We start from the raw sequence: 55855 nt of genomic DNA on the forward strand, positions 1-55855 counted from the left end.
ACACGAGATGGCGAACGCGCTGGACGGGGCGACCGTCTTCGGCCGGGTCACTCCGCAGCAGAAGCGGGAGATGGTCGGCGCGCTCCAGTCGAAGGGGCATTCGGTCGCGATGACCGGCGACGGCGTGAACGACGTACTGGCGCTGAAGGACGCCGACATCGGTGTGTCGATGGGATCGGGCTCGGAGGCCACCCGCGCGGTCGCGCAGATCGTGCTGCTGGACAACAGCTTCGCCACGCTGCCGTCGGTGGTCGCCGAGGGCCGGCGGGTCATCGGGAACATCACCCGGGTGGCGACCCTGTTCCTGGTCAAGACGGTCTACTCGGTGCTGCTGGCCGTCCTGGTGGTGTGCTGGGGCGTCCAGTACCCCTTCCTCCCGCGGCACCTGACGCTGCTGTCGACCCTCACCATCGGCATCCCGGCCTTCTTCCTCGCCCTCGCGCCCAACAGGGAACGCGCCCGCCCGCACTTCGTACGGCGCGTGATGCGGTACGCGGTGCCGGGCGGGCTGGTGACCGGGGTGGCGACGTTCGTGATGTATCTCGTCGCCCGGCACTACTACACCGGCGACGGATCCCTGGAGGCGGAGACGAGCGCGGCCACCCTGACCCTCTTCCTGATCTCCATGTGGGTCCTGGCGATCATCGCCCGCCCCTACACCTGGTGGCGGGTGGTCCTGGTGGCCTCGATGGGCGTGGCGTTCGTGTGCGTCCTCGCCGTGCCCGCCCTTCAGGGTTTCTTCGCCCTGAAGCTGGTGGGCGTCGCGATGCCGTGGACGGCGGTGGCCGTCGCCGCGGTGGCGGCGGTCGCCCTGGAGTTCCTGTGGAAGTGGGTCGACCGCCGCTTTCCGGTGTGAGCGTCACACGGCGGGCCACATGATCTTGCCGGGTGCGAGGCCTCAGAGCGGTCTGCGCGGCCGTGCGGGCGCCGTCCTGTTCCTTGTCGTCCCGGGCGCGTTCGATGCCGGCGTTGGTGCGGCTCTTCAGTTCCTCGGCCTCCGCCTGGCGGGCGAGCGTGCAGGAGAAGGCAACACGTCGAGTTCCGACGAAGTCCTGCGGGAATTGGGGCACGGTCTGCTCGTCACCTCGCTCGTCCTGCTGGATCGCCCCCACTGCCCGGGGGCCGCCCTCCAGGGCGGCCCCCGGGTCTCAATTACGGCGGAGGGTCACTGCACGTCGACGTAGTCACCCGTGGCGCTGACGGCCGGGGTGGTCGTGGTGCCCGCGAAGGAGAGGCGCCAGTAGCCGTCGTACTGCGCGGTGGCGGTGGCCTTCACATTGCCGGACGAGTCCGAGTACACCGTCTTGACGGTGGTGTACGTGGTCGTGCCCGCCTTGCGGAACTGGAGCTTGACCGGCTGGCTGGTGTAGCCGTGGTACAGGCCGTCCTCCCAGTTGGCGCGGGACAGCTTGCCCGTGGTGGTGAGGGTCTTGCCCTTGGCCACCGGCTCCGGGCCCGCGTTGGCCGTGAGCTTGGAGTAGCGCTGCACGTTGGTGGTGGCGAGGCTGCCCTGGTCCTTGAAGCCGACCTTGCTCAGGTCGGGGTTGTCCGGGTCCTGGCCGTTGAAGGCGTAGGCCTCGGCGGCGACGGTCCAGCTGCCGGCGTCGGCGTTCTTGAGCTCGCCCTCGCCCGGGTGGATGTCGACGGTGCCCGTGCAGGTGGCGGTGGTCGACGAGGTGACCGTGCAGGTGGCGAAGTCGTCGCCCTCCAGCGTCTTGCTCGGGGCGTCCAGGGTGCCGCGGTAGAGGTAGGCGTCGCTGTAGAAGTCGGACGCGGTGACGTCCACGTCGGCGCCGTGGGTCAGCGTGTACGAGTACGTGGTGCTGACCTCGTTGGTGGTGCCGACCTTGATCGCCGAGGCGATCTTGAGGTTGGAGAAGCTGACGTCCATCGTGTACGGCGTACCGCTGGACCCGGTGGCGTGCGCCGCCGGAACGGCGAGGGCGGAGAGGGCCAGGGCGCCGGAGACGGCTGCCACGGTGGCACGAATGCGCATTGCGTTCCCCATGTGGGAGAAGTGATCGGGGAGTCTGTTGACTCGACAGCTCTGATCAGTGGCGCATGCGGCTGGTTGTACGCCGACGGCCGGATCCGGCCAGTCTTTGTGTGGTCATTGCAAGCAGATGACCGAAAACAGAGGGAGGGGAAACGTTTCGGCCCCAGGAGGCCGGCTGCGTCCTGGGGCCGAACGGTCCTGCCTGCTGCTTACTGCACGTCGACGAAGTCACCCGTGGCGCTGACCGCCGGGGTGGTCGAGGTGCCCGCGAAGCTGTAGCGGAAGTAGCCGTCGACCGACGCGGTGGTCGTGGTCTTCAGGTTGCCGGTGGAGTCCGACTTGATGGTCTTCAGCGTGGTGTAGGTGCTGGAGCCCTTCTTGCGGAACTGGAGCTTGACGGACTGGTTGGTGTAGCCGTGGTACAGGCCGTCCTCCCAGTTGGCGCGGGACAGCTTGCCCGTGACCGTGATGGTCTTGCCCTTCTTCACCGGCTCCGGCGAGGCGTTGACCGTCAGCTTGGAGTAGCGCTGCACCAGGGTGGTGCCGAGGCCGAACTGAACGGCGCTGTCCTCGGTGCTGTAGTTGAGGGCCAGCGCGCCGCCGTGCCAGGTGCCGGCGTCCGAGTTGTACAGCTCGTCGTCGTAGCTGGGGTAGATGTCGATGTCGCCCTTGCAGCTGGCGGTGGTCGCCGAGGTGGCGGTGCAGGTCGCCGGGGCGTCGCCGAACAGCATGTTGTCCGGGTTGTCCTCGGAGCCCTTGTAGATGAACGGGCCGCTGGCGAAGTCGTCGGAGGTGATGTCGACGTCGGAGCCGTGGGTCAGCGTGTAGGTGACCGTGGTGGCGACGTGGTTGGTGGTGCCGACCTTGATCGCCGAGGCGATCTTGAAGTTCGAGAAGGTGACGTCCAGGTCCGCGGCCGTGGTGGCGGTGAACGCCGTCTTGCCGGAAGCGGCGTGCGAGACGGCCTGCGCGGCGTCGGCGCGGTACGACGAGGCGTCGGCCTGCGCGGCCGGCACGGCGAACGCGGAGAGGGCCAGGGCGCCGGAGACGGCGGCCACGGTGGCACGAATGCGCATGTGTTCCCCTGATGGAGAAGGGTGGGCACGGGGCCCAAATGATCGGGGAGTCTGTTGACTCAGGTGATCAGATCCGCCATCAGGGGCAATGGTTGTACGCGATTGAAGAATTTGTGCGGAAGACTTCGAAAGCTCAACCATCCCCCGCCCAGGGGCCCTGGCTCCCGGCCCCTCCTCAGTCGAACCAGCGGTCCCGCGCCAGCTCCTCCGTGCGTGACGGGTCCTCCAGCAGTGCCGCGACCTCGAAGCGGCGCGGCCACTGGCCGGCGGCCCAGGCGAGGCCGGCGGCGACGCCCTCGAGGGTGGCGGCGTGCAGGACGCCGTCGCCGGTCAGGCGCCAGTCGATCTCCACGCCGTCGACCACGAGTTCGTCGTGCTCGACGTAGGTGTCCGGGGTGCGCGGGCCCAGCAGCACGTGTACCGACTCGGGTACGTCGTGCTCGGCGCCCTCGGAGTCCACCTCCCCGGTCACGGATTCGCTCAGCCGCCGCACCTGGAACAGCTCGGCCAACTCTGCGGCCCGGGTGGGGCGGACCGGCAGCAGCGGGACCCCGGACGTGAACGGCAGCAGGTCGGGCGAGTCGACGACGACGGCGCCGCCGGCGTCCACCACTTCCACCCGCCCGTCGACGACGGCCCGCAGCTCGTCCGGCAGGGTGACCTGCTCCGGGTCGAGGTCGGCCAGCGCGGTGTACAGGCCGTGCAGCTGGGCGGGCGTGACCGGGCGCCCCGGGTCGGCGAGGCGGTCCAGCAGTTCCGCGGCGCCGCCCGGCTCGTCGAGCAGGGCGGCGACGGACGTGCGTACCCCGAGGGCCTTGAGGACCTGCTCGTCCTCGAAGCCGGTGGCGTCCGCCTCGTCGTACAGGCCGCGCAGCAGCGGGTCGCCGCCGGCCGCGAGGAGACCCGCCGGGCGGCGGCCGTCGAGGACCGGGTGCCCGCGCAGCCACCACGCCGTGTACGGCCGTACGACCTCGTGGGTGCCGTCCGGCAGCAGGATCCGCACCGGCTGGGTGAGCGCGTCACGCAGCGGCGGGCGGGCGAGCAGCGCGAGGGCCTGCGGCCAGTGGTCGTCGTCGACGAGGTCGAGGTCGCGGACGGCGACGAGTTCGGTGGCGACCGGGGGTACGGGGGTGTCGGGGAAGCGGTCGAGGATGTCCTCGCACCACACGTCCACGGCGTCCAGCAGGCCGGCGTCGTCCGGTTCGGCGAAGTCGCCCTCGCGGGGCTCCAGTTCGTCCGGGTCGAGGACGACGTCCGTGGCCCGTACGAGGGCGAAGTCGGCCAGCACACCACAGGCGGCCAGCGGCTGCTCGCCCCACTTCTCGGCCAACTCGGCGTCCACGGCCGCAAGTTCATCCTCGCGGATGACCTGGGCGAAGGGGCTGCCGGAAAGGACGAGTTCACCGGCGGGGGCGAGTTCGCCGTCCTCGTCGGGCAGGGCGAGGGCGCCCAGCCACGGCTCGTCGCCCGGCTCCAGACCCGCGTCGCGGACCAGGGCGAGGACGGCGTCGGCCAGCTCCTCGGCGTCGAGGCCGTCCTCCTCCCAGGCCACCGCGCCCTCGTCGTCCAGCGAGGCGGCGATGGCGGCCCGTACCTGCGGGGTGGTCAGGACGGCACGCGGGGTCGCGGGCAGCGCGCCGAGCTTCTCCAGGAGCGGGTGCGCGGCGTCCGGGTGGGCGACCTTCAGGCCGAGCCGGCCGAGCACCTCCGGGTCGACGGCGGCCGCGTCCGGGGTGGGCAGCAGGACCTGGCGGGGCCCGATCGTCGTACGTCCGTCGGCCAGCGGCACCGGCAGTCCGGAGAGCCGGTCGGGGTCGACGCCGGCGAGGCTGTCGTACAGCCGCCACCACCAGTCGGGGGACTTCTCCAGACCGGCCAGCCGGTCGACGGCGTCGGCGAGCGGGAGGCGGGCGACGCCCAGCGTGCGCAGCTCGACGCGGCGTTCCAGGCCGGCGGGGAGCAGGGTGGGCAGGACCTCGGCGAGGACCCGGACGGTGTCGGTGCCGGCTCCCTCGGCGATCTCCGCGTCCCGGGGACGCAGGGACTCCGGGAGTTCGGCGGCGACCTCGTGATCCGGGCTGCCCGCGCCCTCGGCGGAGTGCTTCGGGGGCGCGGCCGGGGGCAGGAAGGCCGTGCGCGGGAGGCGGTCGAGGATCGCCTGGCGCAGGGCGCCGTCGAGTTCGCCCTTGCCGAGCGGGCCGGGTACGAGGTCGATGATGCCCTCGGTCACCGGGCGCCAGTCGGCGAGGAGTTCGACGTACGCCTCCGCCGCGCGCTGCACCAGGAAGTCGGTCAGCGGGCCGGGCGCCGCGTGCCGGCGGGTGGTGTCCAGCGGGAAGGAGGCGATGAGCAGGGCGGGGACGCCGAGGGGCTCGTCGCTCGGGGTGGGGGCGTGCACGACGGGCGTGGTGCGGGGGCGGGCCGGGGTGCCGTCGGGGTCGGGCACGGCCCAGGTGACCGACCAGTGCGGGCGCAGCCGCTCCTCGACCGGGCGGTCGGCGAGCAGGTCCGGGGTGAGGGGGCCGTGCGCGGAGACCGTGCGCCAGCGGGTCGTGCCGTCGCGGGAGTCCGTGACGACCGTGTGGGCGCCCTCGGTGCGTCGGCGCAGGGTGCGGGGCGCGTCGTCATTGATCTCGACGACCACTTCCTCCAGGCCGGGCAGGGCGAGGAGGAGGGCGTCGTCGACGGCGCGCAGGAGGCGTTCGGCGAGGTCGGCGGCGGCCGTGTCGCGCAGCGGGAGGATGACGGCGGTGTCGTACGGGTCCGGGGCGCTGCCCTCGGCGGCGAACGGCAGGCGCAGCAGCGGTACGTGTCCGTCGCGGCGGCGGATCTCGTCGCCCAGGCCGGGGCTGTGGCGGGCGGTGTCGACGGCGAGCTCGCGGGCCTCGGCGAGGGACCAGCGGACGCCGCCGTGCCGGCCGACGACCGCGGGCTCGTCGGTGACGGCGAGTACGGCGGCGAAGCCCACGCCGAAGCGGCCCACTGTGGGCCGGCTTTCGTCCGCCTCGCGCTTGGCGGACGCGCGGAGGGTGGAGAGCGACTCGACGCCGGCCGCGTCCAGGGGGGCGCCGGTGTTGGCGGCGACCAGGACGCCGTCGCGGAGGGTGAGGCGGAGCCGGCCGGGTACGTGGGCGCGGGCCGCGGCGTCGGCGGCGTTCTGGGCCAGCTCGACGACGAGGCGGTCCCGGTAGCCGCCGAGGACCAGGTCCTCCTCGGCGTTGGCGTCCTCGCGGAAGCGGGCGGGGCTGGTGGCCCAGGCGTCGAGCACCCCGCGGCGGAGGCGGGCGGTACCGAAGGGGTCGGCGCCCTCGGTCGCCGGGCGCACGTACTTGCTCACGTTCACTCTCCTCGTCGGCTGACCACGAAGGTACCGCGCCGCGCCGCTGCCGCTGGGCTCCGCCCCAGACCCCGGGCCGCCCCGGACCCCGGGGATTTCCCACCCACCCACCCGTGACGGCCTGGGAGGTTGCCGCGCCCTGGGGCTCCGCCCCAGACCCCGGGGGTTTCCCACCCACCCACCCATGACACCCAACTGGGAAGTCGCCGCTCCCTGGGGCTCCGCCCCAGACCCCGGCGGGGACTGCGTCCCCTGCACCCCGGCCGGCAGCATCCAGCCCGTCCGGCGTTTGAGGACGAGGCCGTTCAGGCCGGTAGCGGGGGCCTGGGGGCGGCAGCCCCCAGCTACGAGTGGCCCAGCTCCGCCGACTCCTCGTCCCCCACCGCCGGTACCGACCCGGAATCCGGCGCCGGTCGCAGCGGGAAGGGGTCCACCCTGGTCTCGTCGATCACCGGAGCCGCCGGCTGGGGCGGCTTGGGCATGACCGCGGCCTCGGAGTGGCCGCCGCAGCCGTACGCCAGGGACACCACGCGGCCGTCGGCCGGGGAGAACTCGTTGGCGCAGACGCCGAAGGCCTGGCCGAGGGAGCCGCCCATGCGGACCAGGAAGCCGCAGCTGGCGCAGGTGGCGGGGGCCGCCTGGGCCATGGGCGTCTTGGCGCCGAAGGCGTCGTCCCAGCGGTCGGCGGCGGTGTGGAGGCCGTAGCGGGACAGGACACGGGCGCGGCGCAGGCCTAGTTCCTCCGCCACCGCGGCGATCGTGCCGCGGGCGGGGGTCACCGGCTGTGCGGCGGGGGCACCGGGGGTGACCTCCGCGTCCTCCGCCTCCGCCAGTTCCGCCATCTCGTGCGAGACCGGGGAGTTCGGCAGCGGCTCTTCCTCGCCGGTGTAGCCGGGCTCCAGGCGGAGGTCATCGGCGTCGGTGGGCAGCAGGTCGCCGGGGCCCATGTCGCCGGGGCGGAGGCGTTCGCTCCACGGCACCCACTCGGGGGCGAGGAGGGCGTCGGGGCCGGGGAGCAGGACCACCTCGTCGAGCGTCACGAACTTCGCGCGGGACGCGCGGGCCACCGTGGCCGCCCAGCGCCAGCCCCGGTACCCGAGCTCCTTGCACTCGAAGAAATGCGTGACGACACGGTCTCCCTCGGCGACCAGGCCCACATGCTCGCCGACGACGCCTGGCGCGGCCGCCTCCTCGGCGGCGGCACGGGCTAGGTCGACGGCCTCGGCGCACAGGCGGTCGGGGGTGCGGCTTCGCGTGGTCGCTGCGCTCACAGGTATCGCTTCTCTCCTACGCCGTCTCACGGGTGCGCCGGCCGGAAGGCGGTGGAACGGACGGAGCGGACCTGTGGGCCGCATCGACGTCCGCGTCCGATCGCGCTCGGGCGCACCTCTGCCATCCATTCTGCGGGATGGCTGAGATACGCACGCTACCCGGTCACCGGCGCTCGGCCTACACCGACGGAGTTGTTCGCCGGTTCACGGTGGTGTTTCCGGCCCGGCCGTTCGACTCGCTTGGCTGCAAACCGCACTATCAACGCCCCTCTCGGGGCACTATGAACGTCGTGGCAGCCACGAGGCCGCCCCAGGGTGCCACCGGAACCGGTGGGACCGGGGGGAGTAGTCGAGGTGGCGGTGCGGGTCCGGTGCGCGGGGCCGTCCGCGCGATCGGTCGTGCCCTGCACTTCCCGGTGACCGGGACCGCACGCGGCATCCGCAAGGCGACGCACGCGCACGGCGCCGGCGAGTCCGGGCTCGGCAAGCTGATCGAGCTGCACGCGGTCAACGGCGCGGGCGATGTCATGATCACCGTGGCGCTGGCCTCGACGGTGTTCTTCTCGGTGCCCACCGACGAGGCCCGGGGGCGTGTCGCGCTCTACCTGGCCATCACGATGGCCCCGTTCACGGTCCTCGCGCCGGTGATCGGCCCGCTCCTCGACAAGCTGCCGCACGGCCGCCGGGCCGCGATGGCCGGAACGATGCTCGCCCGCGCCCTGCTCGCGCTGATCATCTCGGGGGCCGCGGCCAGCGGCAGCCTGGAGCTGTATCCGGCGGCGCTGGGGGTGCTGGTCGCGTCCAAGGCGTACGGGGTCGTACGCAGTGCCGTGGTGCCCCGGCTGCTGCCGCCCCGGTTCTCGCTGGTGAAGGCGAACTCGCGGGTGACCCTGGGCGGGCTGCTGGCCACGGGGGTCGCCGCGCCCATCGGGGCGGGGCTCCAGTCGATCGGCTCCCCCTGGCCGCTCTACGGCGCCTTCGTGATCTTCATGGCCGGAGCGTTCCTGTCCTTCACCCTGCCCGCGAAGGTCGACTCGGCGAAGGGCGAGGACATCGCGCTGCTCGCCGCCGACGAGCGGCATCTGCACGGCCAGCACCGCACGGAGCAGCTGAAACGGCCGGGGCTGCGCACGGTCGGGCCCGCCGTCACGAACGCGCTCGGCGCCAACGCCGCCCTGCGCTGCCTGTCCGGCTTCCTGATCTTCTTCCTCGCCTTCCTGCTGCGCGAGCACCCGCTGACCGGCGAGAGCGCGGCGGTGTCGATGGGGATAGTGGGCGTGGCCGCCGGCGCGGGCAACGCGCTGGGTACGGCGGTCGGGGCGTGGCTCAGGTCCCGGGCACCGGAGATCATCATCGTGACGGTGGTGGCGGTGGTGCTGGGGGCGGCGATCGTCGCGGCGGTGTTCTTCGGCGCGTTCCTGGTGGCGTGCCTGGCCGCGGTCGCCGGGTTCGCGCAGGCGCTGGCCAAGCTGTGTCTGGACGCGCTGATCCAGCGGGACGTGCCGGAGCTGGTGCGGACGTCGGCGTTCGCCCGGTCGGAGACGTTGTTGCAGATGGCCTGGGTGTTCGGCGGCGCGGTGGGCATCGTGATGCCGCTCAACGGCACGCTGGGCCTGGCGGTGGGCGGCGCCTTCGTCGCCGTGGGCTGGCTGACCACGGCGCGCGGTCTGCTGGGCTCGGCGCGGCACGGCGGCCGGGCGCGACCGCGAGTGGCGTAACGAACCGGGCACGCCGCACCCCGCGTGGGGAACGGCCGGGACACGCCAGATAGCCTTCGGACATGACCACGCTGCCCCGCGGCGAAGCCGCTGATGTACAACGCGTTGTTGTGCGACGCCGCCGCGCCGTCGCCGCCGCCGGCGCCGTTTCCGCCGGACTGCTTCTGCTGTCGGCCTGCGACAAGCCGACACCGATGTCGACGGTCACCGTCGGCACGAGCTCGGTCAACTCCGAGGCCACTTGTTACAACGACGGCAACGCCCTCGACACGGCGTCGCTGACGAAGTGCCTGAAGGACACCGACATCAAGTCCATCAAGGTGGACCCGGACGAGACCGTGCGCTTCGGGGTGGACCCGAAGATCGCGGACAACGGCTGGACGATCCTGATGAACGGCCAGCCCCTGACCGACTCCAGCAAGAAGACGTACCGGACCATCCCGGGCAGCGTGTTCTTCAACGCCCAGTACGGCGCCCAGGGCAACTCGACCCTGGTGTCCATCAAGGAGGGCGAGAAGACGGTCACGGGTCTGTGGTCCTTCAAGCTGAAGAAGGACTCCTGACCACGTCGTCCGTAGCCGGCTTCCGGGTTCTGGTGGCCACCGCGGTACCCGCCGAACGGGACGCGGTGGCTCGGGCGTTTCCCGGTGCCGACGTGGTCGCCGCCGGGGTGGGCCCCGCCCTCGCCGCCGCCTCCACCGCGACCGCCCTCACCACCGCCGCGCTGAGCGGCACCCCCTACGGGCTGGTCGTCTCCGCCGGGATCGCCGGCGGCTTCCTGCCCGAGGCGCCCCTCGGCTCCCTCGTCGTCGCCGACGAGATCACCGTCGCCGACCTGGGCGCCGCGACACCGGAGGGGTTCGTTCCGGTCACTGAGCTGGGCTTCGGGACCGTCACCCACCGTCCGCCGGAATCACTCGTACGAGAGGTGACCGCGGCGACCGGCGCGCTCGCCGGCACCGTCCTCACCGTCTCGACCGTGACCGGAACCGCGGCCCGCGCCGCCGAGCTGCGCGGGCGCCACCCCCGTGCCCTCGCAGAGGCCATGGAGGGCTTCGGGGTCGCCGAGGCGGCCGCCGCGCACGGCACGCCCGTGCTGGAGATCCGCGCGGTCTCCAACCCCGTCGGCCCGCGCGACCGCGCCGCCTGGCGCATCGGCGACGCCCTCGCGGCCCTCACCGAGGGCTTCGGGAAGCTGACGCCCGTACTGGAGAGTTGGAAACAGGTATGACTGCCCACGGTGAGCACGAGTCGCTGCGGATCGCGTACTCGCCCTGCCCCAACGACACCTTCGTCTTCGACGCCCTCGCCCATGGCCGGGTCCCGGGCGCGCCCGCCCTCGACGTCACCTTCGCGGACATCGACATCACCAACGGCATGGCCGAGCGCGGTGAGTTCGACGTGCTGAAGGTGTCGTACGCGGTGCTGCCGTACGTCCTCGGCGAGTACGCGCTGCTGCCGTGCGGCGGCGCGCTGGGCCGGGGCTGCGGGCCGCTGGTGCTGACGCGGGAGCCCGAGGCCGACCTGACGGGCCGTACGGTCGCGGTGCCGAGCGAGAAGTCGACCGCCTACCTGCTGTTCCGCCTCTGGGCGGCGGACACGCTGCCCGGTGGGGTCGGCGAGATCGTGGTCATGCCGTTCCACGAGATCATGCCGGCCGTGCGGGACGGGAAGGTCGACGCGGGGCTCGTCATCCACGAGGCGCGCTTCACGTACCAGAACTACGGGCTGCACAAGCTCGCCGACATGGGCGAGCACTGGGAGGACACCACCGGGCTGCCGATCCCGCTGGGCGCGATCGTCGCCAAGCGGTCACTGGGCACGGACGCGCTGCGGGGGCTCGCCGAGTCGATCCGTACGTCCGTCCACGCGGCCTGGGACGACCCCGAGGCCTCCCGCCCGTACGTCATGGAACACGCCCAGGAGATGGACCCGTCCGTCGCCGACCAGCACATCGGCCTGTACGTCAACGAGTTCACCTCGGAACTCGGCGAGGACGGCTATGCGGCCGTACGGGGGCTGCTCACGCGCGCGGCGGCCGAGGGGCTGGTGCCGCCCCTCGGGCCCGAGGCCCTCTCATTTCCCTGAACCCGCGTACACCACAACAGCCCGCGAAGTGGCGCAAGGACGGCAGAAGCAGGCGCCGGGGCCTGCTCACGCGCGCGGCGGCCGAGGGGCTGGTGCCGCCCCTCGGCCTGACGCGCTCACGTTTCCCCGAGCGGGCGGGTCACACGTCCAGTTGGTCGGCGACCGCCCGCAGCAGGCCGGCGATCTTCTTGCCGGAGGTCTTCTCGGGGTAGCGGCCCTTCTCGAGCATCGGGGTGATGTTCTCCAGGAGGGTCGTCAGGTCCTGCACGATGGAGGCCAGCTCGTCCGGCTTCTTGCGCTGCGCGGCCGCGACCGAGGGTGTGGGGTCCAGTACGACGACCGACAGGGCCTGGTCGCCGCGCTGGCCGGCGACCACGCCGAACTCCACCCGCTGTCCCGGCTTGAGCGCGTCGACGCCGGCGGGGAGGACCGAGGAATGGACGAAGACGTCACCGCCGTCGTCGCGGGAGAGGAAGCCGAAGCCCTTCTCGCTGTTGAACCACTTGACCTTGCCGGTAGGCACGTCTGTCCTCGTCCTCGTACTCGTCGGAAAACTGCTTCGGAAAACAGCTCTGGAACGGCTCTTGATAGCACTGGGGCGGGTCGACCATGACCCGCCGGTCCAAGGCTAATGGTCTTGGGGCGGCTGACAAGACGTCGCCCGGTTGTTCCTTCGCGCTGGGAACTACCCTGGTCCGGTGCGTGACAAAACCCAAACGAATTCCGCCGCACCCGGTGACGGACTGATCCGCGCCGGTGCCGTCGTGTTCTTCATCGGTGCCGTGGCCACTCTCGTCACCGTGGCCCCGCTCTTCCTCGGCGCGAAACCATTTCCGGCGTTCATGTACGGCCTGTGCATGCTGATGGGCGTCGGCTTCCTCGTCGCGGGCGCCGGCGTGCTGCGCTCGGTCGCGGCGGGGCGGCGAGCGGCGCGGGAAGCTGCTCCGCGTTAGGCGGCCTGGCGGTACTCCGTGAGCCAGGCCGGGAGTTCGGTCAGGTCGTCAAGGACCACGTCCGCGCCCGCCGCGCGCAGCTCCTCCGCGTCGCACGGACCGGTCGCCACGGCCACGGACAGGGCGCCCGCCGTGCGTGCCCCGCGCACGTCACCCACGTGGTCGCCGACGTAGACGCCCGCGCCGTGCTCGCGCAGCGCCCGCGCCTTCTGCTCGGCCCACAGGTCGCCGACGACCGCGTGGGGCTCGATGCCGAGGTGGGCGAGGTGCAGCTTGGCGTTCGGCTCGTACTTGGCGGTGACGACGATCGTCCGTCCGCCGGCCTCCCGCACCGCGTCGATCGCCTCGCGGGCGCCCGGCAGCGCGGGCGTCGCGGCGATGGCGATCGTGGGGTACATCTCCCGGTACAGCTCGCTCATCGGCGCCACCTGCTCGGCCGGGAACCAGTTGATCAGCTCATCGGCCAGCGGCGGTCCCAGCCGGGTCACCGCCAGGTCGGCGTCGATGTACGTCCCCGTCCGCTCCGACAGTGCCTGGTAGCAGGCTCGGATGCCGGGGCGGGAGTCGATCAGGGTCATGTCGAGGTCGAAGCCGACGGTCAGCGGGCGTGAGGTCATATGGGCCATTGTGCCCAGGCGGCACGGCACCCAGGCCCGCCGGGACTGTGAACTGGGCAACCGTCACCGTCTCTGCGAGCGCCAGACCAGGAACAGCGCCGAGGCCACGGCCGCGCCGCGCACCACCCACGGCCAGGTCTCGGCCAGGGCGTCGTTCATGTGGCCCTGGACGATGGGGGTGCCCCAGCGGCCGTTGTCGCGGCCCCAGAGCCAGACCACGCCGGCCGCGAGCGCCAGGCCCGGCATGCCCATCACGGCCCATTTGGTCTCCGCCGGGGTGAGCCGACGGGAGCCGTACGCGATGAGCCAGCCCAGGATCAGCACGAACGGGTTGCCCATGACCGCCCCGGCCACCAGGGCAGCGGCGGACAGCAGCAGGAGCGGGTTGGTCCAGCCGGCGGCGGGTCGGGGCAGTGGGAGCCTGCGGCGCCGGGCGGGGGCGGCGGGGTCCGCGGCGGCCACTGTGCCCCCGGCGGCTTCGACGGCCCCGGCGGCCGCCGGCGCGGGCTCTGTCTCCTTCGCCGGTTCCTTCTCCAGGCTCGGCGGCTGCTTGAGCAGCTCGGGGATCTCCACCCCGCCGACGAAACCCGGCACGCTGTCGCCGACCCCGAAGGGGCCGCTGTCCAACCGCCACCAGTCGGGCTGCGCGGCGCTGTCGCCGAGTTCGTCCGCGCCCGCCAGGTGCGGCGGGGACGGGGCACAGGAGGGCGGGGCGGGGTCCGGCTCGGCCGGGCGCGGGCGCGGTACGACCCGGCGCAGCCCCTTCGGCCGCGCGCCCTCCTCGCCGTCCCGCTGTACGGGCACCGCGGCGGGCGGCGCCTCGGGAGCCCCGGCGGTGCCGCCCGCCGCCGTGACGACCTCGTCCGGGGTGCCGAGGCGGTCCAGGATGCGGCGGACCGCGGCGGGACTGTCCACCGTGGTCTTCGCCCGGTGCCGGTCGATCTCGTTGCGCAGCTCCGTCACGAGGCGCATCCGTGCGGATGACGGCAGCTGGCGTTGCTGGGCCACGTCGCCGACGCGGCTCAGGTATTCGTAGACGACCTGGTCGCTCTCAATCCCCACGAAGTCCCTCCGGGGGTTCGGCCGTTATTTCCCCGGGTCCGAAGGTACCGCGTGCCGGCAGGTGCCGGTGCTGGTGCGGGCGTCTGCTGGGGGCTGCCGCCCCCAGACCCCCGCTTGGCCTGAACGGCCTCGTCCTCAAACGCCGGACGGGCTGAGTAATGCGGACCGGGGTCACCGTCGTACCCACCCGCTAACGTGGGGCAGATGAGCACCGAGGACCGCCCGGCGCCCCGCTCCCTCGCGGAAGCGCTCCGCGCGCGTGACGACGCCTCCCTGGCCGGGCTGCTGCGCGCCCGGCCGGACCTCATCACGCCCGTGCCCACCGACCTCACGCAGCTGGCGACCCGTGCGGGGACGCGGGCCTCGGTGTTGCGGGCGCTGGAGCGGCTGGACCGGTTCGCGTTGCAGACGGCGGAGGCGCTGGCCGTGGCGGCGGACCCGGCGACGTACGACGAGGTGCTGGGGCTGATGGCGGGGGACGCCGGGGATCCGGTGGTCGCGGCGGCGTTGCCCCGTGCCGTGGGGGCCCTGCGCGAGCAGGCCCTCGCGTGGGGCGCCGACGACCGGCTGCGGCTGGTGCGGACCGCCCGTGAGCTGCTGGCGCCGTCCGCGCAGCATCCGTCGCCGACGGGGCTGGGGCCGACCGTGCAGGAGACGACGTCGGGGATGTCGCCGGGCCGGATCCAGGAGATCGTCACCACGGCCGGGCTGCCGTCCACCCATGACTCGGTGTCCGCGGCGGCCGCGCTGAGCGACCTGTTCACGGACCGGGAGCGGATGGCGGCGCTGCTCGACCAGGCGCCCGCGGAGTCGCTGGAAGTCCTGGACCGGCTGGTGTGGGGGCCGCCGTACGGGCAGGTCACCGCCGATCCGGCGGCCCGGCTGCGCTGGCTGCTCGATCGCGGTCTGCTGCTGCCGACGGCGCCCGGCACGGTCGTACTGCCCCGGGAGGTCGCCCTGCATCTGCGGGCGGGCCGCGCCCACCGGGAGCCGGAGCCGGTGCCGCCCACCGTGGAGCCGGCCTCGGCGCACCGGCCCGAGATGGTGGACGCGACGGCGGCGGGGCAGGCGTACACCGCGCTGGCCACCGTCGAGGAGCTGCTGAAGGAGTGGGACGAGGGCGGGCCCGCGGTGCTGCGGGCCGGGGGCCTGAGCGTGCGGGATCTGAAGCGGACGGCCGTCGCCCTGGACGTGGCCGAGCCGGTCGCCGCGTTCTGGGTCGAGCTGGCCTACGCGGCGGGGCTGCTGGCCTCCGACGGTGAGGCGGACGAGCGGTACGCGCCGACCCCGGCGTACGACGAGTGGCTGGAGCAGCCCGCGGCGCAGCGCTGGGCGCGGCTGGCCGAGGCGTGGCTGACGGTGACGCGGACGCCGGGGGTGATCGGCGGGCGGGACGCGAAGGACCGTACGTTGTCGGCGCTGGGTCCGGGTCTTGACCGGTCCGCGGCGCCCGAGGTGCGGCACCGGGTGCTCTGGCTGCTGGCGGGGCTGCCGGCGGGCGGGGCGCCGTCCGCCGAGGCCGTGCTGGAGCGGCTGCGCTGGGAGCGGCCGTTGCGCGGGCCGCAGCGGGACGACGATCTGCGGTCCCGGCTGGCCTCGTGGACGCTGTCGGAGGCGGAGCTGCTCGGGGTGACGGGCCGGGGCGCGCTGTCCGGGCACGGGCGTGCCCTGATCGGGGCGCCGGCTCCGCATACGGCCGGGAAGGCGCCCGCCGGACCGGGTGACAAGCTGCCCGTCCATCACCGTCATCACCAGCCGGCCGTCCGCGAGCCCCTGTCCGCGGCCGAGCAGGCCGTCGCCACGTCCGCCGCCGCCCGGGTGCTCGCCCCGCTGCTCCCGGAGCCCCTGGACCACGTGCTGCTCCAGGCCGATCTGACGGCGGTGGCGCCGGGCCCGCTGAAGCGGCCGCTCGCCGACATGCTGGGGGTGCTCGCGGACGTGGAGTCCAAGGGGGGTGCCACCGTGTACCGGTTCACGCCCGCCTCGGTGCGGCGTGCCCTGGACGCCGGGCGTACCGCGTCGGACCTGCATTCCTTCCTCACCGCCCACTCCCGTACGCCGGTGCCGCAGCCGCTGGCGTATCTGATCGACGATGTGGCCCGTAAGCACGGGCATCTGCGGGTGGGTGCCGCGTCGGCCTATGTGCGCTGCGACGACGACGCGCTGCTGAGCGAGATCCTCGCCGACCGGCGGGCGGCGGCGCTGCGGCTGCGCCGGCTGGCGCCGACGGTGCTGGCGGCCCAGGCCGATCCGGCGACGCTGCTGGAGGGCCTGCGCGGGATGGGGTTCGCCCCGGCCGCCGAGTCCGCCGAGGGTGATGTGCTGATCACCCGCGCCCATGCTCACCGCACCCCGCCGCGCACCGCCCCGGAGCCGGTTCCGGACGGCCCGCCGCCGCCCGACGGCACTCTGCTGTCGGCCGCGATCCGGGCGATCCGCGCGGGCGATCTCGCCGCCACCGCCCCCCGCAAGCCCGCCGTCGGCACTCCGGTCTCCGACGGCGACCTGCCCCGCACCAGCTCCGCCGAGACCCTCGCCACCATGCAGGCCGCCGTCCTCACCGGCGAGGCCCTCTGGATCGGCTATGTGAACGCCGAGGGCACCGCCAGCCAGCGGGTCATCGCCCCGATCCGGGTCGAGGGCGGTTTCGTGACGGCGTACGACCACACGGCGGACGAGGTGCGGACGTATCCGCTGCACCGGGTGACGGGCGTGGCGGAGCTGGCGGACGACTGAGCGTCGCCGGTCTCGGCAGCCGATCTCAGCAGTCCCCGACGGGCGCGTCCGCGGCCAGGCCGAAGTGGGTGCGGGCCGCGGCGGCCAGGGCGTCGGACGGCATACGGTCGTCGAGCGAGGCGAAGACACCGAGGTGTGCCCTGGTCCACTGGGCGTTCTCCGCGCCGTCGGGGGCCTCCTCCCGTGACACGACCCGGTAGCCGCCGTCCGTGCCCCGCGCCAGCCGCACCACCTGCGGGACCTGTCCGGCGCTGCACTCGACCAGGGTGTGGCCGTGCACGCCGTACTCGACGCACAACGTGTCGACGCCCGCCCGGACGACGTCCCCGTGTTCCTCCAGGCCGATCGGCTCCGCCCGGCAGAACCAGCGCGCGTCGAGCCCGGGCACGGTCTCGCCGTAGCCGCTGCCGTGCGCCTCCGTCACGAGCCGGGCCTCGATCACCGGCCGTATCCGGCCCCACAGCCGCGTGTCGACGTCCGCCGGCCGCGTGTCGACGTCCGCCGGCCGCATCGCCCAGGTGCCCGTGGCGGCCAGCACCACGACGGCGCCCACGCCGGTTGCCCATCTGCGTCCCGACATACCGCGAACTCCTCACCGCGCCCGCGCACACCGCGCCGCCGCTCATGTGGTGAGACATCCGAACAGTGCGTGGAGTTGCCCGGGAGCGGCCCGGGAAGGAGCGGGCCCCCGTTTCGGGGCGTGGTGCGGCACACTGGAGGTTTGGTCCATGCGGAAGGAATGACGTACGTGAATGGTCCGCTGATCGTCCAGTCCGACAAGACCCTGCTCCTGGAAGTCGACCACGAGCGGGCCGGCGACTGCCGTCGGGCCATCGCGCCGTTCGCCGAGCTGGAGCGTGCGCCGGAGCACATCCACACCTACCGGGTGACGCCGCTGGGGCTGTGGAACGCGCGGGCGGCGGGACACGACGCCGAGCAGGTGGTGGACGCGCTCGTGCAGTACAGCCGGTATCCGGTGCCGCACGCGCTGCTCGTCGACATCGCCGAGACGATGGACCGGTACGGGCGGCTGACGCTGACCAAGCACCCGGCGCACGGGCTGGTGCTCTCCACCACGGACCGGCCGGTGCTGGAGGAGGTGCTGAAGTCCAAGCGGATCGCTCCGCTGGTCGGCGCCCGGATCGACCCGGACACCGTCGTCGTGCACCCCTCCGAGCGCGGGCAGATCAAGCAGACGCTGCTGAAGCTGGGCTGGCCGGCGGAGGACCTCGCCGGGTACGTGGACGGTGAGGCGCACCCGATCGAGCTGGCCGAGGACGGGTGGGCGCTGCGGCCCTACCAGAAGCAGGCCGTGGAGAACTTCTGGCACGGCGGCAGCGGTGTCGTCGTGCTGCCCTGCGGCGCCGGGAAGACGCTGGTCGGGGCCGGGGCGATGTCGGAGGCCAAGTCGACGACGCTGATCCTCGTCACGAACACCGTCTCCGCCCGGCAGTGGAAGCACGAGCTGGTGAAGCGGACCTCGCTGACCGAGGACGAGATCGGCGAGTACAGCGGTACCCGCAAGGAGATCCGTCCGGTCACCATCGCGACCTACCAGGTGCTGACCACGAAGCGGAAGGGCGTCTACCCGCATCTGGAGCTGTTCGACTCCCGGGACTGGGGGCTGATCGTCTACGACGAGGTGCACCTGCTGCCCGCGCCGGTCTTCAAGTTCACCGCCGACCTTCAGGCACGGCGGCGGCTCGGGCTGACGGCGACGCTCGTGCGGGAGGACGGGCGCGAGTCGGACGTCTTCTCGCTGATCGGGCCGAAGCGGTTCGACGCGCCGTGGAAGGAGATCGAGGCGCAGGGGTACATCGCGCCCGCCGACTGCGTCGAGGTCCGGGTCAATCTGACGGACACCGAGCGGCTGGCGTACGCGACCGCCGAGACGGAGGAGAAGTACCGCTTCTGTGCGACGACGGAGACCAAGCGGAAGGTCACCGAGGCGATCGTGCGGCGGTTCGCCGGGCAGCAGATCCTCGTCATCGGGCAGTACATCGACCAGCTCGACGAGCTGGGCGAGCACCTGAACGCGCCGGTGATCAAGGGTGAGACCTCGAACGCGCAGCGCGAGAAGCTGTTCGACGCCTTCCGGGAGGGCGAGATCAGCGTGCTGGTGGTGTCGAAGGTGGCGAACTTCTCCATCGACCTGCCGGAGGCGACCGTCGCCATCCAGGTGTCGGGGACGTTCGGCTCCCGGCAGGAGGAGGCCCAGCGCCTGGGGCGGGTGCTCCGCCCGAAGGCCGACGGTCACCAGGCGCACTTCTACTCCGTCGTCGCCCGCGACACCCTCGACCAGGACTTCGCCGCCCACCGCCAGCGCTTCCTGGCGGAGCAGGGCTACGCGTACCGGATCATGGACGCGGACGAGATCCTGGCCGGAGGCTGAGCCCGTCAGGGCGCGGGCAGCGTGAAGACCAGGAACAGCACGGCCAGCGGCGGCACCAGCACGGCGACGGCCGACCAGAGGCGGAGTACGCGCCAGCGGCGCTTCCAGGGCAGCACCCATGCGGTGACCAGCGCCGCGCAGCTGACCCAGCCGCCGAAGAAGAGGATCGCGTAGATCAAGGACAGCGAGGCGGTCAGGGCCTGGGAGCAGTCGTCGGGGCCGCAGCTGTCCGTGGCCATCGCGGACAGCCCGCCGAGGATGAGGGCGAACGGGCCCAGCAGGGCGAGCATGACGGTCGCGGTGAGCGGTGCCACCCAGGCCCGGCGGTCCCGCCCGGCCGGATCCGCGGTGGCGTCGGCCGCGCTGATGTGCTGTGTCGTCATACGGCCAGTCAAACCCCGCGGGGGGCGCCGGTGCGTGTGTGCGCGTACTCATCCACCGGGGTCGTGGTACTCAACTGGGCGCACAGCGCGAGCAGGGCCAGGCCCAGCAGTGGGTACGGCGCCGCCGGTGGCTGCTGCCACCAGGGAAGCCGGAGGTCCAGGGATCCCTGGTGCGGTACCAGCCACATCGTGCGGGCCGTGAACACCACCGTCGTCACCGCAGCGAGGCGGGTGCGGCCCTCCGCCAGGAGTACGGCGATGAGCGGCACGCACCACACCCAGTGGTGGGACCAGCTGATGGGGCAGACGAGCAGGGTGGTGAAGGCCGTCAGCAGGATTCCCCAGCGGTCCTCGTGGGCGCGGGCCGCCAGCCACAGACCGAGCACGCCGAGGGCTGTCGCCGGGAGCAGCCAGGCGGGTCCGGGGGCCGGGTCCCGCAGCATCCGCGCGATCAGGCCTTGCAGGGACTGGTTGTCGATGATCCAGGGTTTGCCGACGCGGGCGGTCTCGTAGAGGCGGCGGGTGAAGAAGTCGACGCCGGCGGTGGGCAGCACGAGGGTGCCGAGCAGGACGGTCGCGGTCAGTGCCGCTGTCGCCGTGGCGGCCTCCCGGTGGCGGTGGCGCAGCAGCAGGTAGGCGATGAACACGGCGGGTACGAGTTTGATCCCGGCCGCGATGCCCACGGCGGCCCCCTTGGCCCGGGCGCCGGGTGGCCGGGTGAGGTCCCACAGGGTCAGGCAGATGATCGCCAGGTTGATCTGGCCGAACACGAGGGTCTGGAAGACCGGTTCGAGCCAGAGGGCGAGTGCCGTGGCGGTGCGGAGGGCGGGCGGGGACAGGGTGCGCCCCGCGAGGCGGGCGGAGAGGGTGACGAGGCAGGCGAGCAGGAGCGCGTTGCCCGCGAGGAAGGTGAGCTTGAGGGCCGGGACGGGGATCCAGGTCGTCGGGACGAACAGGACCGCCGCGAAGGGCGGATACGTCGCCGGAAGACGCCATTCGGTGACTGTGAGGCCGTAGAGGTCGCCGCCGTGGGCGACGGCCTCGCCCTCGGCCCGGTAGACCAGCGCGTCGGCCATCGGGACGCGCTGCCAGAGGCAGAGGACGGCGAGGGAGGAGAGGGAGACGACGAGGAGGACACAGGACATCACCGACCGTTTTGGCACGGCGATGAACTTATGCGGTCACCTGTGGTGTATGCCCGCTTCCTCGCCGTACTCGCCGAGGACGACGACGCTGAACGCCGCGCTCACGAAGACTTTGACGGCACGGAGTGCGTCGCCCAGACGGTGGTGGGGGACGCCGTCGACGGCGGTGGCTCCGGCCGGGCGGGCGGGGGCTGGGTGGATGGTTGCTGCGCTCATGTCTCCATGGTGGAACCCGGACACAGGGATCGCATCGGCCCCAAGGCCCAATCCCGGGCATATTTCGGTCCACCCACGGTCGGACCCTCCCCTAGGCCGGAGGTACGAGCCCCCTAAGGGTCCCTAGGGGGCGGAAAAGGATTGGCTACCGCCGACCCTGCCTCACTAGAATCTTCGCTCTTGCCCGCCTCCCTCAAGGAGTGCCGCCCGCCCGCCTCCCACCGCCACCCTCAATCGAGGCCCTACGGGCCGCCCCTAGTTTTGCCGGCCGGAAACCGGTCGGCACCCACCACCGCACGCGCCCACCAGGCCCCCCGGAGGCACCCCCTTGTCCACGCCCGCCCACGACCCCCTCGCCCGGGAACGCTCCCACCTCGCCGCCTCCCGCGCCGCCCTGCGCGCCATGCGCGAGGACGTGGAGTCGCTCGACATCAAGGACGTCACCGCGAACTGGGTGAACGCGGAGGTGCTCGCCCGCCAGATCGACGAGCGCATCAAGGCGCTGGCCGACCTCAGCGGCACCCCGCTGTTCTTCGGCCGCCTCGACTATCTGCACGCACCCGGAGCCGAACAGGCCGAGGGCGCCGAGGGAGAGCAGTTCTACATCGGGCGGCGGCATGTGCACGACGCCGACGGCGACCCGATGGTCATCGACTGGCGCGCACCGGTCTCGCAGCCGTTCTACCGGGCGTCCAAGAAGGACCCGATGGACATCGGGCTGCGGCGCCGCTTCGGATACACCGGCGGCGACCTCACGGCGTACGAGGACGAGCACCTCTCCGACCCCGCCGAGGCGGCCGCGACGAGCAAGCTGCTCCAGCAGGAGATCGAGCGCCCGCGTGTCGGCCCGATGCGCGACATCGTCGCCACCATCCAGCCGGAGCAGGACGAGATCGTCCGCAGCGGGCTCGGCGGCACGGTCTGCGTGCAGGGAGGTCCGGGGACCGGGAAGACGGCCGTGGGCCTGCACCGGGTCGCATACCTGCTGTACGCCCACCGGGAGCGGCTCGCCCGGACCGGCACGCTGGTCATCGGGCCGAACCGGTCCTTCCTGCACTACATCGAGCAAGTGCTCCCGGCGCTGGGCGAGTTGGCCGTCCGGCAGGCCACCGTCGACGACCTCGTGGGCCAGGTCGAGGTGCGCGGCACCGACGACGCGGCGGCGGCGCTCGTCAAGGGTGACGCGCGGATGGCGGAGGTGCTCAGAAGGGCCCTCTACTCGCACGTCACCATGCCCACCGAACCCGTGGTCGTGGTGCGCGGCTCCCGGCGCTGGCGCGTCCCGGCGTACGAACTCGAGGGCTTGGTGCGCGAGTTGCTGGACCGCGACATCCGCTACGGTGCCGCCCGCGAGGCCCTGCCGCAGCGCGTCGCGCACGCGGTGCTGGTGCAGATGGAGCGCTCGGGCGAGGCCCCGGACGACCGGGTGCAGGACGCGGTGGCCCGCAACAGCGCGGTGAAGGCGGCGGTGAAGGAGGTCTGGCCGGCGGTCGAACCGGCGAAGCTCGTCCTGCGTCTGCTGACCGACGCCGACTTCCTCGCCACGCACGCCGACGGGATCCTCGACGAGGAGGAGCAGAAGACGATCCTGTGGGCGAAGCCGGTGCGCAGCGTGAAGTCGGCCAGGTGGTCGGCGGCGGACGCGGTGCTGATCGACGAGGCGACGGACCTCGTGCAGCGCACGCACTCGCTCGGGCACGTCGTCCTCGACGAGGCGCAGGACCTGTCCCCCATGCAGTACCGGGCCGTCGGCCGCCGCTGCACCACCGGCTCCGCGACCGTCCTCGGCGACCTGGCGCAGGGCACCACCCCGTGGGCGACCCGGAGCTGGGACGAGGCCCTCGGCCACCTGGGGAAGACGGACGGGGTGGTGGAGGAGCTGACCGCCGGTTTCCGCGTCCCGACGGACGTCATCACCTATGCCTCGCGGCTGCTGCCGCACATCGCACCGGGCCTCACCCCGGTCGCCTCGGTCCGGGAGAACCCGGGCTTCTTCGAGGTCCGCGGCATCGACGGCACCGCCGAGGTCGTCGCCGCGTGCGAGGAGCTGCTCCGCAACGAGGGTTCGACCGGTCTGATCGCCGCCGACGCCCGGATCCCCGCCCTCGCCGAGGCGCTCACCGCGGCCGGGATCACGTATCTGGCCCCGGGTGAGGAGACGACCGCCCAGACCCGGCTGACCCTGGTCCCGGCGTCGCTCGCCAAAGGGCTTGAGTACGACTATGTCGTCCTTGACGAGCCCCGAGCCGTGGTCGACGGAGAGCCGGACGAACGGACTGGCCTGCGCCGCCTGTACGTGGCGCTGACCCGAGCGGTGTCGGGCCTGATCGTCACCCACGCGGCCGCACTGCCGGAGCAGCTGGCGTAGGCCCGCGTCAGCCCCGGGGCGCGTCCAGCGCGTCCCGCCACTGGGCCACCGCCGCCGCCGAAACGGGCTCGCCCCAGCCTCCCGGCCTCGCCGCCCCGCCGATGTGGAAGCCGTCGATGCCCGCGGCGAGCAGGGGCGGCACGTGGTCGAGGCGCAGGCCGCCCCCGACGAGGAGGCGCTGCTCGTAGCCGGGCTCGCCGCGCCGGCCGGCCTCGGCGAGCAGGGTGGGCAGGCCGTCGTCGACGCCGGTGGCGGCGCCGGCGGTGAGGTAGCAGTCCAGGCCGGGCAGGTCGGCCAGCTGTTTGCGCAGGGCGGCGCGGTCGGCGGCGCGGTCGATCGCCCGGTGGAAGGTCCAGCGGCAGCCGTCCAGTTCGGCGACGACCCGCTCCACGGCGTCGAGGTCCACCCCGCCGTCGGGGCCGAGGAAGCCGAGCACGAACTGGTCGGCCCCGCCCGCGCGCAGCTCGCGCGCGACCCCGACCAGCTCGTCGACCTCCCCCGCCGCGAACCCGTCGGCGAGCCGCAGCATCACGCGCAGGTCGAGGTCGACGGCGGCACGGATCCCGGCGAAGGTCCGGGCCGGCGGGGTGAGCCCGTCGGCGGCCATGTCGGTGACCAGCTCGAGACGGTCCGCGCCTCCGGCCTGGGCGGCGATCGCGTCCTCGGGGTCGAGGGCGATCACCTCCAGGACCGCACGCGTGCTCATGCTCATTGGACCCCTTCCGTCGGTGTGCCCTGGAGCGGCTACAGGTCTAGTCCAATCTCAGGGTACGTCGGAAAGCCACCGGCCCGCGAGAGCGCCCCCACGGGCCGCAGCCCGAGCGCGTACGGCAGCCCGCCACCGGAGCACACCGCCCCCGCCTCGCGGACACCACCCGCGTCCACCCACTCCCCCCAGCACCGCGGCCCCCGGCGGGTGCGGGGGCACGGCCCCCCGAGGGGTGCAGCCCCGCAGAGGTGCAGGGGCGCGGCCCCGCGGGGGTGCAGGGAAGCGCGGCCCCGCGGGGTGGCAGGGGCGCAGCCCCGGCGGGGTGGCAGGGGCGCAGCCCCGCGAGGGGTGCAGGGGGGCGCAGCCCCGGCGGGGTCGAAGGGGCGGAGCCCCTGGGGACGGGAGAGGGTAGGGGCGGCGGGGGCGATACCCCCAGGGCCCGGACAGGCGTTCGCCCCGGCACCCGTCCCCACGGCCCCGAGGGCCGACGCGGGAGAATGAGTCCATGGCCGATCTCGACGTCCTGCGTGCCCGTTTCGCCCGTGCCCTGGAGGGAGCCCGCGGATCCGGCGGCGGCCCCGAGCCGGTGCCGTACGCCGACAACCTGCTGGCCCGCTGGCAGGAGCCGCAACGCCACTACCACACGCTCACGCACCTCACCGCGGTCCTCGACCACGTCGACGTACTGGAGGAGTACGCGGGCGACCCGGACGTCGTACGCCTGGCCGCCTGGTTCCACGACGCCGTCTACCTCCCCGACCGCTCCGAGAACGAGGAGCGGTCGGCCCGGCTCGCCGAGCGCGCGCTCCCCGAGGCCGGAGTCCCGGAGGGGAAGACCGCCGAGGTCGCCCGGCTGGTCCGGCTCACCGTCACGCACGACCCCGGCGACGACGACCGCGACGGCCAGGTGCTGTGCGACGCCGACCTGGCGGTCCTCGCCGCGCCGCCCTCCGCGTACGCCGCGTACACCGCCGCCGTCCGCGAGGAGTACCACTTCGTGCCGAACGACGCCTTCCGCACGGGGCGGGCCGCGATCCTGCGCCACCTCCTGGAACTGCCCCGGCTGTTCAGGACGCCGTACGGGCAGGAGAAGTGGGAGGCGACGGCCCGCTACAACCTCGCCGGCGAGCTGGAAATGCTGTCGACCTGAGCGGCCCGGCCCGCCTAGTGTGCGGCCCATGCGTGCCATAGGTGGGGATCAGGTGGAAGAGGCCGTCGCGGGCTGCGTGGCGGCGTTGCGGCCGGCGGTGGAGCGGGACTGGGAAGGCGTGAAGGCCGCGGGGCTGGAGTGGAGCTGCCGTCAGACGGCGGTCCACGTCGCCGACGACCTCGTCGCGTACGCCGCCAACCTGGCGGGGCGCGCCCAGGACGCCTACGTACCCTTCGAGCTGACCCTCGACGAGGGCACCGACAACGCGGGCCTGCTCCACGTCATCGAGACGACCGGAGCCCTGCTCGCCGCCGCCGTCGGTACCGCCCCGCGCGAAGTCCGCGGCTTCCACCCCTACCCCTTCGGCAGCGCCGACCGCGAGGGCTTCGCCGCGATGGGCATCGCCGAGGTGCTGCTGCACACGCATGACATCACCCAGGGCCTGGGGCTCGCTTACGAGCCGTCCGAGGAGCTGGCCGAGTCCGTCCTGACCTGGCTCTTCCCGCACGTCCAGCCCGGCCCGTCCGCCTGGCCGACCCTGCTGTGGGCCACCGGCCGGGGCGAGCTGCCCGGCCGCGCCCCGGTCACCGAATGGCGCTGGCGCAACAACCTGGTCATCCCCACCGAACGCCTCACCCTGGTCGGCGTCCGGCCCGCCGCCGCCCGCGACCTGCGGCTGGGCGGCGACGGCGGCTTCGAGTGGCTGGACGGCGGACCGTTCCAGGGCACGCGAGAGGCCGCCGGGATGGTGGTCAAGGCGTACGAATCGGGCGTGCACCGGCCGGAGTTCGGGCTCTTCGCGCTCGTCCGCCGGGAGGACGGCCGCGCGGTCGGCGGCATGGGTTTCCACGGCGCCCCGGACGAGGAGGGCCGCGCGGAGGTCGGGTACGACCTCGTCGAGGCCGCCCGCGGCCAGGGCTACGCCACCGAAGCCCTGCGCGCCCTGTCGGAGTGGGCGCTCGCCCGGGACGACGTACGGCTGCTGATGGCCACCGTCGACGGGGACAACCTCCCCTCCCAGGCCGTGGTCACCCGGTCCGGTTACGACCGGGCGACCGTGGAGGAGGAGCGGACGGCCCGCGAGCGGGACGACATGGACAGCGTGCTCCAGCTGTATCTCCGCCGGGCCTAGGCCCGGTCCCCGGCCGCCTACGCCTGGCGGTACTTGCGCCTGCGCAGCCCGGACTTGTGCAGCAGCCGCACCACCTCGCGGCTGCCGACCTCCACCGCTCCGGCCCGTACGGCGTCCGCGTACCGGTGGGAGGGGATGTCGTAGTGGTCGCGCTCGAAGGCCCGCCGGGGCACACCCAGTTCCGCGGCGAAGGTGTGCAGCTCGTCGTACGAGACGTCGCTCACCAGGTGCGACCACATGCGCCCGTGCCCGGGCCAGGTCGGCGGGTCGATGTAGACCGTCACGGGAGCCTCACGAGGGCGTCTCCCCGCCCGTCGCCGATCCCAGCGCCCCCACCGCGGCGACCTTCACGCCCGCCTTGTGGCACACCCAGTGCGGGTCCGGCCCCAGCGCCGGCTCGATGTCCAGCGCGTGCGGGTCGCCGTGGCCGCACACCGGGCACAGCGGCCAGCGCCCGTACCGGTCCAGGAGCGCGTCCTGCACGTCCTGCGCGACCAGCCCGGCCACGTAGCTCGCCCCCTCCGGCCACTGTTCGACCCACCATCGCCGCTGCACGACGGACTCCTCGACCAGCGAGACGACGTCCGCCTCGGCCACGTCACCGGCGACCAGGTCGGCCAGCACGAGGGCGCGGGCGGCATGCAGGGCCTGCTCCAGGGGGCTGATGGGGTCCATGAACCCATTGTGCGCACTCTTGACCGGGACACCGAGCCGAAAATATCTTTCATGGGTGACCCAGGACGTGAAGGAAATTTTCGGGGGAGCCCTGGCCGCCAAGGTCCGCACGCTCGCCCCGTCGATGACCCGCTCCATGCAGCGCGTCGCCGAGGCCGTCGCGAGCGACCCGGCGGGCTGCGCGGCCCTCACGGTCACCGGCCTCGCCGAGCTCACCGGCACCAGCGAGGCCACGGTCGTACGTACTGCCCGTCTGCTCGGCTATCCGGGTTACCGCGACCTGCGCCTCGCGCTGGCCGGCCTCGCCGCCCAGCAGCAGTCCGGGCGCGCGCCCGCCATCACCACCGACATCGCGGTCGACGACCCGATCGCCGACGTCGTGGCCAAGCTCGCCTACGACGAGCAGCAGACCCTCGCCGACACCGCCGCCGGACTCGACACCGTGCAGCTGGGCGCTGCCGTGACCGCGCTCGCCGGGGCCCGGCGGACCGATGTGTACGGGATAGGCGCGTCGGGGCTCGTCGCGCAGGACCTCACCCAGAAGCTGCTGCGGATAGGGCTCATAGCCCACGCGCACAGCGATCCCCATCTCGCCGTGACCAACGCCGTGCAGCTGCGGGCGGGGGACGTGGCGATCGCGATCACGCACTCCGGTTCGACGGGCGACGTCATAGAGCCGCTGCGGGTCGCGTTCGAACGCGGGGCGACCACCGTCGCCGTCACCGGACGCCCGGACAGCGCGGTCACCCAGTACGCCGACCACGTGCTGACCACGTCGACCGCGCGGGAGAGCGAACTGCGGCCGGCGGCCATGTCGTCCCGGACCGGTCAGCTCCTCGTGGTGGACTGTCTGTTCGTCGGTGTCGCCCAGCGGACCTACGAGACGGCGGCGCCGGCGCTGGCCGCTTCGTACGAGGCGCTGGCTCACAGGCACCGGAGTGGATCACGATAGACCCAGGGAAGCTGCACTGACCCGCACTGGAAAGAGCTGCCCTCATGACCTCCACCTCCCGCCCCCATGACCTGCGCGCCCAGTTGGCGTCCCTGACCACCGAGGCCTTCCGCCCGGAGCTCGCCGAGATCGACCGACTGCCCACCCTCGAGATCGCCCGCCTGATGAACGGCGAGGACACCGCCGTGCCCACCGCCGTCGCCGAGCAGCTCCCGCGGATCGCGGCCGCGATCGACGCCGTCGCCGAGCGCATGCGGCGCGGCGGCCGGCTGGTGTACGCGGGCGCGGGCACCGCCGGACGGCTCGGCGTGCTGGACGCCTCCGAGTGCCCGCCGACCTTCAACACCGACCCCGACCGGGTCGTCGGCCTGATCGCGGGCGGCCCGGACGCCATGGTGACCTCCGTGGAGGGCGCGGAGGACTCCGAGGAGCTGGCGCACCGGGACCTGGACGCGCTCAAGCTGACCCCCGAGGACACGGTGGTCGGCGTCTCCGCCTCCGGCCGCACCCCGTACGCGATCGGTGCCGTGGAACACGCCCGCGCCCAGGGCGCGCTGACCATCGGTCTGTCCTGCAACCGGGACAGCGCGCTCGCGGCGGCCGCCGACCACGGCATCGAGGTCGTCGTCGGCCCCGAGCTGATCACCGGCTCCACGCGCCTGAAGGCGGGCACCGCCCAGAAGCTGGTCCTGAACATGCTGTCGACGATCACGATGATCCGGCTGGGCAAGACGTACGGGAACCTGATGGTCGACGTACGGGCCTCGAACGACAAGCTGCGGGCCCGCTCACGCCGTATCGTCGCGCTGGCGACGGGGGCGGCGGACGAGGAGATCGAGAAGGCGCTCACGCAGACCGGCGGCGAGGTGAAGAACGCGATCCTGGTCCTCCTGGCCGGCGTCGACGGCCCGACGGCCGCCCGCCTTCTGGAGGAGTCCGGCGGCCATCTGCGCGCCGCGCTGGCGACGGCGGCCGGCTGACCGCACGCTCGGGGTGTGCAGACCTCGAACGAGACCGCCGTCGCCCTCCTCCCCCTGGTCGGCGGCCCCGCGAACGTCACCTCCGTCGCCCACTGCGTGACCCGGCTGCGGCTGGGGCTGGCCGACCGGTCGCTGGTGGACGAGGAGGCGTTGCGGGCGCTGCCCGGCGTCCTCGGTGTGGTGGACGACGACACGTACCAGATCGTGCTGGGCCCGGGAGCCGTGACGGAGGTCGCGGCGCGGTTCGAGGCGCTGCTGGCACCCCGCACGACCGCCGAGGAACTGGCCCTGCTGGGAGCCGGGTTGCGGGAGCGGCGACGGCAGCGCAACGCGACCCCGGCCAAGGCCGCCCTGCGCCGGATCGCGAACGTCTTCGTCCCGCTCATCCCGGCGCTGATCGGCTGCGGAGTCCTCGCCGGTCTGGTCGGACTGCTGACGAACGCCGGCTGGCTGCCGGGCCTGACCCCCGCCCTCGCCGCCATCGCCTCCGCGTTCATGGCGCTCATCGCGGTGTTCGTCGGCTACCAGACGGCGAAGGAGTTCGGGGGCACGCCGGTCCTCGGCGGTGCGGTGGCGGCAGTGGTGGTGTACCCGGGGGTGGCGAAGGTGACCGCGTTCGGTGTGCACCTGGCACCCGGTCAGGGCGGGGTGCTCGGCGCGCTGGCGGCGGCGCTGCTGGCGACGTATGTGGAGAGGTGGTGCCGGGGACGGGTGCCGGGCGCCCTCGACGTGCTGCTGACCCCGACCGTGACCGTGCTGGTCGCCGGACTGGTGACGCTCTACGGGCTCATGTACGCGGCCGGCGCCGTGTCGTCGGCGATCGGCACGGCGGCCGACTGGCTGCTGACGACGACCGGCGCGTTCGCCGGGCTGGTCCTCGGCGGTCTGTTCCTGCCCCTCGTGATGCTCGGCCTGCACCAGGCCCTGATCCCCATCCACACCACCCTCATCGAACAGCAGGGCTACACGGTCCTGCTGCCCATCCTCGCCATGGCGGGCGCCGGGCAGGTGGGCGCGGCCCTGGCGGTGTACGTCCGCCTGCGCCACGACACCTCGCTGCGCACGACGATCAGATCGGCGCTCCCGGCGGGCCTGCTGGGCGTCGGCGAACCCCTCATCTACGGCGTCTCGCTCCCCCTGGGCCGGCCGTTCCTGACCGCCTGCGTGGGCGGGGCGGCGGGCGGGGGCTTCGTCGGGTTCTTCGCGATGCTGGGCGACCGGGTCGGGGCGACGGCGATCGGGCCGTCGGGCTGGGCCCTGTTCCCGCTGCTCGCGGGGAACAGGAGCCCGGCCCTGACGGCGGCGATCTACGCGGGCGGTCTGCTGACCGGGTACGCGGTGGGTTTCCTGGCGACGTACGTGGCCGTCAGGCCGGCCGGTGACCGGAGGTTCCTATAGTCGGCGGTGGCCGTCGGCGTCCGCCGCGCGGTCGAGCCGATGGAGAGGCGTACCCATGAACCACGCCCAGCTCACCGCCCTCGGCCGTGCCCTGCGGGTGCTCGGCGAGCACGGGGAGGCGCTGACCACCGACACGCCGGACGCCAGGCTGCACGAGGTGAAGGCCGATCTGCGGCGGGCGCTGGATCTGCTGGAGGAGAGCGTCACGGGCGCCGCCACGACCACGCGGTGCGCCGAGCACCCCGCCGGCCCCGTCGACGAGAGCGCCCCGGATCTGTGTCTGCTGTGCGAGACCCGGCGGCGGGCCGCCCGGCGGTCCGAGTTCGGCGGCGGCCGGCCGCAGCCTGCGGACGCGGCCTCCCCGGCCTCCTCCCGTTACGGGGTGCGCGCCGACCGTCCACAGCCCCAGCAGCGCTGGCTGCCGGAGCTGTGGAACGGCAGGGAGTGGCAGCTGTGCGGTACGCCGAGGCGGGACCGGCGCGAGGCCGAGCTCTACCTCGCCGCCGCGCGGCGCGGCTCCCGGCCCGCGATGGCGTACCGGCTCGTGCACGAGTTCACCGACTACGAGGTGCTGCGGGTGTGGGGCACCCCGGTGCAGGTGGACATCGAGCCCCTGGGCAATTTGTAGCCCGCCCGCCCCGCCTCAGCCGGGCAGCGGCAGCTCGGCGAACTCGTACCCCTCCCAGATCCGGCGGCTCGCCTCCTCCGGGTACGACGTCACCGCCGGCTCGGCGTCCAGGACCTGCACCAGGCGCCGCTCGTCGTCGTACTCCGGCCAGCCCGGGTCACCCGTCCGCGCGAACGCCGTCCACGACCGGCGGATCCGGGCCGACAGGGCCAGCGCCTCCGGCGGGACGTCCGCGCCGGCGAAGAGCAGGATGCCGAGGTCGGCCTTGAAATTGCCGAACAGCAGGGGGACGTCCAGGTAGTGGCAGGCGCCCAGGGCGCCGCCGTCGGCCGGGGCCGAGTAGGTGAGTTCGTAGAAGTACGACCGGCCGCCGCCCGCCCGCTGGGCCTCGGCCAGGCGGAGGGACGGGATGGCGAACAGCCAGTCGGTCTGGACGCGTTCGTACAGCTCGGAGGGTGCGGCCTGGGGGAAGGCCGAGCGGTAGGCGCGTTCGCCCGTCTCGCCGCCCGGTGCGTACAGGCGCAGCGCGGAGGTCGCCCCGTCGCCGGTGATCCGGCCGGTCGCGCCGCCGAGGGCGAGGAAGAGGCGGAACTCGTCTCGGTTGTGGCCGGTGACCAGGTCGACGTCCCGGGCCGCTCCGGACGCCAGCGCCTGCCAGGGCGTGGTCGGCAGCACCTCGCCGTCGACCACCGGCGCGAAGGGGGTCATCGTGGGTGCGGCCTGGCCCCAGCGGTCCAGGTACTGGTTCATCTTCGCGCCCAGCTCGCGCCCCGCGTACGTCAGTTCGTGCGGGTCGGCCGTCGACAGGTCGGCGGCCGTGGGGCGCAGGCCCGCCTCCGCCGCGAGGGCGGTGCCGATGTCGCGCGCGAGGGCGTCGGAGAAGTACGTGCCGGGCAGGCTCTGTGCGATCGCCCGCCGGAAGAGTCCCTTCGCCCTCGGCATCGCCAGCAGCGCCGCCACGGAGCCGGCCCCGGCGGACTCGCCCATGACGGTGACCTGGCCGGGGTCGCCGCCGAACGCCGTGATGTTCTCCCGTACCCACTCCAGGGCCGCCACCTGGTCGAGGAGGCCCCGGTTGGCGGGGGCGCCGTCCAGCAGCGCGAAGCCCTCCATCCCCAGGCGGTAGTTGAAGGTGACCACGACCACGTCGCCGTCGCGCGCGATGCGCTGGGCGTCGTAGCCGGGGCTGCCCGCGTGGCCCAGTTTGTAGGCGCCGCCGTAGATCCACACCATGACCGGGCGGGCGGCGGCCGGATCGGCCTCGGGGGTCCAGACGTTGACGGTCAGCCAGTCGTCGCCCTGGGGTGCGCCGGGGACGACGGTACGGCCCTGGAACCCCGGCTCCTGCGGAGGCGGCGGCCCGAACGCGTACGCCTCACGGGTTCCGTCCCAGGGCTTCGGCGGGCGCGGCGCCGCGAATCGCGCCCCGCCCACCGGGGGTTCGGCGAACGGGATACCCCGGAAGACCGCCAGTCCCTGCTCATGGCGCCCGCGCACGGCACCGGCGGTGGTGCGTACGACGGGCCCGGCCGTGGCAGGGGGCGTCACCTCGCGGGACTCAGTGGTCGTCATCCTCGCTCCTCACTGGTCCGCGGACCGGTCTGTGGCGGCGTGCCGGTCGATGAAGTCTCGCATCTGCTGCTCGTCCAGTTGGTACACCGTCTCGTGCGCCCGGGGGTCGCGTGCGTGGAAGGTGTGGAACATCGGGCTCGCCGGTCCGCCGAGTTCCACCAGCGAGGCCGACGCGCCGCGCACCGCCCGTTCGGTGCCGGGGGCGGTCGTCAGGTCGACGCGGTTGACGACGCCGGGGGTGACCCAGACCGGTGTCCGCTCCAGGAAGCCGAAGAGCTGGAGGTGGAAGTGGCCGGTGAGAATCACCCGGACGTCCGTGTCCCGGACGGCGTCGGCCAGACCGGCCGGGTCGAGCAGACCGAAGGCTCGCATCGCCGGCTCGTCCAGGGAGATCGGCGGATGGTGGAAGGCCAGCACCGTGCCCCGCTCGGCGGGCGTCCGCAGGACCTCGCGGAGCCAGTCGAGCTGGGCGGCGCCGAGCCTGCCGTAGACCTTGCCGGGGACCAGGGAGTCCAGCGTGACGAAGCGGTGGCCGCCGACGGTGCTCACGGCCGCCCGTTCCCCTTCCGTGGACTCCAGCACAGACTCGGCCCGGTCGGTGCCGTCCGCCGTCAGGTGCCCGCTGCCGAGCACCTTGGCGAACGCCTCGCGCTCGTCGTGGTTGCCGGTGGTGTGGAAGACCGGCGCGTTCCAGATCCGGGCGAACTCGCCCAGCAGCTCCCGTACGGTCGTGTACGCCTCCACCGCACCGTCGTCGGCGAGGTCTCCGCTGACGACGATCGCGTCGATGTCCCGCTGGTGGCGCAGTTCGGCGAGCATCAGCCGCAGGGACTCGGTGGCGGGCACGCCGTGGGCGTTGGGGGCATCGGTGCGCTCCAGATGGGTGTCCGAGAGATGAAGGATCCTCATCTCCCGGACGTTACAGGCGAGTTGGCGATCAGCTCAGCGTCTTGAGTGCGGCCGCGTCGTACGGCTTGAGCTCGTCGAAGCGGCCCGCGAGGACCTTCGCCGCCCACTCGGGGTCCTGGAGCAGCGCACGGCCGATGGCGACCATGTCGAACTCGTCGGCCTCGATGCGGTCGAGGAGGTCGTCGATGCCCTTGACCGCGGAGCCCTCGCCCTGGAAGGCCTTGATGAAGTCGCCGTCGAGGCCGACCGAGCCGACGCTGATGACCTGCTTGCCGGTGAGCTTCTTCGTCCAGCCCGCGAGGTTGAGGTCCGAGCCCTCGAACTCCGGGAGCCAGTAGCGACGGGTGGAGGCGTGGAAGGCGTCCACGCCGGCCGCGGCGAGCGGGGTGAGGATGGCCTCCAGCTCCTCGGGGGTCTCGGCGAGCCGGGCGTCGTAGGCCTCCTGCTTCCACTGCGAGTAGCGGAAGATGACGGGGAAGTCCGGGGAGACCTTCTCGCGGACGGCGGCGACGATCTCGGCCGCGAACTTCGTGCGGGCCACGGGGTCGCCGCCGTAGGCGTCGGTGCGGCGGTTGGTGCCCGCCCACAGGAACTGGTCGACGAGGTAGCCGTGGGCGCCGTGGATCTCCACGCCGTCGAAGCCGATGCGCTCGGCGTCGGCGGCGGCCTGGGCGAAGGCGCCGATGACGTCGTCCACGTCCCGCTGAGTCATGGTCGTGGCGTCGGCGGTGCCGTTGACGCGCAGACCGGAGGGGCCGAGGGAGGGGGCGTCCGGGTAGGGCTGGTCGCCCTGGTTGCGGACCGTGCCGATGTGCCACAGCTGCGGGACGATGGTGCCGCCCGCCTCGTGCACCGCCTCGGCCACCTTCTGCCAGCCCGTGAGCTGCTCCTCGCCGTGGAACCGGGGGACGCGGTCGCTGCTGCCCGCCGACTCGTGGCCGACGTACGTCCCCTCGGTGACGATCAGACCCACCCCGGCGGCGGCGCGGCGGGCGTAGTACGACAGCACGTCCTCGCCGGGGACGCCGCCCGGGGAGAACATGCGGGTCATCGGCGCCATCGCGATGCGGTTCGGGACGGTCAGGCCGTTGATCGTCGTCGGCCGGGAGAGGATCTGGGCCGCGCGGGAGGCGGGGGGCGTGACGGTCACGTGGGGAACTCCTCGTGAGTTGCGGGGTAAACCGGCAGGTATGTGCACACGCATTGTTGCACTGCCTTAAAGAACTCTCCGCTCCGTGTCACGCATTCCTCCCAACCGGCGCGCCACCATGTGATCCAGCACACGCCCGGGCGTCAGGACAGCTCGACCTGTGCGCGGGAGCGGGCATCCCGGTTCAGCCGCCGCACCCGCTCCCGCAGCACATCGGCCGGCGCCGCCTCCGCCAGTTCGTCGGGCGGGCAGTCCCACTCGCGCCCACCGCCCACCAGCCGCAGCTGCACGTACCCACCCACCCGGCCCATCACTTCACCGATCCGGCCGTCCCGCCCGTCCACGGCGTACGCGGGCGTACGGCTCACGCGTCGGCGCTCCGCACGCGCAGGGCGGCGGCCAGCCGAGAGGCCACACCCAGGTTGCACCGGCCGAGGTCGACCAGCGCGTACGGGTCGCCGTGGGCGCCGGTCACCGGGTCGATCCGCAGCGACGGCAGGATGATGCCCACCTCGTGCAGGGCGGCACGCAGCCGCTCGACAGCCTCCTCGGCGGACCGGGCGGGCCGTTCGTCCGCCGTCGTTTCCTTCGTCTCCATTGCGCCGATCCCTCCACGCTGAGTGTTCACGTTCACCACACAGCGTGGTCGCTGTCGCTCTAGCCTGGCCAGACACGGCGCTCCAACAACCTCGTCTGTAGGACCAGGAGGCACCATGCCGGGACCTAAAGACCTCGACCCGTCGTCGTCGCCGCGAGCCTTACTGGGGGCCGAGTTACGCCATCTTCGCGAACGGAAGGGGCTGAGCCAGGAGCAGTTGGGCCACCAGCTGTTCGTGAGCGGGGCGTTCATCGGGCAGTTGGAGGCGGGGACGCGGCGGATTCGGCCGGAGTTCGCGCGGATGCTGGACGAGGCGTTGGGGACGGGCGACTTCTTCCAGCGGAACTGCGGGGCGGCGAACAAGTCCCGCTATCCCGAACACTTCGCCGAGGCGGCGGAGGCGGAAGCGCTGTCCACAGCGATCCGCCAGTACGCGCCGATGCTGATCCCCGGCCTGGTCCAGACGCCCGCGTACGCACGGGCTGTGAACCGCGCGTACGACCCGACTGCGCCGGAGGAAACCATCGACGAGTGGGTAGAGGGCCGGATGGCGCGAACCCGTCTGCTGAACCACCCAACAAAGCCCTTGTTGTGGCTGGTGCTTGACGAGGCGGTGTTGCGCCGGGAGACCGGTGGCCGGGCGGTGATGGCGGAGGTGCTGCGCCACGTCGCAGGCCTGGCCCGCCGGAGTCGGGTCATCGTGCAGGTCCTGCCGTTCAGCGCAGGAGCGCACAAAGCGATGGAGGGCTCGATGAGACTGATGGACTTCGAGGACGCTCCTCCGCTGGTCTACTTCGAGGGGCCCAGCACCGGACGACTGGAGGACGACCCGGCCACCGTCGCCAAGCTGAGGTTCACCTTTGACCTCCTCACGGCCTCGGCGCTCTCTCCGGAGAAGTCCCTAGCCCTGATCGAGGCGGTGGCGCAGGATTACGCCCATGAGGAACACCCCTGACCACGACCTGAGCACGGCCTCCTGGCGCAAGTCGAGCTACAGCGGCGGAGGTGGCAACGAGTGCCTCGAAGTCGCGGACGGCCACCCCACCGCCATCCCCGTCCGCGACTCCAAGAACCCCCTCGGCCCGAAGCTCGTGTTCCGGGCGGAGTCATGGTCGGCGTTCGTCGAAAACCTCAAGGACACCAGGCCCTGAGCTTCGGGCGCCGAGCCCCGAGCCCTCTTTGTTCGGAATGGGTGGCGGGTCTCAACCCGCCCTCCCACCTACAGGGAACCCAAGGACGGCCGCTACCAGCAGATCGGCTCCTCCCCGTGGGGAACCACCGTCGTTCTCCCCTCCCCCGTGGACGTCACCCTCGACACTGAGGAACTCAAGGACTACGCCGACTGACAGTCAGCCTCGACCCACCGAAGCGACAGCAAAATGGACATAGCGCACGCACCCGCCGGTCTGCGTAGTTTCCCGGGAAGACCGCCGGGAAGCCGCTTCGTGACCTACACGGTGGTGTGGGAACACCACGCCCTGAGAGTCGGCCGCAGTACCTGAACGCGGACACCGCTCCCCGCCGGGGCGGGCCTCTGACACGCCCGAGGGCGGTACCCCCCGCGTCAGCAGGAGATACCGCCCTCGGTAAGGACGCAGATCAACCGGAACCGGCCGATCAGAAGTCCATGTCACCGCCCGGCATACCGCCACCGGCGGGCGCGGCGGCCTTCTCCGGCTTGTCGGCGATGACGGCCTCGGTGGTGAGGAACAGCGCGGCGATGGAGGCGGCGTTCTGAAGAGCCGAACGGGTCACCTTCGCCGGGTCGATGATGCCTTCCTTGACCAGGTCGACGTACTCGCCGGTCGCGGCGTTCAGGCCGTGGCCCGGGGTCAGGTTGCGCACCTTCTCCACCACGACACCGCCCTCGAGGCCGGCGTTGACGGCGATCTGCTTCAGCGGGGCCTCCAGCGCGAGCTTCACGGCGTTGGCGCCGGTCGCCTCGTCACCCTCGAGCTCCAGCTTCTCGAAGACCTGGGAGGCCTGGAGCAGGGCCACGCCACCACCGGCGACGATGCCCTCCTCGACGGCCGCCTTGGCGTTGCGGACGGCGTCCTCGATGCGGTGCTTGCGCTCCTTGAGCTCGACCTCGGTGGCGGCACCGGCCTTGATGACGGCCACGCCGCCCGCGAGCTTGGCCAGGCGCTCCTGGAGCTTCTCGCGGTCGTAGTCGGAGTCGCTGTTCTCGATCTCGGCGCGGATCTGGTTGACGCGGCCGTTGACCTGGTCGGAGGAGCCGGCGCCGTCGACGATGGTGGTCTCGTCCTTGGTGATGACCACCTTGCGGGCCTTGCCCAGCAGGTCGAGGGTGGCGTTCTCCAGCTTGAGCCCGACCTCCTCGGAGATGACCTCGCCGCCCGTGAGGATGGCGATGTCGCCGAGCATGGCCTTGCGGCGGTCGCCGAAGCCCGGGGCCTTGACGGCGACGGACTTGAAGGTGCCGCGGATCTTGTTGACGACCAGGGTCGACAGGGCCTCGCCCTCGACGTCCTCGGCGATGATCAGCAGCGGCTTGCCCGACTGCATGACCTTCTCCAGGAGCGGGAGCAGGTCCTTGACCGAGGAGATCTTGGAGTTGGCGATCAGGATGTACGGGTCGTCGAGGACGGCCTCCATACGCTCCATGTCGGTGGCGAAGTACGCCGAGATGTAGCCCTTGTCGAAGCGCATACCCTCGGTGAGTTCCAGCTCCAGACCGAAGGTCTGGGACTCCTCGACGGTGATGACGCCTTCCTTGCCGACCTTGTCCATGGCCTCGGCGATGAGCTCGCCGATCTGGGTGTCGGCGGCGGAGATGGAGGCCGTGGAAGCGATCTGCTCCTTGGTCTCGACGTCCTTCGCCTGCTCCAGCAGGGCGGCGGAGACGGCCTCGACGGCCTTCTCGATACCGCGCTTGAGGGCCATCGGGTTGGCGCCGGCGGCTACGTTGCGCAGGCCCTCCTTGACCAGGGCCTGGGCGAGAACGGTCGCGGTGGTCGTACCGTCACCGGCGACGTCGTCCGTCTTCTTGGCGACTTCCTTGACCAGCTCGGCGCCGATCTTCTCGTACGGGTCCTCGAGCTCGATCTCCTTGGCGATGGAGACACCATCGTTGGTGATCGTGGGGGCGCCCCACTTCTTCTCGAGGACGACGTTGCGGCCCTTGGGGCCGAGCGTCACCTTCACGGCGTCCGCGAGCTGGTTCATGCCGCGCTCGAGGCCGCGCCGCGCCTCCTCGTCGAACGCGATGATCTTGGCCATGTGAAGTGGTCCCTCCAGGACTGGGGGTGATTCCTTCGGACCGCGCCCGCGCCCGCGACGGACGGCTCGCGGACCCCGTGGTTCCTTGCCCCACTTGGCCTGCGGGCCTCACCGACCCGGTCCTTCGTTGTCACTCTCACCTTCAGAGTGCTAACGCCAATGATTAGCACTCGCCCATGCCGAGTGCAAGCGGCTCGAGCGGATCCCCAGGTGAACAGCGGGCCGCCACGGCGTCCGGGCAGGCCGAAGGGCTCGTACCCCGGGGGGTACGAGCCCTTCGAAGATGTACAGAAGAACGTCGCTGTCAGTCGGCGCGTGCTTCAGCTGGTCGCGAGCCGAACCATGTCCGCCTGCGGCCCCTTCTGGCCCTGCGAGATCTCGAAATCGACCCGCTGACCCTCTTCCAGGGTGCGGTAACCGTCCATCTGGATCGCGCTGTAGTGGACGAAAACATCCGCACCACCGTCGACCGCGATGAAGCCGTACCCCTTCTCCGCGTTGAACCACTTGACGGTGCCCTGAGCCATGCCTAACTCCCCTATTACTGGCCCTTGCACAGATCCACACCTCGCGGATCCGGGTCAGACCTCACCCCCCAAGGATTGGGGGCGTGCGCCGGAACGCGTCGACCGCGGCTGAATGTATCTGTCCAACTGCCGTCTGCAACAGGTCAATCGGACGAGAAATCTGGACGGGTGCGGTCGGGAATCTGCCAAAAATTCGGCTGAATTCAGGGCAAGTCGGACCCCATAAAAGGCTCATAAGGCTCAAAAGGCACGCACAGTTTGGCTACTTCTTGTCGGGTGTGCGGTGCGAATCCGGGGTTCTCGACCCGGGGTTCTGGAGCGCGTTCCCCAACTGTACCGCGCTCAATCACACTGAATTGCCCCCTCCGCTTCTCTCACGGAGGGGGCAATTCGATGAACACTCGGTAACCGGTGTTACCGACGGTAATGATCTGTCATTCTGTCAGCCGCGCCGACCGCGTCAGCCGCCGGCGACGGCCGGAATGATGGAGACGCCCGCGCCGTCCGGGGTCGCCGTTTCCAGACCCTGCTCAAAACGCACGTCGTCGTCGTTGACGTACACATTGACGAAGCGGCGCAGCTTGCCCTGGTCGTCCAGGACGCGGGCGGCGATACCGGTGTGGTTCTTCTCCAGGTCGGAGATGACGTCGGCGAGGGTCGCACCCTCGGCCTTGACCTCGGCCTGGCCGCCCGTGTAGGTGCGCAGGATGGTCGGGATGCGGACGGTGACGCTCATGCGGTGTGACCTCCGGTCGGGTAAGCGGGGCTGGGCGCGCGGGGCTGTTCTGAGACGCGGCTGCCGCCGCGAGGGCGCGGCCGGCCCTCGCCGGCCCGCAGTCAGAACGTCTACGCGAGGCCGGCCTGTCGGAACGAATCGAGGTTAGGACGGATCGTGGCGGTCAGGCCGGTGCCTGCCACCGCGTCCAGGGTCTTGAGGCCGTCGCCCGTGTTGAGGACGACGGTCGTCTTGGTCGGGTCGAGGACGCCGCCCTTGATCAGCTTCTGCGTGACGCCCACCGTCACGCCGCCCGCGGTCTCCGCGAAGATGCCCTCCGTGCGGGCCAGCAGCTTGATGGCGTCCACCACCTGCTCGTCCGTCACGTCCTCCACCGCGCCGCCCGTGCGGCGCGCGATGTCGAGGACGTACGGCCCGTCCGCCGGGTTGCCGATGGCGAGGGACTTGGCGATGGTGTTCGGCTTCTGCGGGCGTACGACGTCGTGACCGGCCTTGTACGCGGTGGACACCGGCGAGCAGCCCTCGGCCTGGGCGCCGAAGATCTTGTACGGCTTGTCCTCGACGAGACCGAGCTTGATCAGCTCCTGGAGACCCTTGTCGATCTTGGTGAGCTGGGAGCCGGAGGCGATCGGCACGACGATCTGGTCCGGCAGCCGCCAGCCGAGCTGCTCGCAGATCTCGTACGCCAGGGTCTTGGACCCCTCCGCGTAGTACGGCCGCAGGTTGACGTTGACGAAGCCCCAGCCCTCGCCCGCCGGATCGCCGATCAGCTCGGAGCAGAAGCGGTTCACGTCGTCGTAGTTGCCCTCGATGCCGACGAGCTCGCCGCCGTAGACCGCGGCCATGACGACCTTGCCCTGCTCCAGGTCGTGCGGGATGAACACGCAGGAACGGAAGCCGGCGCGGGCCGCCGCGGCGCCCACCGCGCCGGCCAGGTTGCCGGTGGAGGAGCAGGAGAGGGTGGTGAAACCGAAGGCGCGCGCCGCCTCCAGCGCCTGGGCGACCACGCGGTCCTTGAAGGAGTGCGTCGGGTTGCCGGAGTCGTCCTTGACATAGAGACCGCCGGTCACGCCCAGCTCACGGGCGAGGTTGTCGGCCTTGACGAGCGCGGTCCAGCCGGGGTTGATGTTCGGCTTCTCCGCCACGTCGGCCGGGACCGGCAGCAGCGGGGCGTAGCGCCAGATGTTCGCGGGGCCCGCCTCGATACGCCTGCGGAGCTCCTCGGTGTCGTAGGACGAGAAGTCGTAGGCGATCTCGAGCGGGCCGAAACACTCCTCGCAGGCGAAGACCGGTCCGAGCGGCACCCGGTGGCCGCACTCGCGACAGCTCAGAGCCGCGGCGGGGCCAAGGTCTACGGTGGAGTCAGTGGTGCTTGCAACAGTCTGCACAGCCATGTGAGGCGAGGCCCTTTCTCCTCATCTTCCTCACGACGCATCTCGCCGTGAGACGGATTTGGCACCTTCCCTAGCCGGGAGCCTCGCGGAACGATCAACACTGATCTACGAGAACCGACTGGAGGGTTGCCGGGGCTTCATCGGGCCGTGTCCCTCTGCCCCTCTGGATGAGCGGTATGCGGTTGTGAACGACAGTGACCTCGGACATGCGATGGTCATCCGCGTTGTTCAAGACTGTAACCGAAGGCCGGGACAGTTGAGATAGTCGTCCGAACCGCGAGACAAACTGTGAGGAGCCGCCCACCGTGCTGGAAGAAGTCGAGCGCTGGCTGAGCACCCGCTCCTGGTCCGTGACCGATCGTCCGCTCCACCAGATCCTGGCTGCCAAGCAGCGCACGGGCCAGTCGGTCAGTGTCGTACTGCCCGCGCTCAACGAGGAGGAGACGGTCGGCGACATCGTCGCGATCATCCGCCACGACCTGATGCAGCAGGTCCCGCTCGTCGACGAGATCGTCGTCGTCGACTCGGGGTCCACCGACCGCACCTCCGAGGTGGCAGCCGCCGCGGGCGCCCGGGTCGTCCACCGCGACGCCGTCCTGCCGCGGATCCCGGCCGTGCCCGGCAAGGGCGAGGTCCTGTGGCGCTCGCTGCTGGTCACGGGCGGGGACATCGTCTGTTTCATCGACGCCGACCTGAGGGAGTTCTCCTCGGACTTCGTCTCGGGGATCGTCGGTCCGCTGCTGACCGACCCGGGCGTGGACCTGGTCAAGGGCATGTACGACCGTCCGCTCGGCACTGAGTTGAATTCGCTCGCCTCCGGCAGGGCCGCGGGCCAGGGCGGCCGGGTCACCGAGCTGATGGCGCGCCCGCTGCTGAACATGCACTGGCCGCAGCTGGCCGGCTTCGTGCAGCCGCTCGGCGGTGAGTACGCGGCCCGCCGCTCGCTGCTGGAGCAGCTGCCCTTCCCGGTCGGGTACGGGGTGGAGCTGGGCATGCTGGTCGACGCGCTGCATCTGGTGGGCCTGGACGCCCTCGCCCAGGTGGACGTGGGGGTACGCAAGCACCGCCACCAGGACGGGCAGGCGCTGGGCCGGATGGCGGCCGCCATCTACCGCACCGCCCAGCTCCGGCTGGCCCGCGGGCATCTGATCCGGCCCTCCCTCACCCAGTTCGAGCGGGGCGAGGACGGCTTCGAGCCGCGCACGTTCTCCGTGGACACGGAGGAGCGGCCGCCGATGGTGGAGATCGCGGAGTACGCCGAGCGGCGGGTGGCCTGACTCCGGCCGTATCCCGTCCGTATCCCGTCCGTATCTCGCCCCTGTCACCCCGCAAGGGAGGGAACGTACGTTTGAGCGTTTCCGGGCCGGGCTAGGTTGAGACCCATGGCTTCCACGCACGGTGCTGAGGTGCTGGTCGCGTCCAACCGCGGCCCGGTTTCGTACGAGCTACGCGAGGACGGCTCGCTGCACGCCAAACGGGGTGGTGGCGGGCTGGTCTCCGGGCTGTCGGCCATCGGGCCGAACGCGAACGCGATGTGGGTGTGCGCCGCGCTGAGCGACGCCGACCGGGAGGCCGTGCGCCGCTCCCACGGCGGCCGGCGGCTGTCCGTGGACGCGACCGGCGGGCAGCACGTGCGGATGCTCGACATCGACGCGACGGTCTTCTCCGACGCCTACAACGGCATCGCGAACTCGGTGCTGTGGTTCGTCCACCACATGCTGTACCAGACGCCACTGGAGCCGGTCTTCGACGCGGAGTTCCGGCGGCAGTGGGCGTCGTACGAGGCCTACAACCGGGCGTTCGCGGAAGCCCTGGCCGAGGAGGCGGCGCAGGGCGCGGCGGTGGTCGTCCAGGACTACCACCTGGCCCTGGCCCCCCGGATGCTCCGGCAGCTCCGCCCCGACCTGCGCATCGGCCACTTCTCGCACACCCCCTGGGCCCCGCCGGACTACTTCCGCCTCCTGCCCGACGACATCGCGGCCGAGCTGCTCGGCGGGATCCTGGGCGCGGACCGGGCGGCATTCCTCACCCAGCGCTGGGCGGACGCGTTCACCGCCTGCTGTCACTCGGTCCTCGGCCCCGGCATTCCCTCCGGTACGCGCATCGGGGTGCACGGTCTCGGCGCGGACGCGGACTTCCTGCGCGAGCGGGCGCACCGGCCGGACGTGGCCGAGCGGATGGCGGCGCTGCGGACGGAGATCGGTTCGGCTCCGGGCGGAGGGGCGCGGAAGGCGATCGTCCGGGTCGACCGCACCGAGCTGTCCAAGAACATCGTGCGCGGGCTGCTGGCCTACCGGCAGCTCCTCGAGGACCACCCGGAGTGGCGTGAGCGGGTGGTGCACGTGGCCTTCGCCTACCCCTCGCGGCAGGACCTCGCGGTGTACCGCGACTACACGGCCGAGGTGCAGCGGGTGGCGGAGGAGATCAACTCCGCGTACGGCACGCCGGGCTGGACCCCGGTCGTCCTCCACGTCAAGGACGACTTCGCCCGTTCCCTGGCCGCGTACCGGCTGGCCGACGTGGCCCTGGTCAACCCCATCCGGGACGGCATGAACCTGGTCGCCAAGGAGATCCCGGTCGTCTCCGACGCGGGCTGCGTGCTGGTGCTGTCGCGGGAGGCGGGCGCGTACGAGGAACTGGGCGAGGACGCGCTCACCGTGAACCCGTACGACATCACGGGCACGGCCCAGGCCCTCCACCAGGCGCTCACCCTGCCGGACGGCGAACGCGCGGAACGCACCAAGCGGCTCGCCGCCGCGGCCACGGCGCTGCCGCCGGCCCAGTGGTTCCTGGACCAGCTGCACGCACTGGAGGCGTGACGGGCGCCTGCGGCGCCTTGGCCGACGGATGGGCGGCGGTCGCCACTGCCGACCGCGCCGCCTCGTCAAGGACGTGGTCGGCGACGTAGAGCACGACGTCGCCGCGGTCGCTCATGAGAAGCAGGCGCGACCGCCACCCCTCCGTCGCCCTCGCTCAGTCCAGCGCCGCCGCGAGCCCCCGCAGCAGTGCAACTACTCCCTCCGGGCCGTCCACCACCAGGTCCGCGCGTTCGGCGAGTTCTGTCACCTCCGTGCTGCCGCTGCACACCAGGAGGCCGGGGACGCCGTCGGAACGGAGTTTGTCGACGGCGGCGAAGGCGGGAAGGTCGCCGAGGTCGTCGCCGGCATACATGACGGACTCGGCACCGGCCTCACGGACGTACTCCAGGAGGGCGACGCCCTTGTCCATGCCGGGCGGGCGGAGTTCGAGGACCATGCGGCCGGGCTCGACGATCAGGCCGTGGCGGGCGGCGAGGTCGGTGAGGGGTTCGCGCAGGGCCTCGAAGGCGGCCTGCGGGTCGTCGGCGCGGCGGGTGTGCACGGCGACGGCCCGGCCCTTCTCCTCGATCCAGGTGCCGCGCCAGGCGCCGATGCGGTCGAGGAAGCCCGGCAGTTCGGCGCGGACGGCGGTCACGCCGGGGTGCGGGGCGGGGGCGTTGACGGTGCCGGTGACGGCGTCCCAGCGTTCAGCGCCGTAGTGGCCGAGGACGACGAGGTGCTCCAGGCCGGGTACGCCCGCGAAGCCGCCGTACCGCACCGCGACGCCGGCCGGGCGGCCGGTGACCACGGCGATGGCGGCCACCTTCGGGGCGAGGGCGGCGAGCGCGGGGACGGCCTCCGGGTGGGCGCGGGCCTGGTCGGGGTCCGCGACGATCGGGGCCAGCGTCCCGTCGAAGTCGAGGCCGATCACCGCGGAGCGGGGCCGGCCGAGCAGCGCGCGCAGCCCGTCCCGCCCCGCTTGGGTGACGGGGGTCGGCAGTGAGCCCATGGGGTTGTCCGGGTCCGTGGAGTCCGTCATGTCGATGCCCATAGACCGACCCTATCCACGCAGCCCCAGATGCACTCCTGGAGCGCTACGCACGCCGGCCCCGTCGGGGTCCGGGGCGGAGCCCCGCAGGGGTGCAGGGGACGCAGTCCCCGCCCCGGGGTCCGGGGCGGAGCCCCGGGGGCGCAACCTCTCAGTTGGCCGTCATGGGTGGGTGGGTGGGAAACGCCGGGGTCCAGGGGCGCAGCCCATGGCGGGGTCTGGGGCGGAGCCCCAGGGCAGGGTCACTGGTTGCCGAGCTCCCGGCCAAGCCCCGCGCAGCGGCTACCGTTCCGTCCGGCGGGACTCCCGTACGCGGCGCAGGCGGTTGATCGTTATCGGGTCGTGGGCCAGGGCCCGTTCGTCGTCGAGGAGGGCGTTGAGGAGCTGGTAGTAGCGGACGGGGGCGAGGCCCAGTTCCTCGCGTATCGCCCGTTCCTTGGCGCCGGGGCCCGCGAAGCCCCGGCGTTCCAGCGCGAGGATGCCCTGTTCGCGTCGGCCCAGCTGGTCCCGTTCCATGTCCCGAACGGTAACGCGGGGCACCGACATCGCCTCAGTTCACGGCGCTGCTGTCCGCGGAGGTGGCCGTCGCCTGGAGGCGGCTGAGGATCGCGACCGGGCTGCCGTCGGGGGCGACCGCCTGGCCGATGTCCTTCTTGATGCCGGCGGCGACCGCCGCCCAGGAGGTCTTGCCGACGGGGTAGAGCTCGGAGGTGGGGAGTTCCGTGAGGAAGGGCCGCAGGGCCTTGTCCCGGGACGACTCGGCCATCACGTTCGACGCGGAGGTGGTGACGGGCAGCAGCCCGTAGCGGCGGGAGAAGTCGAGGACGTTCTTCTCGCCGTAGACGAAGTCGAGGAAGTCGCCCACCTGCTCGGCGTGGCCGTTCTGCTTGAAGGCCATCATCCAGTCGGCGACGCCCATGGACGCCTTGGTCTGCGACGTCCGCCCCGGCATCGGCACCGTGCCGAACTTCACGCCCTTCTTCTCGGCCTGCTGGATCAGCGTCGGGTGGCCGTCGATCATGCCGACCTGCCCGTCGGCGAAGGCGGCGAACGCGTCGGCCCGGTTGAGCTTGGCCGGGGCGACCGGACCGGTCAGGCCCTTGCCGACGAGGTCGTCCTTGAGCCAGGTGAGGGTGTCGACGTTCTGTGTGGAGGCGAGGGAGTAGCCGCCGATGTCGTCGGTGTAGCCGCCGCCCCCGCTGAGCAGCCACTGCATGGTCTCGGCCTGCGCCTCCTCGGGGCCGAGGGGCAGCGCGTAGGGGTACTTCACGCCCATCGCCTTGAGCTTCCCGGCGTCGGACGCGAGGTCGCTCCAGGTGGTGGGCGGGGTGAGGCCGGCCTTGCTGAAGAGGGTCTTGTTGTAGAAGAGCACGCGCGTGGACGCGGCGAAGGGGATGCCGTACTGCGTGTGCTTCCACTGGCCGGCGTCGGCGAGCTGGGAGACGAAGTCGGCCTGGACGGGGATGGAGAGCAGGTCGGAGACGTCGTACAACTTGCCCGCGGCGGCGTAGTCGGCGTAGGCGCCGATCTGCGCGAGGTCGGGCGCCTTGCCGGCGGCGACCATCTCCTTGACCTTGCGGTCGACGTCGTTCCAGGAGTACACGGTGACGTCGATCTTCACGCCGGAGTGCTTGGCCTCGTACTCCTTGGCCAGTTCGTCCCAGTACTTCTTGGAGCTGCTGGCCGCCGAGTCGCCGTAGTCGGCGGCGACAAGTCTCAGGGTGACGTCGGACGATCCGGTGCTCCCGCAGCCACCGAGGACCGCGGTCATGCCCAGCGCGGCGACCGCCGCGATCGTTCCTGCCGTACGACGACCCACTGCTCTTGCCCCAAACCCTGCTGTCTCGTCATTCAATATGTGGACCCCATAAGGTCTACACCACGCGAGTGGACTAGACCTCTTGCGGGTCCGCGGGCCACACTGTCCCCGTGAGACATGTCATCGCCCTCGACGTCGGCGGTACCGGGATGAAGGCCGCCCTGATCGGGCCGGACGGCGAGCTGCTGCACCAGGACCGCCGCGCCACGGGCCGCGAGCGCGGGCCCGACGCGGTGGTCGAGGCCATCCTCGGCTTCGCCGCCGACCTGCGCGCCCGCGGCGAGGAGCGCTACGGCGAACCGGCCGCCGCGGCCGGCCTCGCCGTACCCGGAATCGTCGACGAGGTCCGCGGTACCGCCGTCTACGCGGCCAACCTCGGCTGGCGCGACGTGCCCCTGCGCGATCTGCTCGCCGACCGGCTCGGCGTCCCGGTCGCCCTCGGCCACGACGTGCGCACCGGCGGCCTCGCCGAGGGCCGCACCGGCGCGGGCAAGGGCACCGACCGGTTCCTGTTCGTGGCGCTGGGCACCGGGATCGCCGGCGCCATCGGCCTCGACGGCCGGGTGGAGTCGGGCGCGCACGGCTTCGCGGGCGAGATCGGCCACATCATCGTACGGCCCGGCGGCATCCCCTGCCCGTGCGGGCAGCACGGCTGCCTGGAGCGGTACGCGTCCGCCGCCGCGGTCAGCGAGGCCTGGTCGGCGGCCTCCGGCAACCCGGAAGCGGACGCCGCCGACTGCGCGAAGGCCGTCGTGTCCGGTGACCCGAACGCCGTCCGGGTCTGGCAGGAGGCCGTGGACGCGCTGGCCGACGGCCTGGTCACCGCGCTCACCCTGCTGGACCCGCGCACGCTGATCATCGGTGGCGGGCTCGCCGAGGCCGGGGAAACCTTGTTCACACCGCTCAGGGAGGCCGTCCGGCGGCGCGTCACCTTCCAGAAACTGCCGTCCGTCGTCCCCGCGGCCCTGGGGGACACCGCCGGGTGCCTGGGCGCGGGGCTGCTCGCCCGGGATCTCCTCGAATCCACTGACCCCTCGGTCCCCTCGGAGGTAACCGCCTGATGCCCCCCACCAAGGTTCTCGCCGGCGCTTCTGTGGTGCTGCCCACCGGAACCGTGCCGGACGGGCGTGTGATCGTCGAGGGTACGACGATCACGGCCGGCGCACGCCCGGACGCGGAGGTCATCGACGTCAGCGGCCACTGGCTGGTCCCCGGCTTCGTCGACCTGCACAACCACGGCGGCGGCGGAGCCTCGTTCTCCGGATCGGTGGACGACGCGCTGAAAGCCGTCCGCACCCACCGCCGGCACGGCACGACCACCCTCGTCGCCTCCACCGTCACCGGCGAGATGGACTTCCTGGCCCGGCAGGCGGGTCTCCTGAGCGAGCTGGCCGAGCAGGGCGACATCGCCGGCATCCACTTCGAGGGCCCGTTCATCTCGCCGTGCCGCAAGGGCGCGCACTCCGCTCAGCTACTGCGCGACCCGGACCCGGCGGAGGTGCGCAAGCTCGTCGACGCGGCGCGCGGGCAGGCGAAGATGGTCACCCTGGCCACCGAACTGCCGGGCGGCATCGACTCCGTACGGCTGCTGGCCGAGCACGGCGTGATCGCGGCGGTCGGGCACACGGACGCGACGTACGAGCAGACGGTCGAGGCGATCGACGCGGGCGCCACGGTCGCCACCCATCTCTTCAACGCGATGCCCGTCCTCGGCCACCGCTCCCCCGGCCCGATCGCCGCCCTGCTTCAGGACGAGCGGGTAACGGTCGAGCTGATCAACGACGGCACGCATCTGCACCCGGCCGCCCTGGAACTGGCGTTCCGTCACGCGGGTGCCGCCCGGGTGGCGTTCATCACGGACGCGATGGACGCGGCCGGCGTCGGCGACGGCCGCTACATGCTGGGCCCGCTGGAGGTCGAGGTCCGCGAGGGCGTGGCCCGGCTGGTGGAGGGCGGCTCCATCGCGGGCTCGACGCTGACCCTGGACCGTGCCTTCAAGCGGGCGGTGACGATCGACCGGCTGCCGGTGCAGGACGTGGTGGCCGCGCTGTCCGCCAACCCGGCCCGGCTGCTGGGCATCGACGACCGCGCCGGCTCCCTGGAACCCGGCAGGTACGCCGACCTGGTGCTGCTGGACGAGGAGTTCGACCTCAAGGGCGTGATGCGCCGGGGTGAATGGGTGGTCGATCCCCAACTGGGCTGATCCGTCCCCGAGTCGGGAGGCGGTGGCCGGTTCCGCGGGCTGGGCCGGTCGCCGTCTCTTTGGCATGATCTGGCTTCCGGAAACGGAAGACACGTGTCACGCCCGAGGGGAGGCCGGCCCGAGTGATCCTCACGGTCACACTGAACACCGCTCTCGACATCACCTATCGCGTACGGTCCCTGCGGCCGCACGCCTCCCACCGCGTCCAGGAGGTCGTCGAACGGCCGGGCGGCAAAGGCGTGAACGTGGCACGGGTGCTCGCGGCCCTCGGGCACGAGGTGACGGCCACCGGATTCGCGGGCGGCGACACGGGGCGGGCCGTGCGGGACCGGCTGGCCGGCACACCGGGTGTGCGGGACGCGCTGGTGCCGGTCTGCGGGGCGACCCGGCGCACCGTCGCCGTCGTCGACGAGCTGACCGGCGACACCACCCAGCTGAATGAGCCCGGCCCGCAGATCACCCCGGCCGAGTGGGCCGCCTTCCAGGAGACGTACGGGCGGCTGCTGGCCTCGGCGTCGGCGGTCGCCCTGTGCGGCAGCCTCCCGCCGGGGGTGCCGGTGGGCGCGTACGCCGGGCTGATACGCACCGCCCGAGCCGTCGGCGTCCCCGTCCTGCTGGACACCGACGGGGAGCCGCTGCGGCGCGGGGTGGCGGCCCGCCCCGACCTCGTCAAGCCGAACGCCGACGAACTGGCCGAACTCACCGGCTCCCACGAGCCGCTGCGCGCCACCCAGGACGCCCGGCGGCGCGGCGCCCACGCGGTCGTCGCCTCCCTGGGCGCCGACGGCCTGCTCGCCCACACCCCGGACGGCCGCTGGCGCGCCACCCCACCCGCCCGCGTACACGGCAACCCGACCGGCGCGGGCGACTCGGCGGTCGCAGGCCTGCTGTCCGGCCTGGTCGAGGGCCTGCCCTGGCCGGACCGGCTGACCCGCGCGGTCGCCCTGTCGGCGGCGACCGTGGTGGCACCGGTGGCGGGCGAGTTCGACCGGGCGGCTTACGAGGAGCTGGTGGGGCGGGTGGCGGTGACGGGGCTGGTCAGCGCGGCCTGACAGAGGCCGGGGACGTCCTAGTCCTTCCACCCGGACTTCAGCCAGAGCTGGTCGAAGTTGACGTCGCAGTTGTTGCCCTGCTCGCAGGAGATCTTGACGGTGTTGGCACCCTTGTTGAGGATGATGTTTCCCCAGGTGTTGGTCCAGCCCTTTTCGTAGTCGCCCTCCGCCGCCTTGGCGAAGTTCCCCAGGTTGAGAGGGCGGTCCTGGGCCTTGCCATTGATCGTGATGGTGGCGTTGGCGTCCTTGCCGGGCACGCCATAGGTGACGTACAGCGTGTACTTGCCCGCCTTGGGGATATCGCTCACGTTCCAGGTGATGGACGAGCCGACCTGGTTGAAGTTCGTGACGTAGAAGCCGCCGCCGGCCTTCGCGCCCTTGACGTCCGAGGCCGTGGTGGCTCCGCCGTCCAGCCGCAGGGCCTTGGCGTCGGTCGTGGGCAGGTCTGCCGAGCTGGCCGCCGAACCGCTACTGGACGGGCTGGGCTTGGCGCTCTGCGACTGGGGCGGGGCGGTGGATGCCTGGCTGCCGGCCTTCTTGTCGTCGTCCGAGTTGCCGTTCATCATGGCCACGCTGATGCCGATGACGACCGCGGCGACCACCGCGACCGCGCCGATCAGCAGGCCCTTGGTGTTCGGGCCGCGCCCCCGGCCGTTACCGCCCCCGCCGCCGGGCATCGGCTGCTGGGTGGTCGGCGCGCTGCCCGGGAGGGTCTCCGGGGCCTGGTAGTGGGCGTTCGGCTGGCCGTAGGCGCCCTGCTGCTGCGGGGCGGTGGGCTGGCCGCCGTACGTGGCCTGCTGGCCGTACTGGCGCTCGCCGACCGCACGCGTCCTGCTCCTGCTGACCGAGTTCGGGTAGCCGTAACCGCTGGACGGCGGCTGGGCGCCCCTCGCCTGCCCGTCGGCGTACAGATAGCCGAACGGGTCGTCGTCCTCGGGCGTGCTCGGGCCGTTTTCGCCGGGGCTCATCCCTAGGCTCTCCTCAACAGGTGCGGGTGGATGCGGTACATGGTGAGGATGGCGAGCCTACCCGCTCCGTGTGGCCCAAACGGGTGACTCCGGTCGCATCGACCCGCTGACCTGGGGGTCACCCGGCCCGTCGGTGCTGTTTGGGACGAGATCGTTTCTCGACGTACATGCGTTCGTCAGCGGATTTCAACACTTCGTCCGCCGTCATTCCACAGTGTGCCCATCCGATGCCGAAGCTGGCACCCACGCGCACGGCCCGGCCCTCGGCCCGGATCGGCTGGATGATCTCGTTGCGCAGCCGTACGGCCAGGTCCTGGGCGTCGGCCTCGCCGAGTCCGTCGGCGAGGATCACGAACTCGTCGCCGCCGAGCCGGGCCACCGTGTCGCCGTCCCGCACGCCCCTGCTGAGGCGGCGGGCGACCTCGATGAGGACGGCGTCGCCCGCGTTGTGCCCGAACCGGTCGTTGATCGACTTGAAGCCGTCGAGGTCGCAGAAGAGGACCGCGAGGCCCTTGGTGCCGTCGTCCCGCTCGCCTTCGGGGGCGACGGTGTGCTCATGGTGGTCGTAGCCTTCGAACGCCTCCGTGCCCTGCGCGAAGTCGAAGCCGTGGCCGATCGCGTCGAAGGCGGGGTGGCCGTAGGCCGCGTCCAGCGACTCCAGCGCGCCGGGGTGGGTGGACCGCTGACAGAGGCGGGCCGACAGGCGGGAGCGCAGCTCGGCGGAGTTCGGCAGGCCGGTCAGGGAGTCGTGGGAGGCGCGGTGGGCGAGCTGGAGCTCGCGGCGCTTGCGCTCCTCGATGTCCTCGACGTGGGTGAGCAGGAAGCGGGGCCCGTCGGCGGCGTCCGCGACGACGCTGTTGCGCAGGGACACCCAGACGTACGTGCCGTCGCGCCGGCCGAGACGCAGCTCGGCACGGCCGCCCTCGGCGGAGGTCCTGAGCAGGGTGCCTATGTCCTCGGGATGGACGAGGTCGGAGAAGGAGTAGCGGCGCATCGCGGAGGCGGGGCGGCCCAGCAGGCGGCACAGGGCGTCGTTGGTGCGCAGGATCCGGCCGTGCTGGTCGCCGCCCATCTCGGCGATGGCCATGCCGGAGGGGGCGTACTCGAAGGCCTGCCGGAAGCTTTCCTCACTGGCGCGCAGGGCCTGCTGCTCGCGCTCCAGGCGAACCAGGGCGCGCTGCATATTGGCACGTAGACGCGCGTTGCTGATGGCGATGGCGGCCTGGAACGCGTACATCTGGAGCGCCTCGCGCCCCCACGCGCCGGGCCGGCGGCCGTTGCGCGGCCGGTCCACGGAGATCACGCCGAGTAGCTCACCGCAGGAGCCGCCCGGCCCGCCGGGCGTGTACATGGGCGCGAAGAGCCGGTCGGAGGGGTGCCACTCGTCCTCGAAGCGCGGGGCGGGGCCGTCCGTGAACCACTGGGGGACGTCGTCGTCGTCCAGCACCCAGCCCTCGGTGTGCGGTATGAAGCGCAGGTCGCCCCAGGCCTCGCCCATGGCCAGGCGGCGGTCCCAGGAGGCGCGGGAGCCGGCACGGCCGGTGATGAGGGCCTCGGCGGCGGAGTTGCCGGAGAAGGCGGCGACCACGAGATCGCCGTCGGGTCGTACGAGGTTCACGCACGCCATCTCGTACCCGAGAGCGCTCACGGCGCCGTCCGCGACGGTCTGCAGTGTGTCCGCCAGGCTGCGTGCCGTGTTCATGTCGGCCATGACCTGGTGCAGCTGTCGCAGGGACGCAAGGCGGACGTACGGCTCCGACTCGGTCTCCATGCTCGCCCTCCCCCCGAGACCTCGCAGCGAATCAAGGGTTGTCTTCGGCGGTCGTCTTCGGCGCTTCTTTTCGGTGATGCCCTTGCGGGTGCTCTTGCAGGTTCCCCGCCACTGAATCACAGCGCGCTGCCCACTCGGTACACAGGGTCAACAATTCCTGCCCCTTGTGACTCAAGTCACAGAAGAACATGAACAATTGAGTGGAGTTTCTGCGTCTTCCCCGTGCGTTTACCGAACGCAAGCTTTGCGGGTGTGTGGACATGATGCACGAAGAGTCCACCTCGGGAGTCCGCCGCAGATCGGTGCCCAGGTCATGCCCAGTTCGGCGCGGGTCCTAGGACCTTCTCCCGTGGCCCGGTCGGCCGGGGGCCCGATGCGATACGCCCGGAGCGGGGATTAGCGTTTCCGGCGTGCCGAACACTCGCCCTGTCCCCTCCCCGCCCCTCGCCCCCACCGCCTCCGGGCATGCTGAGGGGGTGAGCAACGACGAGTTCCTGGCCGCGATGTCCCGGCTGGCCGCGGGCGTGGTCCTGGTGACCGCGCAGGAACCGCCGCTCGACCCGGACGACCCCGGGGCGCCGCCCGGCGAGGACGTCGGCATGACCGCCACCGCCTTCATGTCGGTCTCCCTCGACCCAGCGCTGGTCCTGGTCAGCCTGCGGGAGGGCTCCCGCATGGACGACCTGCTCGCCGAGCAGCCGCTGTGGGCCGTGTCCGTCCTCGCCGACAACCAGCGCCCGATCGCCGGCCGCTTCGCCATGAAGGGCCGCATCAGCGACCGCCTCCTCTTCGCGGACCTCCCCGTCACCCGCGGGGAGGTCACCGGCGCACCCCTGGTCGACGGCGCCCTGGCGACCCTGGAGTGCCGCACCGAGCAGCGGGTGACGGCCGGCGACCACACGCTGGTGATCGGCCGCGTTCTGACCGCCCGGGTGCCCGGTACGGCGGGCGGGCCGCTGCTGTATTTCCGGGGCCGGTACAGGCACTTGGCATAATCGCTGTGCGGGGCGGCCGACGGCTGCGGCAATTCCGTCGCCGCATTGCGAACTGCGCGCCCGGAGTGCGGAGATGACGCCCCGTCCGGAAGAAGTCGCGCCGCGGAATTCCGAGGCCGCCACCGGTATTCGCGTTCGCGCCGACCAGGAACACGCGGTGTCCCTCCGGCCGGTTTCAGCGCCCCGCCGCCCCTACCCATTTCCGACCCCAGGGGCTCCGCCCCTTCGACCCCGCCAGGGGGCTCCGCCCCCTGGACCCCCATCGGCCTGAACGGCCTCGTCCTCAAACGCCGGACGGGCTGACAAGAGCGGGCCGCGCCTCAGCCCCAGCCCCGCCCCGACCTGCCCCGCTTGGTATCCGACCGCTGCTTCTTCTCACGGAGCCGGCGCTCGTTGATGCCGCGGGGGATGCGGGTCGGCTTGCGGGGCTTCGGTGGGGGTGCGGTGGCCTCGGCGAGGAGCGCCGCGAGGCGTACCGCGGCGGTCTCGCGGTTGCGCCACTGGGAGCGGTGCTCGGAGGCGCGGACGGTGACGACACCGTCGACCAGCCGCCCGCTCAGCCGGGCCAGCGCCCGCTCCTTCCACACCTGTGGAAACGCCTCGGTACTCGCCAGGTCGAAGCGCAGCTCCACCTGCGAGTCACTGGTGTTCACGTGCTGCCCGCCTGGTCCCGAGGACCGCGAGAAACGCCACATGAGCTCGGCCTCGGGCAGCGAGACGGAGCCGCGGACGACATAGGGACCGGACATGCCATCCATGGTCCCGTCTCCACCCGTCCGCGTCACCCGGATTTCGCATTGGTAAAAAAGGTAAAGCCATCCGGAACCATAGGGACCCCCCTTGGCGTTGTCCGGGGTGACGGTAGCTTCGTCCTCAGTGCGAAGCCCGTACTGACGCAACGAGGGAAGGGACTCCCAAACCATGGCTGTAAGCCTGTCCAAGGGCGGCAACGTCTCGCTCAGCAAGGAAGCTCCGGGCCTGACCGCCGTCACCGTGGGCCTCGGCTGGGACGTCCGCACCACCACCGGCACGGACTTCGACCTGGACGCCTCCGCGATCGCGGTCAACACGCAGGGCAAGGTCTACTCGGACGCCCACTTCGTGTTCTTCAACAACAAGCAGACCCCGGACAACACCATCGTCCACACCGGCGACAACCGCACCGGCGAGGGGGCCGGCGACGACGAGGCGATCAACGTCAACCTCGCCGGGCTCCCGGCCGACATCGACAAGATCGTCTTCCCGGTCTCCATCTACGACGCCGAGAACCGCGGCCAGAACTTCGGCCAGGTCCGCAACGCCTACATCCGCATCATCAACCAGGCCGGCGGCGCCGAGATCGCCCGCTACGACCTCTCCGAGGACGCCGCCACCGAGACGGCGATGGTCTTCGGCGAGCTCTACCGCAACGGCGCCGAGTGGAAGTTCCGCGCCGTCGGCCAGGGCTACGCCTCGGGCCTGGTGGGCATCGCGCAGGACTTCGGCGTCAACGTCTGAGCAGCAGCACCCGCTCCTTGACGGAGCCCCCGGTCACGGCTGCCCGGCGACCGGGGGCTCCGCCGTACCCCGCGATAGGTTGCCCGTCGTGATCCTGGAGCCCCTTCCCCCCGGACAGGACATCCCCGCGCCCGTCCTCACCGAACTCACCGCCCTCTACGTCTCCAACCGTGAGTTCTTCGCGCTCAGCGGTGACTTCCCGGACCCGGACGACATCCGGCCGGAGCAGGTGGCGGCCGCGCTGGCGGAGGATCTGGCCCACCCGGACGCGCAGGTGCTGCTGGCCCGCAGCCAGGGGCGGCTGGTCGGGGTCGCCGCCACGCTCGCCCGCCACCCGGACCCGGCCGACCCCGACCCGTGGATCGGGCTGCTGATGGTGGACGCGGGCGAGCACGGCCGGGGATTCGGACGGTGGATGGCACAGCGGATCGAGGACCACTTCCGGACGGCCGGCCGGGACGCCCTGCGGCTCGCCGTCCTCGACAACAACCCCAAGGGCCTCGCCTTCTGGACGGCCCTCGGCTACGAGCGCATCGCTCAGCGGCCGGACCGCGCGCTCGGCCGCCCCTGCGCGGTACTGCGCAAGGCGCTGCGCA

54 protein-coding genes and 1 riboswitch (2 of these 55 only partly in view) are annotated in these 55855 nt (G+C 72.2%); of the genes, 25 read left to right on the plus strand and 29 right to left on the minus strand.

Annotated elements, in window-relative coordinates; genetic code table 11:
- On the plus strand, positions 1 to 856 hold the 3' portion of the coding sequence (locus ACWGJM_RS01540; protein WP_453409633.1) for an HAD-IC family P-type ATPase. Its footprint begins 1526 nt before the window's first position; 856 of the gene's 2382 nt are visible here — the last part of the coding sequence; its start codon lies off the left edge, out of view; it ends in the stop codon at positions 854 to 856.
- 309 nt (positions 857 to 1165) lie between these two features.
- On the opposite strand, the gene ACWGJM_RS01545 is transcribed toward ACWGJM_RS01540, so the two are convergent.
- From ACWGJM_RS01545 to ACWGJM_RS01560, 4 genes are all read right to left on the minus strand, one after another.
- On the minus strand, positions 1166 to 1996 hold the full coding sequence (locus ACWGJM_RS01545; RefSeq protein WP_453409634.1) for a hypothetical protein: 831 nt from the start codon (positions 1994 to 1996) through the stop codon (positions 1166 to 1168).
- Positions 1997 to 2205: 209 nt separating this feature from the next.
- A complete protein-coding gene (locus ACWGJM_RS01550) occupies positions 2206 to 3072 on the minus strand; it encodes a hypothetical protein (protein ID WP_453409635.1) in 867 nt (288 codons plus the stop codon).
- Positions 3073 to 3247: 175 nt separating this feature from the next.
- Complete coding sequence (locus ACWGJM_RS01555; protein ID WP_453409636.1) at positions 3248 to 6409, minus strand: sacsin N-terminal ATP-binding-like domain-containing protein; 3162 nt, start codon at positions 6407 to 6409, stop codon at positions 3248 to 3250.
- 344 nt (positions 6410 to 6753) lie between these two features.
- Positions 6754 to 7680 (minus strand): DUF3027 domain-containing protein, encoded by a 927-nt coding sequence (locus ACWGJM_RS01560; RefSeq protein ID WP_453409637.1) that lies wholly within the window; start codon positions 7678 to 7680, stop codon positions 6754 to 6756.
- 290 nt (positions 7681 to 7970) lie between these two features.
- On the opposite strand from ACWGJM_RS01560, the gene ACWGJM_RS01565 reads away from it, so the two are divergent.
- The 4 genes from ACWGJM_RS01565 (at position 7971) to ACWGJM_RS01580 (ending at position 11486) form a co-directional block, all read left to right on the plus strand.
- Positions 7971 to 9398 carry an MFS transporter gene (locus ACWGJM_RS01565; RefSeq protein WP_453409638.1) on the plus strand — a complete coding sequence of 476 codons (1428 nt, stop codon included), beginning with the start codon at positions 7971 to 7973 and terminating at the stop codon, positions 9396 to 9398.
- A 62-nt stretch (positions 9399 to 9460) separates the two neighbouring features.
- Positions 9461 to 9961 (plus strand): DUF2771 domain-containing protein, encoded by a 501-nt coding sequence (locus tag ACWGJM_RS01570; RefSeq protein WP_453409639.1) that lies wholly within the window; start codon positions 9461 to 9463, stop codon positions 9959 to 9961.
- Complete coding sequence (locus ACWGJM_RS01575; protein ID WP_453409640.1) at positions 9931 to 10629, plus strand: futalosine hydrolase; 699 nt, start codon at positions 9931 to 9933, stop codon at positions 10627 to 10629. Before ACWGJM_RS01570 ends, ACWGJM_RS01575 begins: the two co-directional genes overlap by 31 nt.
- The gene (locus ACWGJM_RS01580) at positions 10626 to 11486 is read left to right on the plus strand and encodes a 1,4-dihydroxy-6-naphthoate synthase (RefSeq protein WP_453409641.1); all 861 of its coding nucleotides are present in this window, start codon (positions 10626 to 10628) and stop codon (positions 11484 to 11486) included. Before ACWGJM_RS01575 ends, ACWGJM_RS01580 begins: the two co-directional genes overlap by 4 nt.
- 139 nt (positions 11487 to 11625) lie before the next feature.
- Here ACWGJM_RS01580 and ACWGJM_RS01585 read toward each other — a convergent pair whose 3' ends face one another.
- Positions 11626 to 12009, minus strand: a complete 384-nt coding sequence (locus ACWGJM_RS01585; RefSeq protein WP_453409642.1) for a cold-shock protein — start codon at positions 12007 to 12009, stop codon at positions 11626 to 11628.
- A gap of 175 nt (positions 12010 to 12184) precedes the next feature.
- Between ACWGJM_RS01585 and ACWGJM_RS01590 the strand changes: the two genes are divergently transcribed.
- Positions 12185 to 12439, plus strand: a complete 255-nt coding sequence (locus ACWGJM_RS01590; protein ID WP_453409643.1) for a hypothetical protein — start codon at positions 12185 to 12187, stop codon at positions 12437 to 12439.
- On the opposite strand, the gene ACWGJM_RS01595 is transcribed toward ACWGJM_RS01590, so the two are convergent.
- Together ACWGJM_RS01595 and ACWGJM_RS01600 are read right to left on the minus strand one after the other, a co-directional pair.
- Entirely contained in the window at positions 12436 to 13065 is a 630-nt protein-coding gene (locus tag ACWGJM_RS01595; protein WP_453409644.1) for an HAD family hydrolase, read from the minus strand. The two genes, ACWGJM_RS01590 and ACWGJM_RS01595, sit on opposite strands and share 4 nt — an antisense overlap.
- Positions 13066 to 13119: 54 nt before the next feature.
- A complete protein-coding gene (locus ACWGJM_RS01600) occupies positions 13120 to 14118 on the minus strand; it encodes a hypothetical protein (protein WP_453409645.1) in 999 nt (332 codons plus the stop codon).
- A 204-nt stretch (positions 14119 to 14322) separates the two neighbouring features.
- Here ACWGJM_RS01600 and ACWGJM_RS01605 point away from each other — a divergent pair, with 204 nt between their 5' ends.
- Entirely contained in the window at positions 14323 to 16854 is a 2532-nt protein-coding gene (locus tag ACWGJM_RS01605; RefSeq protein WP_453409646.1) for a helicase-associated domain-containing protein, read from the plus strand.
- A 25-nt stretch (positions 16855 to 16879) separates the two neighbouring features.
- Here the strand turns inward: ACWGJM_RS01605 and ACWGJM_RS01610 are convergent, their stop codons facing one another.
- Entirely contained in the window at positions 16880 to 17434 is a 555-nt protein-coding gene (locus ACWGJM_RS01610; protein ID WP_453409647.1) for a hypothetical protein, read from the minus strand.
- 168 nt (positions 17435 to 17602) lie between these two features.
- On the opposite strand from ACWGJM_RS01610, the gene ACWGJM_RS01615 reads away from it, so the two are divergent.
- Positions 17603 to 19246 carry a DNA repair helicase XPB gene (locus ACWGJM_RS01615; protein WP_453409648.1) on the plus strand — a complete coding sequence of 548 codons (1644 nt, stop codon included), beginning with the start codon at positions 17603 to 17605 and terminating at the stop codon, positions 19244 to 19246.
- Between the two features lie 5 nt (positions 19247 to 19251).
- Here ACWGJM_RS01615 and ACWGJM_RS01620 read toward each other — a convergent pair whose 3' ends face one another.
- Genes ACWGJM_RS01620 through ACWGJM_RS01630 form a run of 3 tightly spaced genes read right to left on the minus strand, consistent with a single transcriptional unit; the run spans position 19252 to position 20990 of the window.
- Positions 19252 to 19629, minus strand: a complete 378-nt coding sequence (locus tag ACWGJM_RS01620; RefSeq protein ID WP_453409649.1) for a hypothetical protein — start codon at positions 19627 to 19629, stop codon at positions 19252 to 19254.
- An 8-nt stretch (positions 19630 to 19637) separates the two neighbouring features.
- Positions 19638 to 20774: a glycosyltransferase 87 family protein gene (locus ACWGJM_RS01625; RefSeq protein ID WP_453409834.1), complete on the minus strand. Its 1137-nt coding sequence runs from the start codon at positions 20772 to 20774 to the stop codon at positions 19638 to 19640.
- A 36-nt stretch (positions 20775 to 20810) separates the two neighbouring features.
- On the minus strand, positions 20811 to 20990 hold the full coding sequence (locus ACWGJM_RS01630; protein WP_453409650.1) for a hypothetical protein: 180 nt from the start codon (positions 20988 to 20990) through the stop codon (positions 20811 to 20813).
- A 328-nt stretch (positions 20991 to 21318) separates the two neighbouring features.
- Here ACWGJM_RS01630 and ACWGJM_RS01635 point away from each other — a divergent pair, with 328 nt between their 5' ends.
- Entirely contained in the window at positions 21319 to 23358 is a 2040-nt protein-coding gene (locus ACWGJM_RS01635) for a HelD family protein (protein WP_453409651.1), read from the plus strand.
- A gap of 7 nt (positions 23359 to 23365) precedes the next feature.
- Here ACWGJM_RS01635 and ACWGJM_RS01640 read toward each other — a convergent pair whose 3' ends face one another.
- Positions 23366 to 24064: a copper homeostasis protein CutC gene (locus tag ACWGJM_RS01640; protein WP_453409652.1), complete on the minus strand. Its 699-nt coding sequence runs from the start codon at positions 24062 to 24064 to the stop codon at positions 23366 to 23368.
- 508 nt (positions 24065 to 24572) lie between these two features.
- Between ACWGJM_RS01640 and ACWGJM_RS01645 the strand changes: the two genes are divergently transcribed.
- On the plus strand, positions 24573 to 25217 hold the full coding sequence (locus tag ACWGJM_RS01645; RefSeq protein WP_453409653.1) for an HD domain-containing protein: 645 nt from the start codon (positions 24573 to 24575) through the stop codon (positions 25215 to 25217).
- A 28-nt stretch (positions 25218 to 25245) separates the two neighbouring features.
- Positions 25246 to 26349, plus strand: a complete 1104-nt coding sequence (locus tag ACWGJM_RS01650) for a GNAT family N-acetyltransferase (RefSeq protein ID WP_453409654.1) — start codon at positions 25246 to 25248, stop codon at positions 26347 to 26349.
- Positions 26350 to 26366: 17 nt separating this feature from the next.
- On the opposite strand, the gene ACWGJM_RS01655 is transcribed toward ACWGJM_RS01650, so the two are convergent.
- Complete coding sequence (locus ACWGJM_RS01655) at positions 26367 to 26633, minus strand: DUF4031 domain-containing protein (RefSeq protein WP_453409655.1); 267 nt, start codon at positions 26631 to 26633, stop codon at positions 26367 to 26369.
- A gap of 7 nt (positions 26634 to 26640) precedes the next feature.
- Positions 26641 to 27024: a hypothetical protein gene (locus ACWGJM_RS01660; RefSeq protein WP_453409656.1), complete on the minus strand. Its 384-nt coding sequence runs from the start codon at positions 27022 to 27024 to the stop codon at positions 26641 to 26643.
- Positions 27025 to 27079: 55 nt separating this feature from the next.
- Between ACWGJM_RS01660 and ACWGJM_RS01665 the strand changes: the two genes are divergently transcribed.
- From ACWGJM_RS01665 to ACWGJM_RS01680, 4 genes are read left to right on the plus strand one after another with little or no spacing between them, the layout of a single operon-like run.
- Positions 27080 to 27976: a MurR/RpiR family transcriptional regulator gene (locus ACWGJM_RS01665; RefSeq protein ID WP_390739497.1), complete on the plus strand. Its 897-nt coding sequence runs from the start codon at positions 27080 to 27082 to the stop codon at positions 27974 to 27976.
- A gap of 44 nt (positions 27977 to 28020) precedes the next feature.
- A complete protein-coding gene (gene murQ, locus ACWGJM_RS01670) occupies positions 28021 to 28956 on the plus strand; it encodes an N-acetylmuramic acid 6-phosphate etherase (RefSeq protein ID WP_453409657.1) in 936 nt (311 codons plus the stop codon).
- 15 nt (positions 28957 to 28971) lie between these two features.
- Entirely contained in the window at positions 28972 to 30354 is a 1383-nt protein-coding gene (locus tag ACWGJM_RS01675) for a PTS transporter subunit EIIC (protein WP_453409658.1), read from the plus strand.
- A 55-nt stretch (positions 30355 to 30409) separates the two neighbouring features.
- Positions 30410 to 30982 (plus strand): hypothetical protein, encoded by a 573-nt coding sequence (locus ACWGJM_RS01680; RefSeq protein ID WP_453409659.1) that lies wholly within the window; start codon positions 30410 to 30412, stop codon positions 30980 to 30982.
- A gap of 15 nt (positions 30983 to 30997) precedes the next feature.
- On the opposite strand, the gene ACWGJM_RS01685 is transcribed toward ACWGJM_RS01680, so the two are convergent.
- The 5 genes from ACWGJM_RS01685 to ACWGJM_RS01705 form a co-directional block, all read right to left on the minus strand.
- On the minus strand, positions 30998 to 32554 hold the full coding sequence (locus ACWGJM_RS01685) for a carboxylesterase/lipase family protein (RefSeq protein WP_453409660.1): 1557 nt from the start codon (positions 32552 to 32554) through the stop codon (positions 30998 to 31000).
- A 9-nt stretch (positions 32555 to 32563) separates the two neighbouring features.
- Positions 32564 to 33463 carry a metallophosphoesterase family protein gene (locus tag ACWGJM_RS01690; protein WP_453409661.1) on the minus strand — a complete coding sequence of 300 codons (900 nt, stop codon included), beginning with the start codon at positions 33461 to 33463 and terminating at the stop codon, positions 32564 to 32566.
- Positions 33464 to 33491: 28 nt separating this feature from the next.
- Entirely contained in the window at positions 33492 to 34613 is a 1122-nt protein-coding gene (locus tag ACWGJM_RS01695; RefSeq protein ID WP_453409662.1) for an NADH:flavin oxidoreductase, read from the minus strand.
- Positions 34614 to 34756: 143 nt separating this feature from the next.
- A complete protein-coding gene (locus tag ACWGJM_RS01700) occupies positions 34757 to 34981 on the minus strand; it encodes a hypothetical protein (protein WP_453409845.1) in 225 nt (74 codons plus the stop codon).
- A complete protein-coding gene (locus tag ACWGJM_RS01705; RefSeq protein WP_453409663.1) occupies positions 34978 to 35211 on the minus strand; it encodes a hypothetical protein in 234 nt (77 codons plus the stop codon). The genes ACWGJM_RS01700 and ACWGJM_RS01705 overlap by 4 nt, the downstream gene beginning before the upstream one ends.
- Positions 35212 to 35326: 115 nt before the next feature.
- On the opposite strand from ACWGJM_RS01705, the gene ACWGJM_RS01710 reads away from it, so the two are divergent.
- Both ACWGJM_RS01710 and ACWGJM_RS01715 read left to right on the plus strand, forming a co-directional pair.
- On the plus strand, positions 35327 to 36166 hold the full coding sequence (locus ACWGJM_RS01710; protein ID WP_453409664.1) for a helix-turn-helix domain-containing protein: 840 nt from the start codon (positions 35327 to 35329) through the stop codon (positions 36164 to 36166).
- The gene (locus tag ACWGJM_RS01715) at positions 36150 to 36362 is read left to right on the plus strand and encodes a DUF397 domain-containing protein (protein WP_453409665.1); all 213 of its coding nucleotides are present in this window, start codon (positions 36150 to 36152) and stop codon (positions 36360 to 36362) included. The genes ACWGJM_RS01710 and ACWGJM_RS01715 overlap by 17 nt, the downstream gene beginning before the upstream one ends.
- A gap of 466 nt (positions 36363 to 36828) precedes the next feature.
- Here the strand turns inward: ACWGJM_RS01715 and groL are convergent, their stop codons facing one another.
- From groL to thrC, 4 genes are all read right to left on the minus strand, one after another.
- A complete protein-coding gene (groL, locus tag ACWGJM_RS01720) occupies positions 36829 to 38451 on the minus strand; it encodes a chaperonin GroEL (protein ID WP_453409666.1) in 1623 nt (540 codons plus the stop codon).
- A gap of 320 nt (positions 38452 to 38771) precedes the next feature.
- Positions 38772 to 38978 carry a cold-shock protein gene (locus ACWGJM_RS01725; protein ID WP_019057200.1) on the minus strand — a complete coding sequence of 69 codons (207 nt, stop codon included), beginning with the start codon at positions 38976 to 38978 and terminating at the stop codon, positions 38772 to 38774.
- A 460-nt stretch (positions 38979 to 39438) separates the two neighbouring features.
- Positions 39439 to 39714: a ubiquitin-like small modifier protein 1 gene (locus ACWGJM_RS01730; protein WP_453409667.1), complete on the minus strand. Its 276-nt coding sequence runs from the start codon at positions 39712 to 39714 to the stop codon at positions 39439 to 39441.
- A gap of 110 nt (positions 39715 to 39824) precedes the next feature.
- Positions 39825 to 41108, minus strand: a complete 1284-nt coding sequence (thrC, locus tag ACWGJM_RS01735) for a threonine synthase (RefSeq protein ID WP_453409668.1) — start codon at positions 41106 to 41108, stop codon at positions 39825 to 39827.
- Positions 41109 to 41126: 18 nt separating this feature from the next.
- A riboswitch (SAM riboswitch) is annotated at positions 41127 to 41282 on the minus strand.
- A gap of 131 nt (positions 41283 to 41413) precedes the next feature.
- On the opposite strand from thrC, the gene ACWGJM_RS01740 reads away from it, so the two are divergent.
- Together ACWGJM_RS01740 and ACWGJM_RS01745 are read left to right on the plus strand one after the other, a co-directional pair.
- Entirely contained in the window at positions 41414 to 42385 is a 972-nt protein-coding gene (locus ACWGJM_RS01740) for a glucosyl-3-phosphoglycerate synthase (RefSeq protein ID WP_453409669.1), read from the plus strand.
- Between the two features lie 105 nt (positions 42386 to 42490).
- On the plus strand, positions 42491 to 43927 hold the full coding sequence (locus ACWGJM_RS01745; RefSeq protein ID WP_453409670.1) for an alpha,alpha-trehalose-phosphate synthase (UDP-forming): 1437 nt from the start codon (positions 42491 to 42493) through the stop codon (positions 43925 to 43927).
- A gap of 154 nt (positions 43928 to 44081) precedes the next feature.
- On the opposite strand, the gene otsB is transcribed toward ACWGJM_RS01745, so the two are convergent.
- The 3 genes from otsB to ACWGJM_RS01760 all read right to left on the minus strand — a co-directional run bounded on the left by otsB (position 44082) and on the right by ACWGJM_RS01760 (position 46773).
- Entirely contained in the window at positions 44082 to 44957 is an 876-nt protein-coding gene (gene otsB / locus ACWGJM_RS01750; RefSeq protein WP_453409671.1) for a trehalose-phosphatase, read from the minus strand.
- Positions 44958 to 45236: 279 nt separating this feature from the next.
- Complete coding sequence (locus tag ACWGJM_RS01755) at positions 45237 to 45470, minus strand: DUF3263 domain-containing protein (RefSeq protein ID WP_453409672.1); 234 nt, start codon at positions 45468 to 45470, stop codon at positions 45237 to 45239.
- Positions 45471 to 45504: 34 nt separating this feature from the next.
- On the minus strand, positions 45505 to 46773 hold the full coding sequence (locus ACWGJM_RS01760; protein ID WP_453409673.1) for an ABC transporter substrate-binding protein: 1269 nt from the start codon (positions 46771 to 46773) through the stop codon (positions 45505 to 45507).
- A 110-nt stretch (positions 46774 to 46883) separates the two neighbouring features.
- On the opposite strand from ACWGJM_RS01760, the gene ACWGJM_RS01765 reads away from it, so the two are divergent.
- The 3 genes from ACWGJM_RS01765 (at position 46884) to ACWGJM_RS01775 (ending at position 50028) form a co-directional block, all read left to right on the plus strand.
- Entirely contained in the window at positions 46884 to 47834 is a 951-nt protein-coding gene (locus ACWGJM_RS01765; RefSeq protein WP_453409674.1) for an ROK family protein, read from the plus strand.
- Positions 47834 to 48976: an N-acetylglucosamine-6-phosphate deacetylase gene (gene nagA / locus ACWGJM_RS01770; protein ID WP_453409675.1), complete on the plus strand. Its 1143-nt coding sequence runs from the start codon at positions 47834 to 47836 to the stop codon at positions 48974 to 48976. Before ACWGJM_RS01765 ends, nagA begins: the two co-directional genes overlap by 1 nt.
- 122 nt (positions 48977 to 49098) lie before the next feature.
- On the plus strand, positions 49099 to 50028 hold the full coding sequence (locus ACWGJM_RS01775; RefSeq protein ID WP_453409676.1) for a 1-phosphofructokinase family hexose kinase: 930 nt from the start codon (positions 49099 to 49101) through the stop codon (positions 50026 to 50028).
- 17 nt (positions 50029 to 50045) lie between these two features.
- On the opposite strand, the gene ACWGJM_RS01780 is transcribed toward ACWGJM_RS01775, so the two are convergent.
- Together ACWGJM_RS01780 and cdgB are read right to left on the minus strand one after the other, a co-directional pair.
- Entirely contained in the window at positions 50046 to 50996 is a 951-nt protein-coding gene (locus ACWGJM_RS01780) for a CBM35 domain-containing protein (protein WP_453409677.1), read from the minus strand.
- A gap of 118 nt (positions 50997 to 51114) precedes the next feature.
- Entirely contained in the window at positions 51115 to 52767 is a 1653-nt protein-coding gene (gene cdgB, locus ACWGJM_RS01785) for a diguanylate cyclase CdgB (protein ID WP_453409678.1), read from the minus strand.
- Positions 52768 to 53177: 410 nt separating this feature from the next.
- Between cdgB and ACWGJM_RS01790 the strand changes: the two genes are divergently transcribed.
- Entirely contained in the window at positions 53178 to 53762 is a 585-nt protein-coding gene (locus tag ACWGJM_RS01790) for a flavin reductase family protein (protein ID WP_453409679.1), read from the plus strand.
- 320 nt (positions 53763 to 54082) lie between these two features.
- Here the strand turns inward: ACWGJM_RS01790 and arfB are convergent, their stop codons facing one another.
- Positions 54083 to 54520, minus strand: a complete 438-nt coding sequence (gene arfB, locus ACWGJM_RS01795; protein ID WP_453409680.1) for an alternative ribosome rescue aminoacyl-tRNA hydrolase ArfB — start codon at positions 54518 to 54520, stop codon at positions 54083 to 54085.
- A 163-nt stretch (positions 54521 to 54683) separates the two neighbouring features.
- On the opposite strand from arfB, the gene ACWGJM_RS01800 reads away from it, so the two are divergent.
- Positions 54684 to 55259, plus strand: coding sequence for a TerD family protein (locus tag ACWGJM_RS01800; RefSeq protein ID WP_453409681.1), 576 nt, complete (start codon positions 54684 to 54686; stop codon positions 55257 to 55259).
- 88 nt (positions 55260 to 55347) lie between these two features.
- Positions 55348 to 55855, plus strand: the 5' portion of a protein-coding gene (locus ACWGJM_RS01805; protein WP_453409682.1) for a GNAT family N-acetyltransferase. Its footprint extends 467 nt past the window's final position; 508 of the gene's 975 nt are visible here — the first part of the coding sequence; its start codon is at positions 55348 to 55350; its stop codon lies beyond the right edge, outside the window.

The organism is Streptomyces sp. NPDC054834 (assembly GCF_053611185.1).

Coding starts and splice junctions, on each gene's coding strand:
- ACWGJM_RS01545 (WP_453409634.1), bottom strand. CDS start 1,996: ATGCGCATTCGTGCCACCGTGGCAGCCGTCTCCGGCGCCCTGGCCCTC.
- ACWGJM_RS01550 (WP_453409635.1), bottom strand. CDS start 3,072: ATGCGCATTCGTGCCACCGTGGCCGCCGTCTCCGGCGCCCTGGCCCTC.
- ACWGJM_RS01570 (WP_453409639.1), top strand. CDS start 9,461: ATGACCACGCTGCCCCGCGGCGAAGCCGCTGATGTACAACGCGTTGTT.
- ACWGJM_RS01580 (WP_453409641.1), top strand. CDS start 10,626: ATGACTGCCCACGGTGAGCACGAGTCGCTGCGGATCGCGTACTCGCCC.
- ACWGJM_RS01595 (WP_453409644.1), bottom strand. CDS start 13,065: ATGGCCCATATGACCTCACGCCCGCTGACCGTCGGCTTCGACCTCGAC.
- ACWGJM_RS01605 (WP_453409646.1), top strand. CDS start 14,323: ATGAGCACCGAGGACCGCCCGGCGCCCCGCTCCCTCGCGGAAGCGCTC.
- ACWGJM_RS01610 (WP_453409647.1), bottom strand. CDS start 17,434: ATGTCGGGACGCAGATGGGCAACCGGCGTGGGCGCCGTCGTGGTGCTG.
- ACWGJM_RS01620 (WP_453409649.1), bottom strand. CDS start 19,629: ATGACGACACAGCACATCAGCGCGGCCGACGCCACCGCGGATCCGGCC.
- ACWGJM_RS01625 (WP_453409834.1), bottom strand. CDS start 20,774: ATGTCCTGTGTCCTCCTCGTCGTCTCCCTCTCCTCCCTCGCCGTCCTC.
- ACWGJM_RS01630 (WP_453409650.1), bottom strand. CDS start 20,990: ATGAGCGCAGCAACCATCCACCCAGCCCCCGCCCGCCCGGCCGGAGCC.
- ACWGJM_RS01640 (WP_453409652.1), bottom strand. CDS start 24,064: ATGAGCACGCGTGCGGTCCTGGAGGTGATCGCCCTCGACCCCGAGGAC.
- ACWGJM_RS01645 (WP_453409653.1), top strand. CDS start 24,573: ATGGCCGATCTCGACGTCCTGCGTGCCCGTTTCGCCCGTGCCCTGGAG.
- ACWGJM_RS01650 (WP_453409654.1), top strand. CDS start 25,246: ATGCGTGCCATAGGTGGGGATCAGGTGGAAGAGGCCGTCGCGGGCTGC.
- ACWGJM_RS01660 (WP_453409656.1), bottom strand. CDS start 27,024: ATGGACCCCATCAGCCCCCTGGAGCAGGCCCTGCATGCCGCCCGCGCC.
- murQ (WP_453409657.1), top strand. CDS start 28,021: ATGACCTCCACCTCCCGCCCCCATGACCTGCGCGCCCAGTTGGCGTCC.
- ACWGJM_RS01680 (WP_453409659.1), top strand. CDS start 30,410: ATGAACCACGCCCAGCTCACCGCCCTCGGCCGTGCCCTGCGGGTGCTC.
- ACWGJM_RS01685 (WP_453409660.1), bottom strand. CDS start 32,554: ATGACGACCACTGAGTCCCGCGAGGTGACGCCCCCTGCCACGGCCGGG.
- ACWGJM_RS01690 (WP_453409661.1), bottom strand. CDS start 33,463: ATGAGGATCCTTCATCTCTCGGACACCCATCTGGAGCGCACCGATGCC.
- ACWGJM_RS01705 (WP_453409663.1), bottom strand. CDS start 35,211: ATGGAGACGAAGGAAACGACGGCGGACGAACGGCCCGCCCGGTCCGCC.
- ACWGJM_RS01710 (WP_453409664.1), top strand. CDS start 35,327: ATGCCGGGACCTAAAGACCTCGACCCGTCGTCGTCGCCGCGAGCCTTA.
- ACWGJM_RS01715 (WP_453409665.1), top strand. CDS start 36,150: ATGAGGAACACCCCTGACCACGACCTGAGCACGGCCTCCTGGCGCAAG.
- groL (WP_453409666.1), bottom strand. CDS start 38,451: ATGGCCAAGATCATCGCGTTCGACGAGGAGGCGCGGCGCGGCCTCGAG.
- ACWGJM_RS01725 (WP_019057200.1), bottom strand. CDS start 38,978: ATGGCTCAGGGCACCGTCAAGTGGTTCAACGCGGAGAAGGGGTACGGC.
- ACWGJM_RS01730 (WP_453409667.1), bottom strand. CDS start 39,714: ATGAGCGTCACCGTCCGCATCCCGACCATCCTGCGCACCTACACGGGC.
- thrC (WP_453409668.1), bottom strand. CDS start 41,108: ATGGCTGTGCAGACTGTTGCAAGCACCACTGACTCCACCGTAGACCTT.
- ACWGJM_RS01745 (WP_453409670.1), top strand. CDS start 42,491: ATGGCTTCCACGCACGGTGCTGAGGTGCTGGTCGCGTCCAACCGCGGC.
- otsB (WP_453409671.1), bottom strand. CDS start 44,957: ATGGGCATCGACATGACGGACTCCACGGACCCGGACAACCCCATGGGC.
- ACWGJM_RS01755 (WP_453409672.1), bottom strand. CDS start 45,470: ATGGAACGGGACCAGCTGGGCCGACGCGAACAGGGCATCCTCGCGCTG.
- nagA (WP_453409675.1), top strand. CDS start 47,834: ATGCCCCCCACCAAGGTTCTCGCCGGCGCTTCTGTGGTGCTGCCCACC.
- ACWGJM_RS01780 (WP_453409677.1), bottom strand. CDS start 50,996: ATGAGCCCCGGCGAAAACGGCCCGAGCACGCCCGAGGACGACGACCCG.
- cdgB (WP_453409678.1), bottom strand. CDS start 52,767: ATGGAGACCGAGTCGGAGCCGTACGTCCGCCTTGCGTCCCTGCGACAG.
- arfB (WP_453409680.1), bottom strand. CDS start 54,520: ATGGATGGCATGTCCGGTCCCTATGTCGTCCGCGGCTCCGTCTCGCTG.
- ACWGJM_RS01800 (WP_453409681.1), top strand. CDS start 54,684: ATGGCTGTAAGCCTGTCCAAGGGCGGCAACGTCTCGCTCAGCAAGGAA.